47 protein-coding genes (1 of these 47 running past the window's edge) are annotated in these 57,671 nt (G+C 58.3%); 33 read left to right on the top strand and 14 right to left on the bottom strand.

The annotated features are described in order from the left end of the window. Positions 1 to 597 precede the first annotated feature (597 nt). Together hutC and ACQZ5Y_RS05545 are read right to left on the bottom strand one after the other, a co-directional pair. Entirely contained in the window at positions 598 to 1,323 is a 726-nt protein-coding gene (gene hutC / locus ACQZ5Y_RS05540; RefSeq protein ID WP_025595286.1) for a histidine utilization repressor, read from the bottom strand. 48 nt (positions 1,324 to 1,371) lie between these two features. Continuing rightward, positions 1,372 to 2,718, bottom strand: a complete 1,347-nt coding sequence (locus ACQZ5Y_RS05545; protein ID WP_174060182.1) for a formimidoylglutamate deiminase — start codon at positions 2,716 to 2,718, stop codon at positions 1,372 to 1,374. Between the two features lie 115 nt (positions 2,719 to 2,833). Here ACQZ5Y_RS05545 and hutI point away from each other — a divergent pair, with 115 nt between their 5' ends. From hutI to ACQZ5Y_RS05575, 6 genes are all read left to right on the top strand, one after another. Next, entirely contained in the window at positions 2,834 to 4,093 is a 1,260-nt protein-coding gene (hutI, locus tag ACQZ5Y_RS05550; RefSeq protein WP_174060181.1) for an imidazolonepropionase, read from the top strand. After that, the gene (gene hutH, locus ACQZ5Y_RS05555; RefSeq protein ID WP_174060180.1) at positions 4,090 to 5,625 is read left to right on the top strand and encodes a histidine ammonia-lyase; all 1,536 of its coding nucleotides are present in this window, start codon (positions 4,090 to 4,092) and stop codon (positions 5,623 to 5,625) included. Before hutI ends, hutH begins: the two co-directional genes overlap by 4 nt. Before the next feature lies 1 nt (position 5,626). After that, on the top strand, positions 5,627 to 6,445 hold the full coding sequence (gene hutG / locus ACQZ5Y_RS05560; protein ID WP_174060179.1) for an N-formylglutamate deformylase: 819 nt from the start codon (positions 5,627 to 5,629) through the stop codon (positions 6,443 to 6,445). After that, positions 6,442 to 8,115 (top strand): urocanate hydratase, encoded by a 1,674-nt coding sequence (gene hutU, locus ACQZ5Y_RS05565; protein WP_025595291.1) that lies wholly within the window; start codon positions 6,442 to 6,444, stop codon positions 8,113 to 8,115. The genes hutG and hutU overlap by 4 nt, the downstream gene beginning before the upstream one ends. Positions 8,116 to 8,360: 245 nt before the next feature. Further along, the gene (locus ACQZ5Y_RS05570; RefSeq protein ID WP_236763008.1) at positions 8,361 to 9,368 is read left to right on the top strand and encodes an alpha/beta fold hydrolase; all 1,008 of its coding nucleotides are present in this window, start codon (positions 8,361 to 8,363) and stop codon (positions 9,366 to 9,368) included. A 43-nt stretch (positions 9,369 to 9,411) separates the two neighbouring features. Further along, the gene (locus tag ACQZ5Y_RS05575) at positions 9,412 to 9,981 is read left to right on the top strand and encodes a HutD/Ves family protein (RefSeq protein WP_174060178.1); all 570 of its coding nucleotides are present in this window, start codon (positions 9,412 to 9,414) and stop codon (positions 9,979 to 9,981) included. A 12-nt stretch (positions 9,982 to 9,993) separates the two neighbouring features. Here ACQZ5Y_RS05575 and ACQZ5Y_RS05580 read toward each other — a convergent pair whose 3' ends face one another. From ACQZ5Y_RS05580 to ACQZ5Y_RS05595, 4 genes are all read right to left on the bottom strand, one after another. Next, complete coding sequence (locus ACQZ5Y_RS05580) at positions 9,994 to 11,472, bottom strand: M81 family metallopeptidase (protein WP_174027310.1); 1,479 nt, start codon at positions 11,470 to 11,472, stop codon at positions 9,994 to 9,996. 71 nt (positions 11,473 to 11,543) lie between these two features. Beyond that, positions 11,544 to 12,632: a D-TA family PLP-dependent enzyme gene (locus ACQZ5Y_RS05585; protein WP_174060177.1), complete on the bottom strand. Its 1,089-nt coding sequence runs from the start codon at positions 12,630 to 12,632 to the stop codon at positions 11,544 to 11,546. Positions 12,633 to 12,664: 32 nt separating this feature from the next. Then, the gene (locus tag ACQZ5Y_RS05590) at positions 12,665 to 13,060 is read right to left on the bottom strand and encodes a RidA family protein (RefSeq protein WP_019565014.1); all 396 of its coding nucleotides are present in this window, start codon (positions 13,058 to 13,060) and stop codon (positions 12,665 to 12,667) included. Positions 13,061 to 13,475: 415 nt separating this feature from the next. Then, complete coding sequence (locus tag ACQZ5Y_RS05595) at positions 13,476 to 14,861, bottom strand: FAD/NAD(P)-binding protein (protein ID WP_019565013.1); 1,386 nt, start codon at positions 14,859 to 14,861, stop codon at positions 13,476 to 13,478. 440 nt (positions 14,862 to 15,301) lie between these two features. On the opposite strand from ACQZ5Y_RS05595, the gene repA reads away from it, so the two are divergent. From repA to ACQZ5Y_RS05625, 6 genes are all read left to right on the top strand, one after another. Continuing rightward, positions 15,302 to 16,516: a plasmid partitioning protein RepA gene (gene repA / locus ACQZ5Y_RS05600; RefSeq protein ID WP_026330729.1), complete on the top strand. Its 1,215-nt coding sequence runs from the start codon at positions 15,302 to 15,304 to the stop codon at positions 16,514 to 16,516. Then, positions 16,513 to 17,523, top strand: coding sequence for a plasmid partitioning protein RepB (gene repB, locus ACQZ5Y_RS05605; RefSeq protein ID WP_019565012.1), 1,011 nt, complete (start codon positions 16,513 to 16,515; stop codon positions 17,521 to 17,523). Before repA ends, repB begins: the two co-directional genes overlap by 4 nt. A 185-nt stretch (positions 17,524 to 17,708) precedes the next feature. Next, on the top strand, positions 17,709 to 18,986 hold the full coding sequence (repC, locus tag ACQZ5Y_RS05610) for a plasmid replication protein RepC (RefSeq protein ID WP_174060176.1): 1,278 nt from the start codon (positions 17,709 to 17,711) through the stop codon (positions 18,984 to 18,986). Between the two features lie 399 nt (positions 18,987 to 19,385). After that, positions 19,386 to 19,598 (top strand): hypothetical protein, encoded by a 213-nt coding sequence (locus ACQZ5Y_RS05615; RefSeq protein ID WP_019565010.1) that lies wholly within the window; start codon positions 19,386 to 19,388, stop codon positions 19,596 to 19,598. Positions 19,599 to 19,664: 66 nt separating this feature from the next. After that, a complete protein-coding gene (locus ACQZ5Y_RS05620) occupies positions 19,665 to 19,937 on the top strand; it encodes a hypothetical protein (RefSeq protein WP_025595298.1) in 273 nt (90 codons plus the stop codon). 38 nt (positions 19,938 to 19,975) lie between these two features. After that, the gene (locus tag ACQZ5Y_RS05625) at positions 19,976 to 21,175 is read left to right on the top strand and encodes a low temperature requirement protein A (RefSeq protein ID WP_019565008.1); all 1,200 of its coding nucleotides are present in this window, start codon (positions 19,976 to 19,978) and stop codon (positions 21,173 to 21,175) included. Here the strand turns inward: ACQZ5Y_RS05625 and ACQZ5Y_RS05630 are convergent. Next, the gene (locus tag ACQZ5Y_RS05630) at positions 21,172 to 22,641 is read right to left on the bottom strand and encodes a glycosyl transferase family protein (protein ID WP_174060175.1); all 1,470 of its coding nucleotides are present in this window, start codon (positions 22,639 to 22,641) and stop codon (positions 21,172 to 21,174) included. The genes ACQZ5Y_RS05625 and ACQZ5Y_RS05630 overlap by 4 nt on opposite strands. 147 nt (positions 22,642 to 22,788) lie before the next feature. Here ACQZ5Y_RS05630 and ACQZ5Y_RS05635 point away from each other — a divergent pair, with 147 nt between their 5' ends. Further along, positions 22,789 to 24,894 (top strand): TonB-dependent receptor plug domain-containing protein, encoded by a 2,106-nt coding sequence (locus ACQZ5Y_RS05635; protein ID WP_065662389.1) that lies wholly within the window; start codon positions 22,789 to 22,791, stop codon positions 24,892 to 24,894. Positions 24,895 to 25,048: 154 nt separating this feature from the next. Then, positions 25,049 to 25,504 carry a redox-sensitive transcriptional activator SoxR gene (soxR, locus tag ACQZ5Y_RS05640; RefSeq protein ID WP_003511623.1) on the top strand — a complete coding sequence of 152 codons (456 nt, stop codon included), beginning with the start codon at positions 25,049 to 25,051 and terminating at the stop codon, positions 25,502 to 25,504. Positions 25,505 to 25,542: 38 nt separating this feature from the next. Here soxR and amyA read toward each other — a convergent pair whose 3' ends face one another. The 6 genes from amyA to ACQZ5Y_RS05670 form a co-directional block, all read right to left on the bottom strand. Then, the gene (gene amyA / locus ACQZ5Y_RS05645) at positions 25,543 to 27,030 is read right to left on the bottom strand and encodes an alpha-amylase (RefSeq protein WP_174060174.1); all 1,488 of its coding nucleotides are present in this window, start codon (positions 27,028 to 27,030) and stop codon (positions 25,543 to 25,545) included. Positions 27,031 to 27,162: 132 nt separating this feature from the next. Continuing rightward, positions 27,163 to 28,893: an acetyl/propionyl/methylcrotonyl-CoA carboxylase subunit alpha gene (locus tag ACQZ5Y_RS05650; RefSeq protein WP_174060173.1), complete on the bottom strand. Its 1,731-nt coding sequence runs from the start codon at positions 28,891 to 28,893 to the stop codon at positions 27,163 to 27,165. An 11-nt stretch (positions 28,894 to 28,904) separates the two neighbouring features. Then, a complete protein-coding gene (locus tag ACQZ5Y_RS05655; RefSeq protein WP_174060172.1) occupies positions 28,905 to 30,503 on the bottom strand; it encodes a 5-oxoprolinase subunit B/C family protein in 1,599 nt (532 codons plus the stop codon). Positions 30,504 to 30,510: 7 nt separating this feature from the next. Continuing rightward, the gene (locus ACQZ5Y_RS05660; RefSeq protein ID WP_019565001.1) at positions 30,511 to 31,320 is read right to left on the bottom strand and encodes a putative hydro-lyase; all 810 of its coding nucleotides are present in this window, start codon (positions 31,318 to 31,320) and stop codon (positions 30,511 to 30,513) included. 11 nt (positions 31,321 to 31,331) lie between these two features. After that, the gene (locus tag ACQZ5Y_RS05665) at positions 31,332 to 32,099 is read right to left on the bottom strand and encodes a LamB/YcsF family protein (RefSeq protein WP_003511617.1); all 768 of its coding nucleotides are present in this window, start codon (positions 32,097 to 32,099) and stop codon (positions 31,332 to 31,334) included. Between the two features lie 123 nt (positions 32,100 to 32,222). Further along, positions 32,223 to 33,464 carry an NRAMP family divalent metal transporter gene (locus ACQZ5Y_RS05670; RefSeq protein ID WP_003511614.1) on the bottom strand — a complete coding sequence of 414 codons (1,242 nt, stop codon included), beginning with the start codon at positions 33,462 to 33,464 and terminating at the stop codon, positions 32,223 to 32,225. A gap of 263 nt (positions 33,465 to 33,727) precedes the next feature. Between ACQZ5Y_RS05670 and ACQZ5Y_RS05675 the strand changes: the two genes are divergently transcribed. From ACQZ5Y_RS05675 to glpK, 19 genes are all read left to right on the top strand, one after another. Further along, entirely contained in the window at positions 33,728 to 34,381 is a 654-nt protein-coding gene (locus ACQZ5Y_RS05675) for a GntR family transcriptional regulator (RefSeq protein ID WP_003511611.1), read from the top strand. Between the two features lie 102 nt (positions 34,382 to 34,483). Further along, positions 34,484 to 35,071 (top strand): ANTAR domain-containing response regulator, encoded by a 588-nt coding sequence (locus ACQZ5Y_RS05680; RefSeq protein ID WP_065660503.1) that lies wholly within the window; start codon positions 34,484 to 34,486, stop codon positions 35,069 to 35,071. 36 nt (positions 35,072 to 35,107) lie between these two features. Next, complete coding sequence (locus ACQZ5Y_RS05685) at positions 35,108 to 36,385, top strand: CmpA/NrtA family ABC transporter substrate-binding protein (RefSeq protein ID WP_019564998.1); 1,278 nt, start codon at positions 35,108 to 35,110, stop codon at positions 36,383 to 36,385. Between the two features lie 377 nt (positions 36,386 to 36,762). Continuing rightward, a complete protein-coding gene (locus ACQZ5Y_RS05690; RefSeq protein WP_019564997.1) occupies positions 36,763 to 38,055 on the top strand; it encodes a CmpA/NrtA family ABC transporter substrate-binding protein in 1,293 nt (430 codons plus the stop codon). Between the two features lie 112 nt (positions 38,056 to 38,167). Continuing rightward, positions 38,168 to 39,061, top strand: coding sequence for a nitrate ABC transporter permease (ntrB, locus tag ACQZ5Y_RS05695; RefSeq protein ID WP_003511597.1), 894 nt, complete (start codon positions 38,168 to 38,170; stop codon positions 39,059 to 39,061). A 13-nt stretch (positions 39,062 to 39,074) separates the two neighbouring features. Further along, the gene (locus ACQZ5Y_RS05700) at positions 39,075 to 39,872 is read left to right on the top strand and encodes an ABC transporter ATP-binding protein (RefSeq protein WP_003511595.1); all 798 of its coding nucleotides are present in this window, start codon (positions 39,075 to 39,077) and stop codon (positions 39,870 to 39,872) included. A 5-nt stretch (positions 39,873 to 39,877) separates the two neighbouring features. Next, on the top strand, positions 39,878 to 42,325 hold the full coding sequence (gene nirB / locus ACQZ5Y_RS05705) for a nitrite reductase large subunit NirB (protein ID WP_174060171.1): 2,448 nt from the start codon (positions 39,878 to 39,880) through the stop codon (positions 42,323 to 42,325). A 5-nt stretch (positions 42,326 to 42,330) separates the two neighbouring features. Next, entirely contained in the window at positions 42,331 to 42,666 is a 336-nt protein-coding gene (gene nirD, locus ACQZ5Y_RS05710; RefSeq protein ID WP_003511593.1) for a nitrite reductase small subunit NirD, read from the top strand. A 214-nt stretch (positions 42,667 to 42,880) separates the two neighbouring features. Beyond that, positions 42,881 to 45,529 carry a nitrate reductase gene (locus tag ACQZ5Y_RS05715; RefSeq protein WP_174060170.1) on the top strand — a complete coding sequence of 883 codons (2,649 nt, stop codon included), beginning with the start codon at positions 42,881 to 42,883 and terminating at the stop codon, positions 45,527 to 45,529. Continuing rightward, on the top strand, positions 45,501 to 46,979 hold the full coding sequence (gene cysG / locus ACQZ5Y_RS05720) for a siroheme synthase CysG (RefSeq protein WP_174060169.1): 1,479 nt from the start codon (positions 45,501 to 45,503) through the stop codon (positions 46,977 to 46,979). Before ACQZ5Y_RS05715 ends, cysG begins: the two co-directional genes overlap by 29 nt. 141 nt (positions 46,980 to 47,120) lie before the next feature. Then, complete coding sequence (locus tag ACQZ5Y_RS05725; RefSeq protein ID WP_003511588.1) at positions 47,121 to 47,894, top strand: DeoR/GlpR family DNA-binding transcription regulator; 774 nt, start codon at positions 47,121 to 47,123, stop codon at positions 47,892 to 47,894. Between the two features lie 108 nt (positions 47,895 to 48,002). Further along, on the top strand, positions 48,003 to 49,526 hold the full coding sequence (locus tag ACQZ5Y_RS05730) for a glycerol-3-phosphate dehydrogenase (RefSeq protein WP_019564992.1): 1,524 nt from the start codon (positions 48,003 to 48,005) through the stop codon (positions 49,524 to 49,526). A 38-nt stretch (positions 49,527 to 49,564) separates the two neighbouring features. Continuing rightward, the gene (locus tag ACQZ5Y_RS05735) at positions 49,565 to 50,635 is read left to right on the top strand and encodes an ABC transporter ATP-binding protein (RefSeq protein WP_013761937.1); all 1,071 of its coding nucleotides are present in this window, start codon (positions 49,565 to 49,567) and stop codon (positions 50,633 to 50,635) included. A 13-nt stretch (positions 50,636 to 50,648) separates the two neighbouring features. After that, positions 50,649 to 51,719 carry an ABC transporter ATP-binding protein gene (locus ACQZ5Y_RS05740; protein ID WP_013761936.1) on the top strand — a complete coding sequence of 357 codons (1,071 nt, stop codon included), beginning with the start codon at positions 50,649 to 50,651 and terminating at the stop codon, positions 51,717 to 51,719. 2 nt (positions 51,720 to 51,721) lie between these two features. Then, complete coding sequence (locus tag ACQZ5Y_RS05745) at positions 51,722 to 52,588, top strand: carbohydrate ABC transporter permease (RefSeq protein WP_003511582.1); 867 nt, start codon at positions 51,722 to 51,724, stop codon at positions 52,586 to 52,588. Positions 52,589 to 52,591: 3 nt separating this feature from the next. Further along, positions 52,592 to 53,515 (top strand): carbohydrate ABC transporter permease, encoded by a 924-nt coding sequence (locus ACQZ5Y_RS05750; RefSeq protein ID WP_003511581.1) that lies wholly within the window; start codon positions 52,592 to 52,594, stop codon positions 53,513 to 53,515. Between the two features lies 1 nt (position 53,516). Then, a complete protein-coding gene (locus ACQZ5Y_RS05755; protein ID WP_013761935.1) occupies positions 53,517 to 53,810 on the top strand; it encodes a DUF2160 domain-containing protein in 294 nt (97 codons plus the stop codon). Between the two features lie 76 nt (positions 53,811 to 53,886). Further along, a complete protein-coding gene (locus ACQZ5Y_RS05760) occupies positions 53,887 to 55,608 on the top strand; it encodes an ABC transporter substrate-binding protein (protein WP_003511579.1) in 1,722 nt (573 codons plus the stop codon). Between the two features lie 69 nt (positions 55,609 to 55,677). Beyond that, positions 55,678 to 57,177: a glycerol kinase GlpK gene (gene glpK / locus ACQZ5Y_RS05765; protein WP_174060168.1), complete on the top strand. Its 1,500-nt coding sequence runs from the start codon at positions 55,678 to 55,680 to the stop codon at positions 57,175 to 57,177. Positions 57,178 to 57,195: 18 nt separating this feature from the next. On the opposite strand, the gene ACQZ5Y_RS05770 is transcribed toward glpK, so the two are convergent. Then, on the bottom strand, positions 57,196 to 57,671 hold the 3' portion of the coding sequence (locus ACQZ5Y_RS05770; protein WP_003511576.1) for a LysR substrate-binding domain-containing protein. 385 nt of this gene lie beyond the right edge of the window; only the last 476 of its 861 coding nucleotides appear in the window; the start codon falls outside the window, past its right edge; the stop codon is at positions 57,196 to 57,198.

Here is a 57,671-nt window from a genome sequence, read left to right on the forward strand (position 1 = left end):
CGTTCGTTCTGAGCCAGGATCAAACTCTCAAGTTGAGAATTCAATCATTGACTATTGTCACGTTATTCTGAATCGACGAGAACTCACATCAATTTCATCCAAGCATCGCTGCTCGCAAAATTGGTGTTGTCTCATTAAAACGTGACCGTCAAAGTCTATTCAATCAGAGCCTGAATTCCTTCAGACCCCGCAAGCTTCGCCGCCCACGTTTCTCTTTCTTCTCATATTCAATTGTCAAAAAACAGACCGCTCATTGCAGTCACAAAATCAAACCCCAAAAGCAAAAGCCCCTGGAAAACAACAAGCAGTCAGCTCATCAACATGATTTCTTTAGAACGAAAGACTTCGTCGCCAGCAGCGCCGCCGCCCTCGTTCAGTGAGCGGACTTATAAGAGATCACCCTCAAACAAGTCAACACACCAAAATACAAATTCTAAAAAAAACATTCAAAACATTGATTTTAAAAGGGAGTTTGAAATTAGTCATACAAACTAACAGATTTTAACGTTTCCGAGCTGCATGACGGGAGCTAGGGTTTTTCCTAACACGACGAGGGCGCTTTCTTTGGACATTGCAGGCATTGCGCCCTTCCCAGTCTTATTCGGAAGACGGGCTGAAACGGGCGACCAGAGCGTGCGCATTGCCGGGATAGGTGAAGCGTACATAGGTGACGGCACCCGAATTGCTCCATGTGCGCCGCTCCACGACAAGGCAGGCCTGCCTGTCGGAGATACCCAACAGGCGCGCAACATCTTTCGAGGGCGTTTCGGCACTGATGCGGTGTTCGGCATTGCTCCAGGGAACATGGCCAAGCAGCCAGGGTCCGGGTGCAATCTCCGTGAAGTCGATTTCAGCGGCATCGGGAACGGTTGCCAGATTGACGAGACGCTGCTCGATACAGAATTCCCGCGTGCCCGCAAAATGAATGCAGACGATATCGAGCAGCGATGTACCAATGGCAATATCGAGACTTGTCCGATCCTCACGCTTTGCGACACGCTGTGTGCGCTTAAGGACCTTGAAGCCATATTCCAGGCCAAGGGATTCGACTTCCGCCCTGATATCGTGGATTTCGAGAACCGCGGACTGGATCTGCGGCTGGCGGACGAAACTGCCGGATTTCTTGCGGCGCTCGATCAAGCCGGCCTTCACAAGCTGGCCCATGACCTTGTTGACGGTCATGCGGGAGCAATCGTAGTGGGCGGCGAGATCAACCTCGAAAGGCAACCGGTGACCCGGCGGCCATTCGCCCGATACGATCCGGCCCTCTATATCACCGAGGATTCGCTGGTGCAGGGTTTGCCCGGCCGATGCTTTCGTCACGTCCGCAATGCCTTCCAACGGCTCGATGTCGTTCCTATCGAGCGCATATCAGCTATCGACAAGTTCGGCCATGACCTTGTTGAAGCGATCCGATATTTCATGGCGATGGACGTGCCGGCCCGCTTGCACCAGTTTTTTGCCGCGCACCCAGACGGTATCGACGTGGACGCTACTCGCGAACATCCACTGGTCGAGAATCTGGGGTGTCGGAAGATGGGGAACGGCCGAGCAATCAAGCGCGACAAAATCAGCGCTTTTTCCCGCTTCTATCTGATTTTTTGAATCCAGCGCCCTGCCACCGCCTTGAAGCGCCTGCTGGAACAGTTTCTCGCCAGTGGAACGGCCGGCATCGGCGATGACATTGCGCGCCCGAAGCGACAGGCGCTGCGAATATTCGAGCATCCGCAATTCTTCCGGCACGGAGATCAAAATGTTGGAATCCGAACCGACACCGTAATGGCCGCCTTCCGCGATGAAACCGGGAGCGGGGAAGATGCCGTCGCCAAGATTGGCCTCGGTGATGGGGCAAAGGCCGGCAACGGCACCGCTTTTTGCCATGCGGCGGGTTTCGGCTTCTGTCATATGCGTCGCATGGATAAGGCACCAGCGATCATCGACCGGCGCATTCTGCAAAAGCCACTCCACCGGCCGCGCACCTGAAAAGGCGAGCGAGTCCTCGATTTCCTTGACCTGCTCCGCCACATGAATGTGGATCGGGCCGCCTTTCGCCAGCGGTTCGATCGCCGCCAGTTCTTCACCAGTTACGGCACGGAGACTGTGTGGCGCGATGCCGAGCGTTGCACCCGGAAGCCCATTCACCACGGCTTGGGCGCCCTGCATGAGCCTTTCGTAACTGTCGAGCGAATGGATGAAACGTTTCTGACCGTCTATTGGCGCCTGACCGCCGAAACCGGAATGCGCATAAAATACCGGCAGCAAAGTCAGGCCGATACCCGTTTGCGAGGCGGCGGCACCGATACGTTCGGCCATTTCGGCGATATTGCCGTAATGTGAACCATCCATATCGTTATGCAGGTAATGAAATTCACCGACCCGTCCAAAACCGGCTTCCAGCATTTCCATATAAAGCTGGGCAGCAACCGCCTCGACATGATCCGGTGTCATCGACAGCGCGAATTTGTACATGACCGTGCGCCAGCTCCAGAAGCTGTCATCGGCAGGCCCGCGAATTTCAGCAAGCCCTGCCATGGCCCGCTGAAAGGCATGGCTGTGCAGATTGGGCATGGCCGGCACGATAACGGCATGCCGTTCATCCTGCGGCTGCGGAGAAACACCGGGTTCGACGGATGAAACAGCACCGCCTCTGCAGTGGATGCGAACATCTTGCACCCACCCATCGGCCAGAAGTGCTGCGCCCGCGTGAATTACCGTCATGCCACCCTCTCCTCTTGATCTCTTCTGACAAGGCGACGTCGCATACGAAATTGCGGCTTGCCAACGTGATTATTATGTATATACATTTGACACATAAAAGAAAGGCGAAAAGCAAATGCCAGGGAACAAATATACAAAGGGAATGGCGACGGGTGACACTACCGCATTGTGGCGCAATGCCCGGCTGGCGACGTTTGATCCTACCATGGAAGGCATCGGCGCTATCGAAAATGCTGCCATTGCCATACGCAACGACCGCATCGTCTTTGCCGGCGCTGAAAGCGATCTGCCCGCCGACCTGGCAACGGCCGACGAGATAACCGATTGTGAGGGACGCTGGATCACTCCGGCCCTGATAGACTGCCACACACATCTGGTCTTCGGCGGCAACCGCGCCATGGAATTCGAAATGCGCCTCAATGGCGCGACCTATGAGGAGATCGCCAAAGCGGGCGGTGGCATTGTTTCTTCGGTACGCGACACGCGCGCCCTCTCGGACGAGGCTTTGGTGGCACAGGCATTGCCCCGTCTGGATACGCTTCTGGCGGAGGGTGTCTCAACCCTCGAAATAAAATCCGGTTACGGTCTTGATATCGAAACCGAACTGAAAATGCTGCGCGTCGCCCGCAAACTTGAGACGTTACGGCCCGTTAGAATCGTCACCAGCTACCTGGCCGCGCATGCGACACCGGCCGAATATAAGGGCCGTAACGCCGACTACATTATGGACGTGGTTCTGCCGGGGCTGGAAAAAGCCAATGCGGAAGGACTGGCGGATGCGGTTGACGGTTTTTGCGAAGGCATCGCCTTTTCCGTTGAGGAAATGACCCGGGTTTTCGAGGCGGCAAAACAGTACGGTCTTCCCGTCAAGCTGCATGCCGAACAGCTTTCCAACCTCGGCGGTACGGAGCTTGCCGCATCCTACGGTGCGCTTTCCGCCGATCATCTGGAATATCTTGACGAGGCCGGTGCAAAAGCACTGGCTAAAGCGGGAACGGTGGCCGTGCTTCTGCCCGGGGCCTTTTACGCGCTCCGGGAAAAACAGCTGCCCCCGGTTCAGGCCCTGCGCGATGCAGGCGCTGACATCGCGCTAGCTACCGATTGCAATCCTGGCACCTCACCACTGACTTCCCTGTTGCTGACCATGAACATGGGTGCCACGCTTTTTCGCATGACGGTGGAGGAATGCCTGACGGCGACCACGCGCAATGCCGCAAAGGCGCTCGGCCTGCTTGCGGAAACCGGCACGCTTGAAGCAGGAAAATCTGCTGATTTCACCATCTGGGATATCGAACGCCCGGCTGAACTTGTCTACCGCATCGGCTTCAACCCGCTCCACGCCCGCATTTTCAAGGGACAGAAGGTTTCTCCATGACTATCACGCTTCACCCCGGCAATGTGACCCTTGCTGAACTTGCCGCAATCTACTGGGATAACGGCAGAGCGAAACTCGACCGTTCGTTCGATGCCGGCATAGAAAAAGCAGCAGCCCGCATCGCCGAGATCGCCGCCGGCAATGCGCCGGTCTATGGCATCAATACCGGTTTCGGCAAACTTGCCTCAATCAAGATCGACGCAGCCGATGTGGCGACGCTGCAGCGTAACCTCATCCTGTCGCATTGCTGCGGCGTCGGTGCGGCGCTTCCGGAAAATGTCGTGCGCCTGATCATGGCGCTGAAGCTGATTTCGCTCGGTCGCGGCGCCTCCGGCGTACGGCTGGAACTGGTGCGGCTGATCGAGGACATGCTGGAAAAGGGTGTCATCCCTTCCATCCCGGAAAAGGGTTCGGTCGGAGCGTCGGGCGATCTCGCACCGCTTGCCCATATGGCCGCCGTGATGATGGGCGAAGGCGAGGCTTTCTATGAAGGTACGCTTCTGCCCGCCGGCGAAGCTCTCACTAGAGCCGGGCTGACCCCGGTCGTGCTCGCCGCCAAGGAAGGGTTGGCGCTGATCAACGGCACGCAAACCTCGACGGCGCTGGCGCTTGCCGGTCTTTTCCGCGCTCACCGCGCGGCACAGGCAGCGCTGATAACAGGTGCGCTTTCCACCGATGCCGCTATGGGTTCTTCGGCTCCCTTCCATCCCGATATTCACACATTGCGCGGCCACAAGGGCCAGATCGATGCGGGGGCTGCACTGCGCAACCTGCTGGAAGGATCCGAAATCCGTGTCAGCCATATCGAAGGCGACGAGCGCGTTCAGGATCCCTATTGCATCCGTTGCCAGCCGCAGGTGGACGGCGCCTGCCTCGATATTCTGCGACAGGTAGCCCGCACGCTTGAAATCGAAGCCAATGCCGTGACGGACAATCCGCTGGTCCTTTCCGACAATTCCGTTGTATCCGGGGGCAACTTTCACGCTGAACCGGTGGCATTTGCCGCCGACCAGACGGCGCTTGCCATCTGCGAAATCGGCGCGATCGCGCAACGCCGCGTGGCACTGCTTGTCGATCCGGCTCTATCCTATGGCCTTCCGGCATTTTTATCGAAAAAACCGGGGCTGAATTCTGGCCTGATGATTGCCGAAGTCACCTCCGCTGCGCTGATGAGCGAGAACAAGCAGATGGCTCATCCGGCTTCGGTCGATTCGACGCCAACCTCAGCCAATCAGGAAGACCATGTCTCCATGGCCTGCCACGGCGCGCGCCGCCTGCTACCGATGACGGAGAATCTTTTCGCCATCCTCGGCATCGAGGCGCTTTCGGCGGTTCAGGGCGTTGAGCTGCGTGGGCCATTGAAAACCAGCCCGGAGCTGCAAAAGGCAATCGCCGTGCTGCGTCAGGCGATCCCTTCACTGGAAGAGGACCGTTATATGGCACCCGATCTGAAGGCGGCATCCGACCTTATTGCTACCGGCGCTCTTGTGTCCGTGATTTCCGACGGCATTCTTCCGAAGCTGGAGGCGTAAGATGCGCGTCTTCGATATTAAAGAAGGCACATCGCCCGTCATTCTCGGCCTGCCCCATACCGGCACCGATGTTCCCGCAGCGATTTGGCAACGCTTGAACGACAACGGCAAGATGCTTGCCGATACCGACTGGCATATTCATGATCTCTACGCGGATCTGCTCCCCGGCGCGACGACGGTTCGCGCCACCTTTCATCGTTATGTGATCGATGCCAACCGCGATCCTGAAGGCGTTAGCCTCTATCCGGGACAAAACACCACAGGCCTTGTTCCGGAAACCGATTTCGACGGCAAATCGATCTGGAATGAGGGGCAGGAACCGAATCAGGACGACATCGTCTCTCGGCTGGAAACGTTTCATGCACCCTATCACGCGGCCCTTGCCGCGGAAATTGAGCGGGTTAAGGCCATTCACGGCATCGCCATTCTCTATGATTGCCATTCGATCCGCTCGCATATCTCGTTCCTGTTCGAAGGCAAGCTGCCGGATTTCAACATCGGTACGGATATGGGCAGGACCTGCGACCCAGCCATCGAGACAATGGCGGTCGAAGCAACCGCTACGGCAGAAGGTTACACCAGCATTCTCAACGGTCGCTTCAAGGGTGGCTGGACGACACGCCACTACGGAAAGCCCGAAACCGGCGTGCACGCCATCCAGATGGAACTGGCGCAATCCACCCATCTAACGACAGAGGCACCGCCGTTTGCCTATGACGACGCCAAGGCCACCAAGCTTCGCATACACCTGAAAGACATTCTCACGCGCATCGAAACGACTGCGCTGACACTCGCACACACCAAAAGGGGAACCAAATGACTAATCCTCGTCACAATATTCGCGACGTCCGCGCTGCGCGTGGAACCGAGCTGACCGCGAAATCGTGGATGACAGAAGCGCCGCTGCGCATGCTGATGAACAATCTCGATCCTGAAGTGGCCGAGAACCCGCACGAACTGGTGGTTTATGGTGGCATCGGCCGTGCCGCCCGCACCTGGGCGGATTTCGACAAGATCGTCGCGACCCTGCGCGATCTCAACGAAGACGAAACGCTGATGGTCCAGTCCGGCAAACCGGTTGGCGTGTTCCGCACCCACAAGGATGCGCCGCGCGTGCTGATTGCCAACTCCAACCTCGTGCCGCACTGGGCGACATGGGATCATTTCAACGAGCTGGATAAAAAGGGTCTTGCCATGTACGGCCAGATGACCGCCGGTTCGTGGATCTATATCGGCAGCCAGGGCATCGTGCAGGGCACCTACGAAACCTTCGTCGAGGCCGGTCGTCAGCACTATAATGGCGATCTCACAGGCAAATGGGTTCTGACCGGCGGCCTTGGCGGCATGGGCGGCGCCCAGCCACTTGCCGCCGTGATGGCCGGTGCCTGCTGCCTTGCCATTGAATGCAATCCCGATTCGATCGATTTCCGTCTGCGCACCCGCTACGTCGATGCCCGCGCCGAAACTCTTGATGAGGCGATGGAGATGATTGAGCGCTGGACCGCCGCCGGCGAGGCAAAGTCCGTCGGCCTGCTCGGCAACACCGCTGAAATCCTGCCGGAAATGGTCCGCCGCGGCATCCGTCCAGACATGGTAACCGACCAGACCTCGGCGCACGACCCGATCAACGGCTATCTGCCGAAGGGCTGGACGATGGCCAAGTGGAAGGAAAAGCGCGAGAGCGACCCGAAAGCCGTCGAAAAAGCTGCCCGTGCCTCAATGCGCGAACATGTCGAAGCGATGATTGCCTTCCAGGACATGGGCATTCCGACTTTCGACTACGGCAACAACATCCGCCAGGTGGCAAAAGAAGAAGGGCTGGAAAACGCTTTCGCCTTCCCGGGCTTCGTTCCGGCCTATATCCGCCCGCTGTTTTGCCGCGGCGTCGGCCCGTTCCGCTGGGCGGCACTATCGGGTGATCCGGAAGACATCCGCAAGACCGACGCCAAGGTGAAGGAACTGCTGCCCGACAACAAGCACCTGCACAATTGGCTTGATATGGCCGCCGAGCGCATCGCCTTCCAGGGCCTGCCGGCGCGTATCTGCTGGGTTGGCCTTGGTGATCGCCATCGTCTCGGTCTTGCTTTCAACGAAATGGTCAAGAACGGCGAGCTCAGCGCTCCGATCGTCATCGGCCGCGACCACCTCGACAGCGGCTCCGTCGCCTCGCCGAACCGCGAGACCGAAGCCATGCAGGACGGTTCGGATGCCGTATCCGACTGGCCGCTGCTGAACGCGCTGCTCAATACCGCATCCGGCGCGACATGGGTTTCCCTGCACCACGGCGGCGGTGTCGGCATGGGCTTTTCCCAGCATTCCGGCATGGTCATCTGCTGCGACGGCACCGATGACGCGGCCCGCCGCATAGAGCGCGTGCTGTGGAACGACCCGGCAACCGGCGTCATGCGCCATGCCGATGCCGGTTACGAAATCGCCGTGGAATGCGCAAAAGAGCAGGGCCTGCGACTGCCCGGCATTCTCGGTAACTGAAGAAAAAACTCGGCGCAGTCTTCAGGCTGCGCCGTTTATCTGATCCGGGAAGAGAGCCGCGATCCACCCATCGTACAGTGCCGACAGCGGTGCCGCATCAGTTTCGACGCCGCTGTCGGCGGCCGGTGGAACTTCTGGTCTGTCTGCGGCTTTCTTCCGTTGATGTTTTTAACCGACCGACTGTATGCTCGTTTGAAAGCCGCGCTAACCGTTAGGCAGGCATGAAGGACATGGTAGATCAAAGAATGGCGTACAGGTTCCTTCCGCTTGCATTTACCCTCCTGCTCGGGGCACTTCTTCCGGTTTCCGCTACGAATGCCGTGGCGTCCGAAAAGCAGCAAAATGTTCCCGTGCGGATCGATGTGGGCGGCTACAAGCTGAACAGCATCTTGGTCGAGCCGGGAAAAAGCGCCGAGCTTCCGCCGATCCTCTTCATTCACGGCGCAAGCGCCAGTCTCTATGATCCGATGTTTTCGTTTCTCGAAAAGCTGAGAGGCCGTGCAAAACTGCTATTTGTCGACAGGCCAGGGCACGGCAATTCGGATATCGGCGGCAAGGCAAATATTCTCCCGGATGGACAGGCGGACGCCATTGCCCAGCTTATGAAAAAGCGAGGCGTCCCGAGAGCGATTATCGTCGGACATTCCTTTGGCGGCGCCATCGCGGCATCGCTTGCGGTCCGTCATCCGGAGATGGTCGCGGGCCTCGTATTCCTTTCTCCCGCTGTCTATCCATGGGAGGGCGGCATCGCCTGGTATTACACAGCGGCAAATGCGCCCTTTACCGGTCCGCTGTTTAGCACCTTCATTGCTCCGCCCGCCGGCCTCCTGGCATTGGATCAGGCAACGCGCGGTGTTTTTGCACCCAATTCCAGACCCGCCGGTTATGTGGAAGCAACACATTCCGTGGCGGCCCTGCGGCCCAGGGCCTTTCGGCACAATGCGCAGGAGGTCGCGGCTCTCAATGAATGGGCGCGCGGAGCTTCCTCGGAGTATCGGCGCATCACGGCACCAACCGTCATCATAACCGGTGATACGGACACGATCGTCTCGCCAGAGGTGCATTCCCGTCATCTCGCCAGAGATATTCGCGGCTCCACTTTGATCGTCGTGCACAATCTCGGGCATAAATCTGACTATGTCGCCAGTGACCTTGCCATTGCCGCGATCGAGAAGGTTGCCGGCCGGCCATCCGATTTAAAGGCGGTCCAAAAAACGATTGAGCGACGCATCAAGAATGATCGCGGATCGTAAACTTCCGCCCCCGCCCCCTTAACGACCCGATTCTGGACATCACATGAGAATATTACGCGCTTCCGAATACAAAACCATGCCGTGGAAAAATGGCGGCGGCGTTACGGTGGAAATCGCCATCCATCCGCCGGGCGCTTCCGTGGATGCATTCGACTGGCGCGTCAGCATGGCCACCGTTGCTCAGGACGGACCATTTTCCAGCTTCCCCGGCATAGACCGCACGCTTGCGATTATCGAGGGAAACGGCCTTGCACTCGCTATTTCGGGTCATGAGCCGGTGGCGCTGACGACGGAGAGTACCCCCCTGCCCTTTGCCGCCGATGTTCCCGTGGATGCCACCTTGATGGAAGGCGCGATCGTCGACCTGAACGTCATGACCCGCCGCTCGTCCTTCGCCCACAGCGTGCAAAGACTATCCGGCAGCTGTTCGATGCAAGCGGCAACGGGAACAAGGCTGATCCTCGCGCTCGATCCTCTGACGGTCGCCGTCAACAACGACACAGCCCGGCTGGAGAAGCTGGATAGCGTTTTCATCACGGAAAGCGTGCCCTTCACCATCGATTCAGATTATGGTGAAGGCATATTCTTTCTGATCACGCTAGAAGATATCTGAAGCGCCGCTGCCTCAGTCCAACCCCAGCGGATCGGCCACCCGTGGCCATAGCTGGAGGCTAGCCTTGCGATAGGCGGTTGTGGCCGGATCGGTCGGATAGGAAGTGGGCGCGGCGATATAAACGATCTCGGAAGCGACCGGCGCAAAACCCGCATGGAAGTGGTTGGTGGACTTCACCAGCAGCACGTCTTTCCTGGCAAAATCAATGCCGAGATTGGAAAAGATATCCGGCTCATAAGTTTGCGTGCGGCTGGTAATGAGAATGATATCGATTTCCGTTCCGACCGGTCGAACGACGGCGGCGCGGCCGAGCGTGACGCGGCTGTTTCGGAAACTCTGCCACCCTGCTTCTGCAGTGCGCATGACCCTGATCCGGAAATCGAGCGGCTCGCCACCTTCGGGACTGGATTTACCGCCAATACGCAGATCAATCTCCGCCCCCTCGCCTGCCGCGTGACAGAAAGACACAGCAATCGGATCCCAGATCGTTGCCACACCGATATTGTCCATGCCGCGCTCCACCATGCGCCGCAGAATATGGGTGGCATCACCCGCAACGCCGCCACCGGGATTATCCCATATATCCGACACCACGACCGGCATATCCGGATGCTCACTTCGAATGGCGAGAACCTTGTCGAGACCCGATTCCGTGTCGAGCATCGGCATGGCAGTCAACTTGCGCATGGCGTAAAGCTCATGACCGAGTTCTTCGGCCAGTGCGTCACCTTTTGCCCTGTCATTATCTGTCACGACGACGATACGCGTGCCCATATCTGGGACATCGCCTGCCATGAAACCGTGAATGACGGAAATAGACAGCACGCCGTCCTTACCCTCCAAAGCCTTCAAACGGTCAACATAAGAACGCATCGGTTCGCGGCTGGTGGGGTAAATGGTGATCATGCGGCAATCAAAAGTGGAAATAACCGGCCTGAGTTCTCCGCGCAGGGTGCGAAGTGCCAGTTCAACGACGTGCTCACCACGTTCCTCAAAATCCGTATGCGGGAATTCCAGAAACGTCGCCATGATATCGAGATTTTGGACCCTTAAAGGGGTCAAATGGCTGTGGGGATCGAATTCCGCCGCGATCAGTACGTCGGGACCAACAAGCGTGCGGACATGCGACAGGAAATCGCCTTCCGGATCATCATAACCCTGCGCGACCATGGCGCCATGTAGACCAAGAATTACCGCATCGACCGGCAGGGCGGCGGCAAGCTCGGCAAGAATCGTATCGCGCAGCGTTTCATAGGTCTGGCGCTGTATCAGCCCCGCCGGTTCCGCCCAGCAGGAGGTACCCTCGATTACCGTAAACCCTTCCGCTTTGCCGCGCCGGCGCAGAATTGGTACCGGTGAGGAGCACAGTGTCGGCGTTTCCGGATGTTCGCCGGGCCCAGCGTAAAAAGCCGCGCGAAAGGCGTCCATGTCCGTCGGGACGGGTGAAAACGTGTTGGTTTCGGTGGCAAGCGATGCCGTGAATATGCGCATGACTGTCATTCTCGTTGCCGATGCCCGCATTTCGGCAGCATCTTTTTTGCAATTTAATTAGCCGGGTAATTTTACCAGACGGTGCCGCGTGCTGCCACGTCTTCCACCCGCGTCACGATACCGTTTCGATGGAAAACCATCCTGTCGAAAAGATTAGTAATGACGCAGGTGTGGTTCGGCACAACCTTGACCAGCTCACCGATTTCCGGCCGGCCCGATGTGCAGCCCGACAAATCGACCACCGCATGTTCTTCCGAAAGCGACATGATTTTCGCGCCTTCATACCCTTCAATCAGCCCGTAATCGCTGAACCCAAGGAGATCGGAGGTCAAAGCCTTGGAGCCACAATCGAGCACAGCGCGATCAGGTGTCGGTCGCGACACCACGGTGGCAAGAACATGCATTGCCAGGTCGCCAGCGTTGCAATGTCCGGCGCGCAGCATCGAACGATCATTATATACATAGGTGCCCGCCCGATATTCGGTTGCGGAGGGAACGAGGTGAGCAGAGAAAAAATCCGGTGAGCCGCCACTGGAGCGAACCGGGCAGTCAATGCCCTTTTCCGCAAGCAACGCCATGGTTTCCCGAATGAAGTTCTCCACCTTTTCAGCGCCACCGGGTGCCGGATAGGTCAAAATGCCCTTGAAATTGAGGCCCGGTGCCGCGACGATCTTTTCTGCAAGCTGCAACACGGCTTCCGGGGTCTGCACACCGCAGCGTTTTCCGCCGGTATCGCATTCGACAAGAACGGAAAGCGGTCTTTCCGCATCGAATGTGCCGGCAAGGCCGGCAATCGTCACGGCGCTGTCGGCGACGACGCTCAGTTGCCCTATATGCGCATTCAATGCCCTCAGCCGCGAGAGTTTCGCCACGCCGAGGATATTGTAGGTAATGAGGATGTCGTCGAAACCGGCATCCGCGAAAACTTCCGCCTCGCTGACCTTCTGGCAATTGATGCCGATGGCGCCCGCCTGAAGCTGCTGCTTCGCAATGGCTGGTATCTTATGTGTCTTTATATGGGGGCGAAAAGCCATGCCATGTCCATCAAGATAGGACTGCGCCCGCGCAATATTTGCGGCAAGTCGGTCCTCGTCGATCACGGGCATCGGCGTCGAGATCGCATCGAGTGGGGTACCTTCGTCAGGCCAGGGGTAGGTCATCGTCAAACGCTCTCAGGATCGGAAATTGGCAATCAAACCAGTGGCTTATAGGCTATAACATCCATTTCAACCTTCGCATCGACCATCAGGGGCGACTGCACGGTTGAACGTGCCGGTGGATGATCGATGAAATATTTCTGGAAGACCGCGTTGAAGCTCGAAAAATCCCGAGCATCATCCAGCCAGACATTGACCTTGACGACATCGGCAAGTGTACAATTCGCAAGCGCCAGAACATCCATGATATTGGCCACAACCTGCTCGGTCTGAGCCACAATGCCGCCAGTTACTACTTCACCATCGACTGTTGGCACCTGTCCAGACACATAGACGAAATCACCGGCCCGCACGGCCTTGGCAAAAGGCCTGCGCTGTCCGCCAGCCTGAGCGTCAGCCGTCTCGAATCGTACCAGTTTCTGCTTTTCCATAGATGCCTCGCAAATAATTTTCATAGAAATCGTATTTTTAAGGGTTTAATAGCTCGTTTTGCATCAATATTCCATAAGTGATGTAAATAATTTAGCAATATGTAAATCATCAACTCTCGGACGGATGGACTTCACGGTGAGCTATTCGTATCGCCGCACGTTGTCGAACCGAATGATGAGACCCAAAACCTATTGTCTATCGCGATCTATGGAAGCGGCTATTGGCTGAGCCACGGCTCTTACTAACCCTTAGCTCTATCGCGTAATGAGGAAGCCCGGTACATTCGGATGGCTGCCTGATGAAAGAAATAGAGAGGTTAGCCGCGGCAAACCTCAGTATCTGAAAAGTTAGAGGAACAGTCTCAAGCGCAAACTCTTCAAGACCTGGCACTGTGCGAGTGTTCTTTCCGTCACATCAACCGTGTGCCGAAACCCGCCGGTCCGACACTACTCTGTCCGTGACAGCTTGCGCGATCTTTTGCGCCTGCACGCGGATATCCGGCACGGCGGTTATCTCCCAAAAGCGGCCCGCCGTCAGCGCCCCGGCGGCAAACAGGCCAGGCCAGACCTGCCCGTCCGAGCTTGACAAGCGCGACTGGCCATCGACCTCGACCCCAAGACCAAAGGCGTCGAGCAAAAGCACGCCATCGTCCCGCATGGTTTCCAGAAGCCGTGAATGACCGATCCCCGCCCTCTCCATTCCGGTACAATTAACGACCCAATCGACCTGAAACTCTCTAAGCGTCTCCGTATGCCGACGGCGATAGAGTACGGCGATCCCCTCGTCCTGCTCGTCAAGAGAGCGGAGATAACCGGCGTGAATCTCTAGAACGCCGTCAGATAACAGCTTTTCAAAAGCCTTATGCACTTCGGGCGCGATTCGGTGCCGGTGAATGTTCCACCACGGCAAAGCATGGCGAAGAAACCGGCTTCGCTGCTCAGATGTCAGGCTCTGCCAAAGCAGCTGGGTCTTCGGCCGTAGACCATCCATGACAGTACGCCACGGCGCACCATCTTTCACCTGCTTACGCAGAGCCTGCACTAACCGGCTGATCTCGGTCGAACCTTCTGGTAAGCGCGGATCAGCTGGCGACAGTGGCGGGCTGATATGTGGATGCGGCACAAGTCCGCGGCGGGACAATACGTGGATTGGGCCACGGTGTCCCTTTCCTCGAAGCGTCAGGACCTGATCTATCATCGTCAGGCCAGAACCCAGAATACAGATGCGGTCCCCCGCCTTTACTTTCGACAGCCATCCGGACTGCCAGCAATGCCCGATAATGCGATGCGGCGCGTCGTCATCTTTCGTCAGAGTTTGCACCGGCAAACTCGCTGCGCCGACACCAAGACATAAGACAACATTTTTAGCGCGCAGCTTCTCACCATTCTCCAGTGCAAAAGAGAAACCGCCATTCCCATCCGGGCGACAGGCTGAAGCCTTGGCACGGATGAAGTCCACCCTCGCCCGCTGATCCCGGCTTCTCAGCAGACTGGCGAGCCTGTCCCTGAGATAGAGGCCGTAATCGCCACGTGAGGCAAAAGCCAATGGATCATTGCCGAGCCCATTCTCCGTCAGCCAATCGAGAAAGTCATCAGGCCTGTCGGGGAATACGCTCATCCGCCCTGCCGGCACATTGAGCCGGTGATAGGGCAACTCGGTACGATAGGCCGTACCGCGCCCGAAATCCGACTCGTCGCCGACAATGGCGATCGACGCGTCCCCGGGCAGGAATGATAAGAGATGAGCGGCGGTACAGATGGCCGAGAAACCCGAACCGACGATAGCGACATCATAGGACATTTATTCCTCCAACCTGCGACAGCACGAAAGGTCAGGCGGTGGGCGCCGGACCCGTTGATACTCTAGTTGATAAGTAGAGATTAAACATCTGCCAATGTCTACCCTTCACTTTCCGCCGACGGGATCGCGCCTTGCACATTTGGTACGCGGGATTCCCAAAGTTAGCCGCGGCAAACTTTCGCTCTGAAAGCTCCTTGTCAGTTTTAAGGGAAGCCAAAAAACCGCGTCTCAGCCAGAACGGGGACGAAGTTAGCCGCGGCTAACCGAAAAACTGTCACAAAAAGCAAAACTGATTCTTCCACAATGCCTTAGCGGTACTTCTGCATCCGGGAAAAAAGCCTATTGCGCCAAAAAGAGAATCGGCGCTTATATCTCAGTTGCGGAAAAAACCGTCTTTTTCGAAAAAAACCGCAACTGCAATATCGAGCGAAAGTAGATCCATGACACAGAGTGCCGACTCAAGATTTGCTGCAGGGGCACCCGACCTCACGAGCCTTATACAACAGCATTCGGCTGCATTGTCAGCCCAATTGCAGGCGCATAATGCGAATACGTTTTCGCCGCATACCGAAAAGAGTATGCGCCATTTTTCGCCGGCGGAAACCGCCCGGCTGATTGGCATCGGTGAAGCCTATCTTCGTCAGATCGCCGCTGAGCGTCCGGAGCTCGATGCAGCGCAGGCATCCGGTCGTCGTTCCTATTCGGTAGAGGATATGGACGAGATCAGAAAGTTTCTCGATCAGGGCGCGCGCGGCGCGCGGCGCTATCTGCCCCACCGTCGCGACGGCGAGGAATTGCAGGTCATCGCCGTGATGAATTTCAAAGGCGGTTCGGGTAAGACCACGACATCCGCGCATCTGGCGCAATATCTGGCACTGCGTGGTTACCGGGTCCTGGCTATCGATCTCGATCCGCAGGCCAGTCTCTCCGCTCTCTTCGGTCACCAGCCCGAAATGGATGTCGGCCCGAATGAAACGCTCTACGGCGCGATCCGCTACGATGACGAACGCCGGCCGATCGCCGAGATCGTTCGCGGCACCTATATTCCCAACCTTCATATCGTTCCGGGCAATCTGGAGCTTATGGAGTTCGAACATGATACCCCGCGCGCACTGATGCGCCGCGCACCGGGCGACACTCTGTTCTTCGCTCGCATCGGCCAGGCAATCGCCCAGGCCCAGAACTTCTATGACGTCGTGGTCATCGATTGCCCACCGCAACTCGGTTACCTGACGCTTTCGGCGCTGACGGCAGCAACATCGGTTCTCGTGACCGTTCATCCGCAAATGCTTGATGTCATGTCCATGAACCAGTTCCTTGCCATGACTGGCGATCTTCTCGCTGAAATCGGCAGGGCCGGAGCACGCTCCGATTATAACTGGATGCGTTACCTCATCACGCGTTTCGAACCGAGCGATGGGCCGCAGAACCAGATGGTGGCTTTCCTGCGCTCGATCTTCGGTGAAAACGTCCTCATTCACCCGATGCTGAAGAGCACGGCCGTTTCGGATGCCGGATTGACCAACCAGACGCTTTTCGAGGTGGAAAGAACCCAGTTCACGCGCTCCACCTATGACCGCGCACTGGAAGCCATGAACAACGTGAACGCTGAAATCGAGGGATTGATTAAAAAAGCGTGGGGTAGGGCAGCATGAGCAGAAAACAGATTTTCGCCAATCTTGGCACGCCAGGCACAGACAACGATACCACTCCCGAGCGGTCCCGTCCGCGTGTCAGACCCATCCTCGGTTCTCCCGAACTGGTGACGGATGTGTCGAACTCGCCAGTCGGCATGATCGGCCAGTCTCTGAACGAAGTGTCGGAACGCTCCAAGCGTGCTGAAGAGATCGAAAAACGGCTCGCAGAGGGCCTTACGATCGTTTCGCTCAATCCTGCTGATATCGATCCGTCCTTCATACCCGACCGCATGCCAGCCTCAGAAGAGGCGGATGCAGGCCTGGTGGAGGCTATTCGTCAGCAGGGCCAGCAGGTTCCCATTCTGGTGCGCCCTCATCCCGAATTTCCGGGACGTTATCAGGTCGCATTTGGCCATCGCCGTCTGCGCGCCGTTTCCAACCTGGGTATTCCGGTCAAGGCCGTGGTTCGCGATCTCAGCGACGAACAGCTGGTTGTCGCCCAGGGACAGGAAAACAACGAGCGCCGTGACCTAACCTATATCGAAAAGGCGCGCTTCGCCCAGAAACTGCAGATGCGGTTTCCGCGTGATACGATCATGGCGGCGATGTCCCTGCACAAGGGCGATCTTTCCAACATGCTATCGGTTGTCGGTCGCATTCCCGAGGATCTGGTCGATCTTATTGGTCCGGCACCCACCGTCGGTCGCCGTAACTGGATGGATCTCGCAGATCAGCTCTCCTCGTCACAGGTCAAGGAAGCTGCGCGCGCTTATGTAAGGGAGCCATCCGTTGCCGCTCTTCCGTCCGAAGAACGCTTCAAGTCGCTTCTGGATTTTCTGAAACCCAAGGCACAGGCAAAGAAAGCCGGTGTTTGGTCTTCGGAAACTGGCAGCAGACTGGCAAAGGTGGTCGAAAGCGACCGCAAGCTGGATATATCCATCGACAAGAACGAGGCGCCGGAATTTGCCGATTTCGTTCTGGAACATCTTCAGGCGCTGTTTGCCGAATACCGGTCCAAGCAGTGATTGTTAATACCAACGGCTAACAGGAGACGCATTACAAAAGAAAAAAGCCCCCGAACGTTGCCGCACGGAAGCCTTTCTTTGATCTAAGCAACCAAAGAATCTCATTTCCGCGAATCATAGTCAAGAGTCTTGGCATCGAATTTTTCGGTGAGCGATTTTCTTTTGCCTTGTGAAAGGTGAAAGACATGGACAGCACATGTGTAACGACGCCCTTTGGGCGGCGAGCGATGTCGTTTGGCGTCCTCGCAACTCAGTTTGCCGCGCAGAAAAACAAAAAGACCGAGGCGGTCGATAAATGGAAACTCTACCGTTCGGTCTGTGAAGCCAGACCATTGCTCGGCGTGACCGATCGTTCTCTCGCGGTCTTGAACGCCCTTCTGAGTTTTTATCCGAAAAATGAACTCTCCAGCGAAGCCGGTTTGGTCGTCTTTCCGTCGAATACGCAATTGTCATTGCGAGCACATGGAATGGCAGAACAGACATTGCGCCGCCATCTCTCGGCTCTCGTCGAGGCCGGTCTCATCATCCGCAAGGATAGTCCGAACGGAAAACGCTACGCCCGTAAGCACAGGGGCGGGGAAATCAGCGAAGCCTATGGTTTTTCGCTGGCACCGCTTCTCGCCCGCAAATCGGAAATCGAGGAACTCGCCGAACGCATCGTTCGCGAGCGGCTCGACCTTCAGCGGCTTCGTGAAAACATCAGCCTGTGCCGCCGCGATATCCAGAAGCTTTGCGAAATGATAGCCGCCAGCGGTGAAGTCGTAACGTCAGAAGGATTCCAGGCGCGCTACAATGCCATTGCCCGGTCTCTCGGCCGTAATTCAAAGCCTGTCGAACTCAAGGAAATCGCCGGATTTTTGGTCTCCCTGCGTGCAGAAGTGACCAACTATCTGGAAAATATTGAAAATTCGGAGAAATCGGGCGGCAATGACTGCCAAAATGAGCGCCTCATAAAGAATTCAGAATCCGAATCTATATCTAAACCGCAAAATTTGCGTGAACCGGTAATCGTCACACCTGCCGACACGACAGTCTCACAGCCAGAATACGCCGTACCCGTCAGTGCAAAGCCGTCATCGCAACAGCCAAAGCCTGTTCTTCATAAGCAATTTTTTGTTCCTGATATTGTTTTGGTTGTGAAGGCTTGCCCGGACATTTCTCTCTATGCACCCGGAGGAGCAGTGACTGGATGGCGTGATCTGGAAGTGGCGACATCAGTCATCAAAACCATGTTCAACGTTAGCCAGTCGGCCTACCAGGACGCCCTCACCACTTTCGGTCGACAGGGAACAGCAGCGATTCTTGCCTGCCTGCTGCAAAAGGCGGACCAGATCAGCTCGCTGGGCGGATATCTGCGCAATCTCACCCGTAAGGCCCACGAGGGCGGGTTTGATCTTCAGGCCATGCTTCTGGCGCAACTGCGGGGTCGAACTGACGGGATAGAGAGAAGCATGGCTGTATGAGTTCTTGAGGACGGACAGAAAATGGCGCCGGCTTGCCGAATTCCCAGTCTGCAGCTACATTGACGCTGTTTCTGCAAGACTCCGAAGATTCGCTGTGAGGCTGCCAGTGTTTACGAACAGACTGTGCTGGCAGGGGTTCCTATGGTTAATGCAAAGTAATGAAAGTTAAGCCTTGATTGACTTTCGTTTGAGTTATTCCATGATTGGTTTCAATCGCTTGAGTCCGGGTATCTTTTAGCGGTAGTGCGATGATACGGGCAGGAAAAGCGCGATTTTTACGCGTTTCTTGCCTGACTAGACTGGGGTAATGCAGATATCTCGATATGGCACGATGTTGGAACTGAACCTTCCCTAAGATTGTGCGTTTCCGTGTCGATGTTGGAAGGGGGCCTTGAGCCTATGGTTTTTCCAGACGATATGGAGCTGGCTGTCGCTGTTTACATGGCGGACATTGCATTGCCTCGAGATACCGCCATCGAAAAGCTCTTGAAGGCGGGACTTGAAGAAGCCGGTTATTTGACCGGAGGTGAGGGGCGGCCGCCGGAAATTATCGACGGGCAACCAAGTTCGGACTATGTGCAATATCGCACATATCTGGACGAGGACAGCTGAAAGACGGCTGGAACCAAACCGGGCGAAGGCTGTTTATGGCGCAGTCAATTGTGACAGGATGTGCCGATGTTCTCCAAGTCCCTCTTTATCGCGACAATTGTCATCTCCGCGACGAGCCACCCGATATTTGCTCAGCCATTAGAGGTCAGCATATTGGAACCGACCAAGACCCGTAGCGCCGAATTCTCGCCTGGGGCAACCGCATCGAATTATATTACCGATGTCTCCGGCAAGACAGTGCGTCTGGTAGGACCGCGTTTTTACCCCGACAATGCGCGGGCGCTGCAGTTTCCCGGCCGGGACTCGAATGTTAATTCTTCGGATGAAGCGCAACGCTAACGCGATCGCAATAATTCATATTGACGAACAGGGGCAGAATGGGAACCGAAAGCGAAACGTCCGGGCAGAAACCGGATGCGCAAACCTGGATCAAACAGGACGGGCACGAAGCAGAAAAGGCGACCTTTCCTGAACTGTTCTTCGATCTGGTTTTCGTTTTCGCGCTCATTCAGCTTTCCCATGCGCTAGCAAAGGACTTCGGACCGACAGCGGCGCTTGAGGCGGGCATACTGATATTGTCACTTTGGTGGTTGTGGATACACACCACCTGGATCACCAACCTGCTGAATACCGAAAAGGAGCCTGTCCGGATTCTGCTTTTCGTCCTGATGTTCGGCGGGGTTCTTTTGGCCATCGCGCTGCCGGAGGCTTTTGCGGAACAGGGTTTCGTGTTTGCCCTTATCTACAGTGCCATGCAGGTGGGACGGAGCCTGTTCGCACTTTATGCCTTTAAGGGAGAGGACAGGCAGTCTTTTCTGGTTTTTGTGCGCGTGACGATCTGGCTAGTCGTATCGAGCCTGTTCTGGATGGCTGGTGGGCTTGTCGATCTGACGGATCGAATCCTCCTGTGGGGTATAGCGCTCGCGATAGAATATGCCGGACCCGCTTGTCGTTATGTCGTCCCGGGATTGAAAGCAAGCGATGCGGACAAGCTGCATCTCTCCGGCGAGCATCTTGCGGAGCGCTGTGCGCTTTTCGTCATCATCTGTCTCGGGGAAACGATCCTAACCACCGGCCGCACGGCCACGGAATATATGAATTCTGGCCTCACATTCATCGTCTTTTGTTCGGCCTTCGTCAGCACCGTCACAATGTGGTGGATCTATTTCCATCACGGGCAGGAAGAGGCCTCCAGAAAGGCCGAACATGCCGACGAGAAAGCGAAGATTGCCCAGAATCTTTTCAACTACGGACATTTGCCTATCGTGGCCGGCATCATCCTTACGGCAGTTGGAGAGGATTTCAGCCTGTCCCATGCCCATGAAGGGACGACGATGAGGGAGTCACTCGCCATTCTTGGCGGCCCGATCCTGTTTCTAGCCGGTAATATCGGCGTCAAGATTGCTGCCACCTATCAGCGGCCGATCTCGCATTTTGCCGGAGTAGCGGCGCTCTGCCTGCTTCTGCCGGTGCCGGGCGTGCCGCTTTTTGCGCTGCAACTGGCAAGCACGGGGATTTTGCTGCTGGTGGCGCTGTGGGAATATCTGGCGCTGAAAAAATCAGTCGCCAACGCCTAAGCAGTGGCGAAATCGCGTGCCCTGTCGTTCCACAGCCGCAGGCTGCGGGCATAGGCCTCTTCGAAAGGCAGAACCATATCATTGACCAGCATCAGGGCAATGGCAGCGGTGGAGAGGATGATGGTTTCCGCTCTCTCGTCTCTGGCCGCCCCCGTCCAGACGGCGCGCCAATATTCGAAGGTGGTGAACATGGTCGGCATTTCGGCCGGTGGCGTTTCGCGGGCGGGAATGACGAACTCGACATCTTCGCCCTTGGAAAGACCGAAGATCCGGGTGCTGCGGAATGGAGTAAATTGCGCGAAATCCCGCGTATTGCCGAGAATGGCAAGGCTCTCGACGGAAAGCAGCCGCGCCGTATCGCGATGAAGCTCCTGATAGGAGGGGCGGGCGACGCCGATAATGGTGCTTCTGGCGCGAAGCGGATTGAGAAGATGCACGACCGTATTGAGCGGCAGGCGCATTTCCAGAATGCCGTGCAGGCCAAGTAGGCTCTGAAACTGTAACGATAGTCCACCGATCGGCAGATAGGCGATCCCTTGCGAAGCCGTGGCCTTGGCCGCCTGCGAAAGTGAATGGCAGAGCGGTATGCCGCAGGCTTCAGCGGCGAGTTCGAGCTTACCGCCATTTTCTCCCTGGCCCACATGGCCGTGTAACAAGACGCTATATCCCGCCATGGAAACGAGACGCGCGGAATGCAGGAACCAGGGTGCATCGCGATGTTTGGGCGACATATAGGCCGGCCAGTCGAGATCGACCGATGCGGGCGCTTGCTGGTCTCTTTTTATATGGCCCCACATGGCTTCGATAAAACCGGCAAGCTCTGCCGCGGTCACACCGCGATATTGCATGGTCGCAAGCAGCGCTCCTATCTGTATGGGATCTGCATCGCCTTCGAGAATGATCGAAAGCGCGTCCATCGCCTCTTGCTGGCTGAGCGGGCGGCTGTTGCCGATGCCCATCGCCGAGGTCGCTATATATTTGGCGAGCCTGTGCTGCGGATCGGCATTGTGGCCGATGCGGGCAAGGCGGTCCGCTATATTTTCCGGTGTCGGCTGACCTTCCAGAAGAACGCTGGGGCGCAGCGAAAGAGGCGGCGCCTTCATCAGCACCGGCCGTTCCCAGCCGCTAACATTGGCGGCGGCGGGAGCTGCCGCTTTTTCCTGTGAATAATCGATCAGGTTTTCCGCCTCCGCCGCCAGCGAACGAATGCGCAGCCGCATGGTCTCGGCAAAGGGGGTGGGTCGCAAACCCTGGCCGGTGCGTAAGAACAGCTGGTCGCCGTATTTCTCGCGCAGCTGCTGTAGTATCCGGCTCATCGATGATGTCGGCAGTCCCATGCCTGCCGCTGCGCGGCTGACGCTTCCTTCCCGCAACAACGCATCGAACGCGACAAGTAGTTTCAGCTGACCAAGCCTGTCGGGCTTTGTCGGGGAAGCTGGTTCTTCTTTTCTCTTGCCGGTTGTCATCTTGCTGTTTTTTTACCCCGCCCCCGATTAGAGGGGGCCTTTTTGCAATTTCTGGAATTTAGAACTGTTCGAAAACAAACGCGTTGCGCCAGACCTCCCTCCTAAATAAGTGGGGGTAAATTCTCAAGTTAAATGCGGGGGCGTAACATGGAATTGAAGTACCGCGGGCAGGATATAGCCGCGACGATAATAAAGGCTGGCATTTCCGTCGCCATGGCGGGAACGGCGCTCAGCGTTGCCTTGCCTGCTGTCGCGCAGCAGGCGACCGACGGAACCACCGTTCTTCAGCAGATAGTGGTGACCGCGTCCGGCTTCGAGCAGAATGTAAAGGATGCTCCGGCCAGCATCACGGTTGTGACGCGAGAAGATCTGGAAAAGGGGTCTTATCGCGATCTGACAGACGCCTTGCGCGAAGTTCAGGGCGTGTCTGTCACCGGCATTGCCAATGAGAAGGATATTTTCATTCGCGGATTGCCCGGCGCTTACACGTTGATCCTGGTTGACGGTAAGAGGCAGAGCACGCGCGATGCCCGTACCAATGGTAATTCCGGCTTCGAACAGAGTTTCGTGCCGCCGGTTTCGGCGATCGAACGCATCGAGGTCGTGCGCGGCCCGATGTCCTCTCTTTACGGTTCCGATGCCATGGGCGGCGTCATCAACATCATCACCCGCAAGGTTGGCGATGTCTGGTCTGGTTCCGTCACCAGCGAGGGTACGGTTCAGCAACATTCAAAATTCGGTAATAGCGGTCAGGTGTCCTGGTATGCCAATGGGCCGATCCTGAAGGACCGGCTGGGGCTGCAGATCTGGGGCAGGGGCTTCACGCGCGGCGAAGACCGCATATTGAATGGTACGACGGGCGCGAAGGAATATGATTTCAATGGACGTTTGACCTTCACGCCGAATGAGGATCACGACATCTATCTCGAGGCTGGCAAAGCACGGTTGCGCCGCGATGCCGAGTCCGGCGAGACGCTGGCAGCCAATGCAGACGGCACCTACAACACCAATACGCGCGACCATTGGTCATTGTCGCATACCGGCCGGTGGGGACCGACCACGTCTGAATTTTCCTTCCAGCAGGAATGGGCCGAGCGCACCAACTTCACCAGAAACTTTCGCACGGGACGCGTCACTGAAAATCCGCGCTCGCCGGAGGTTCGCAATAGCGTTCTCGACGGCAAGTTCACCACGCCGTTCGAACTGTTCGGCAACCATACGCTCGTCACCGGCGGTCAATATTTCGAGGCACAGCTGAAGGACCAGAATCCGGGACGCCGTACCGGTCGCGACGAAACTTTCTCGGCGACGCAATGGGCGCTCTTCGTCGAGGATGAATGGCGCATCGTCGATAGCTTTGCGCTGACGGGCGGCCTTCGTCTGGATAACCATGAAAAATATGGCAATCATTTCAGCCCGCGCCTTTACGGCGTCTGGAGCGCAACCGACGATCTTACGATCAAGGGCGGCATTTCAACAGGTTTCCGCGCACCGGAAATCCGCCAGATCGCACCGGGTTACGCCTATACGACTGGCGGCGGTGGGTGCACCTATGCCTCGAACGGTACCTGCGGCGTGATCATCGGCGATCCGGGTCTGGAGGCGGAAAAAAGCACGAGTTATGAATTGGCAGCACTCTGGGACAACGGTGATGTTGCCCTCGGTGCCACCTATTTCTACACAGATTTCAAGGACAAGATTTCCAACGCGCTCGTGCTCAATCCGGATGGTACGCCTGCCCGCTGGAGCGAAGATAGCAATTATCGCCTCTGGTACAATTACAATATCGACGACGCGGTCATTCAGGGCATAGAACTGACGGCAGCATGGTATGCGACGCCGGAACTGACATTGCGCGGCAACTATACCTATACGCATTCCGAACAGAAGACGGGCGATTACGAGGGTTTTCCGCTGGCGCGGACACCGGAGCACATGGCCAATCTGAGAGGCGAATGGGTCACCCCGGTGGACGGGCTGGAAGCCTGGGCCTCGGTGAATTATCACGGATCGGAAATCAATGCGGGTCCGCGCATCGGTACGAACGGCAAACCGGTTACGATCAACGGCAAGGCCGGGCGTAAATATGACGCTTACACCACCCTCGACATCGGGGCGAAATATGCGGTGGCCGAAAATGTCGATCTCAACGCGGCGGTTTACAATGTATTCGACAAGGAAGTCGGCGCTGACGATTTCAACACGGTCATGGAAGGCCGCCGCTTCTGGATCAGCATGACCGCCAAATTCTGATCCGCGATATTTATGAATTCAGAGGCGCCCGATGGGCGCCTCTTTTTGCCATCTATCCTATTGACCTCAACTATGGTTGAGGAATTATACCGGCTGCTCTCTAGTGTGTTTCCGCGTTTTTCAGAGCGGAGGCCGTTAAGAAAACGGAGCCGGCATGGAAAATACCATCTTTAAACACAGCCTGACGGTTGGGGAGGTTGCGCGTCGTAGTGGCGTCGCCGTTTCCACCATCCATTTTTACGAGGCGAAGGGATTGATCGAAGGCTGGCGCACCAGCGGGAACCAGCGTCGTTATCATCGCGCCGTCCTGCGGCGCATTGCCATTATCCGCATTGCGCAGCGGGCAGGTATCCAGCTCAGCATCATCAGGGACGCCTTGGCGGATTTGCCGCAGGACAGGGTGGCGACGACGGCTGACTGGCGCGTGTTCTCGCAGTCCTGGCGGGAAATGCTGCAGCTTCGTATCAACAGCCTGATTATGCTGCGCGACCAGCTTACCGGCTGTATCGGTTGCGGTTGCCTCTCACTTGATGATTGTCCCTTACGCAATCCAAACGATGTTCTGGCCGATGCCGGCGCGGGCCCGCGCCGTCTCGTATCCGTCAAATGAGCAAGGTTTCCGGCTGGCCGCTTTAAAAGCAATTGTTCCTACTCGACGTCGGCCGGAACCCAGACACTGACGCTGCCGCCATTGGTGGAAAACAGACCCTTGCCATGCTCGTCAAGGGTGATCTGTTCGTGACGGTGACCAAGGAAATCGCGCCATACAGCTCCCGCCCGCTCAGGGCCGAGATCTATCTGTTTTTCCGCCGCCTCGCCGTTCGACATCACCACAACGCAGCCCGGCTCATCGGCGGTACCGTGGCGAATAAACGCAATGCAGCTCGGGTCGTCGAAAATATCCGTCTGGGCACCGTTGGAAAAGCGGCTGCGTGCCTCGATGAGCTTCGGAAGGCATTCGATAGCCGGCATGACGATCTCATGGTCGTTGCCGTCATTGCCGGTGTCTGTATAGGTCGTACCGAAAAGATCGGGATAAAAGACGCAAGGCACACCTTCTTCGCGCAACAGAATGATCGCATAGGCCAGAGGCTTGAACCAGGGTTCTACCGGCGCTTCCAGAGATTGCAGCGGCTGCGTGTCGTGGTTGTCGACAAGCGTGACGGCGTGATCTGGAACAGCGGAAAGCAGCGAACCATCGAAGATAGTGCGCATGTCGAAATCGCCGCCCTGCTTGGAAGCGTCATGGAAGCGGTGGTGAAGGGCGACATCGAAGAGCATCAGCTGCTTGTCGACCAGATCGAGATAGCTTTTCAGCGCGTCTATATCGGGGTGCCAGTATTCCGCGACAACGAAGAGGTCGGGATTAATCGTGTCGCGCATATGGCCTACCCAGTCGCGGAAGAACCATGCCGGAATGTGTTTGGCCGCATCCAGACGGAAACCATCCACCTGTACCTGTTCGGCAAGCCACCGGCCCCAATATTTCAGTTCCTCGTAGACAGCCCTGTTTCGGAATTCGACATCCGCGCCCATGAGATAATCGAAGTTGCCGTTTTCCTCGTCGACCTCCTCATTCCATTCGCCGTCGCCATATTCGTTGACGAGACGGAAAATGCCGTCCTCATCAGGCTCTTCGATGTGGTCGACGCCGCTGAAGCACTTCAGGTCCCAGATGAATTTGGAATGTGTGCCGTTTCGGCCGGGAAAGGTGAAGCGCGTATAGGCGTGCGCCTCGAAATCCTCGTCCTCTATCTCGGTGCGGTCATCGGGATTGACGCGGCGAACCCGCACCTTCTCCCGTTCATCCGCGCCCATCTTGTGATTGAGAACCACGTCGTGAATGACGCGGATGCCGTTTTCCTTCAGCGTCCGACCGGCCTGTTCGAGGGCAGCGCGATCACCGTATTTGGTCGCGACTGTTCCCTTCTGGTCGAATTCGCCAAGGTCGAAGAGATCATAGGTATCGTAGCCTACCGAAAAACCGCCGGCAGAACCCTTGTAGGCCGGCGGTAGCCAGACGTCGGTAATACCCATTCGGGCAAGGCTTTCCGCCTTTTCGGCCACCTCGCTCCATAATTTCCCTCCGTCCGGATAGTACCAATGGAAGAATTGAAGCAAGGTGCGTCCGGCCATATTTCCCTCATGATGGTTAGCAGGTCGCGCCATAAACGGCCCGGCGGCGAAAGGGTTCCGCCACCGTATTGACCAAACTTCGATTGTGAGGGGACCACCTTCCCTGATGGGTCCGGTGGCCTGGTCTATGCGTTATTCCGCAATTTCGAGAAGTGCCGCGCCCGCCTGAAGATAGTCGCCTTCCTTGACGATCAGGCGGACCTTGCCGGCCTTCGTCGCCACGATTTGCGTTTCCATTTTCATCGCTTCCATGACGGCCAGAAGATCGCCTTTGGAAACAGTTTCGCCATTGGTCACCTTGAACGATTGCAAGGTGCCGGAAACGGGAGCGATAATTTCACCTTCCTTCTCCTTGACCGACGCGCCGGGGGCAGCGGCATTGCCGCCGCTGACAGCGCCGAGGCCGGAGAGCAGCAGGTTCGGCAGGCCGACAGAAACACGCTTGCCGTCGATTTCCAGAAAGGTGCGCGTGATGGAAGGGTCTTCAGCCGGTGCAGGACGTTCCATGGCGTCAGGCATGGCGGCGAAATCGGTCTCGATCCAGCGGGTATGAACCTTGAAACCGTCGGTGCCGATGAAGTCGTCCGTCTCGATTGCGGCGCGATGGAACGGCAGAACCGTGGCAATGCCTTCGATACGGAATTCTTTCAGCGCGCGGCGCGCGCGGCGCAGAACCTGATCGCGGTCGGTACCCGTAACGATGAGCTTCGCCATCAGCGAGTCGAATACGCCAGGCACGCTGGAGCCGCTGACGACGCCGCTATCCATACGGATGCCGGGGCCGGAAGGAGCATCGAAAATCGAGATCGTGCCGGGTGTTGGCAGGAATCCTCGGCCGGGATCTTCGGCATTGATGCGGAATTCCATAGAGTGGCCGCGCGGTTCCGGCGTTTCAACCACCCGCAGGGTGTGGCCCTCGGCGATGCGGAACTGCTCGATGACGAGATCGATACCGGTGGTTTCCTCGGTAACGGGATGTTCCACCTGCAGGCGCGTATTGACCTCCAGGAAAGAAATCGTGCCATCAACGCCGAGCAGGAATTCGACGGTGCCGGCACCGGAATAGCCCGCGGCGGCACAGATCGCCTTTGCCGCGTCGTGGATTTTTTGTCGCTGTTCGGCAGACAGGAACGGGGCCGGAGCCTCCTCTATCAGCTTCTGGTTCCGACGTTGCAGCGAGCAATCGCGAGTGCCCAGCACCAGCACATTGCCGTGCTTGTCGGCCAAAACCTGCGCCTCGATATGGCGGGGCCGGTCTAGGAAGCGTTCGAGAAAGCACTCGCCGCGACCGAAAGCGGCGGTCGCTTCGCGAACGGCGGATTCGTAGAGATCGGCGATCTCTTCCATCTTCCATGCGACCTTCAGGCCGCGCCCACCACCGCCATGCGCCGCCTTGATGGCGACGGGCAGGCCGTATTCTTCGGCAAAAGCGGTGACTTCGGCGGCGGTAGAGACGGGGCCGTCACTGCCGGCCACCAGCGGCGCGCCGACGCTGGTGGCGATGCGCCGCGCTTCCACTTTATCGCCCAGCGCTTCAATGACATGTGGGTCGGGGCCGATCCAGCTAAGGCCGGCATCGATAACCGCCCGCGCAAATTCGGCGCGTTCGGACAAAAAGCCGTAACCGGGATGCACGACATCCGCGCCGGCGCGTTTGGCAATCGCGATCAGCTTGGCGATATCGAGATAGGTTTCGGCGGGGCGGACGCCTTCCAGCGCATAGGCCTCATCCGCCAACCGAACGAATAGCGCATCCTGATCGGGATCGGCATAAACGGCAACCGATTGCAGGCCGTAATCACGGCATGCGCGGATGATCCGCACCGCGATCTCGCCGCGATTGGCAATCAGCACTTTTTTCATCGCTATTCTCCCTACAGACTTTTAGCCGCCGCGATTTCGGCAAAAGGGCCGATCGGGCGGAACTTGATTTTGGCATTGACGGGGATTTGCCCCGCAAGATCGAGATGGTATTCCGCGACCGCGCCGATGACGGGATAGCCGCCGGTCAACGGGTGGTCGGCAAGGAAGAGAACGGGCTGACCGCTATGGGGAATCTGGATTGCTCCGGTGGCCGTGCCTTCGCTCGGCAATTCGGCACTGTCCCTGCGCTCCATCGGCACTTCGCCGGCAAGGCGGATGCCGACGCGGTTCGATTGCGGCGTGACCTGCCAGAGCTGGCCGGTCAGCGTATCGAGGCCCTTTTGCGTGAACCAGTCGGTACGCGGTCCGAGAACCACGTCGAGCGTCACAATATCGCCGGTTGCCGGCGGATCGAAGGCCGGAGCCTCGTCGACAGACACGCTGGAAAGTCCTGTCTTTTCGCCCTTCAGCGGCAGAGTAGTGCCCGCAGTCACGCTTTCTGGACCCACTACGGCGAGCGTATCCGTCGCATAGCTGCCCAGCACGGGCTCGACATCGAACCCGCCACGCACAGCAAGATAACAGCGCATGCCCTTCGGCGGCTGACCCAAGGTTACGATATCGCCGGGTTCGAGAGACACGGGAACATGGGGTTGTGCGGCGAAACTGCGATCTGCGGTCTTGACGGTGATGGGGCAGGGCGCGCCCGCAATGCCGATAACGGCGCGGCTCGTGCTTTTGAAGGAAAAGCCGCCGAGCGTCAGCTCGAGACACGGCGAGTTAACGGGATTGCCGACGATACGGTTGGCGGCGTTAAACGCGCCACGATCCAGTGCGCCGGAGGCGGAGACGCCCTGTCCGGTTTGCCCGAAGCGGCCAAGATCCTGGAAAATGGCGGGCATGGGGGCCGCGAGCACCTCGAAATGCGGGCCTTCTCTTGTCATCTCAGGGCGGGCGGTGCGCGGCGCTGAGGTGGGAACATCAACCGTTCTTCCGGCCTTGTCCATATCGAAGAAACGCACGCGATAACCCGGCTGGAGAAGCGCACCGGGATCACGGCCTATATCCCACATCTTAACCGGGGTCGTGCCGATGATCTGCCAGCCGCCGGGGCTGTTTTGCGGATAGACGCCGCTGAAGGCGCCAGCCAGCGCCACCGAACCCGCCGGAATGCGGGTACGCGGGCTTTGCCGGCGCGGCACGTGAAGAGCAGTATCGCCGCCAACCAGATAACCGAAGCCGGGCGCGAAACCGCAGAAGGCCACGGTAAATTCGCTTTCGGTATGGCGGCGGATGACTTCGTCGATGCTCATGCCGGTCAGTTCGGCAACGTCGGCCAGATCTTCGCCGTTATAATGGACGGGGATTTCCACCAGATTGTCCGAGGGCGCGATTTTTGCGGAGAGATCGCGGCTGGAAAGCCGTGCAACCAGCGCCTCTGCGCCAATTTTTTCGGGGCGGAAACGGATCATCAGGGTGCGGGCAGCCGGAACCGTTTCGTCGATGCCCTCGATCGGATCGTTCTGAAGCGAGGCGAACAGCGCCAGCGTTTCATCGAGATCGGCAAGTTCGACGAGAATGGTGGTGAGGCTGACGGGGAGAAAACGCATCATATCCTCACGCGTGATAGGCAGAATCGGGAATGTCGGTGATGAACATGTGCCCGGGCGCATGGGTAATCGCGAACGGCACGCCGGACGCCATGACTGCAGCCTGAGGCGTCACGCCGCAGGCCCAGAAAACTGGAACCTCGCCGGGTTCGATCCGCACCGCATCACCGAAATCCGGTTTCGCGAGATCCGATATGCCGATTTCTTCCGGCGCGCCGACATGCACGGGCGCACCGTGAACCGCCGGAAAACGTCCTGAAATTGTCGCGGCATCGGCCACGCGCGAAGCCGGGATCGGTCGCATGGAAACGACCATGTTGCCCTTAAATCGGCCGGCCGGCCGGCAGGGGCGGTTGGTCAGATACATCGGAACGTTGCTTTTGTCGGTCATGTGACGGATTTCGATACCCGCTTCGACCATCGGCGTTTCAAAGGTAAAACTGCAACCGATCAGGAAAGCGACGAGATCGTCACGCTCTGCCCAGGCGGCGGTCGCATCCGCCGTTTCCTCGGCAAGTTTGCCGTCCCGCCAGATACGGTAAAGCGGCAGGTCGGTCCTGAGATCGGCACCGGGGGCAAGAAGCGTGGTTGGTGAGCCGGGATCTGAAACATCGAGCACCGGGCAGGGCTTGGGATTACGCTGCGCATAAAGCAGGAAATCGAAGGCCCAGTCGCGCGGCAGCACGATCATGTTGGCCTGTGTGAAACCGGGAGCGATGCCGGAGGTCGGCGCAACGAGGCCGCCACGATAATCGGCGCGGGCCGTCCGGGCGGCATGCGCATTGGTGTGGCTCAGAAAGGATAAGGGTATCGTCATTGGTCGCCCTTTTAGAGAATGGATGCAAAAGAGCGGATTTCGATGCCCTCGGCTTCGAAACGGCGGCGGATTTCCTGGGCGATCGCCACCGCGCCGGGGCTGTCGCCATGCACGCAGATGGATTGTGCTTCGATCTTGATGCTGCTGCCGTCGATGGCTTCGAGTGTTCCTTCGCGGGCAAGCTGCACCATCCGGTCGGCGATTTTGGCAGCGTCGTGCAGTACGGCGCCCGCCTCACGGCGCGAGACGAGTTGGCCTTCGGGCGTATAGGCGCGGTCAGCGAAGGCTTCCGCGACGACAGCAAGGCCTGCCTTGCGGGCGAGATCGAGGATGGGCGCATTGGCAAGACCCATCAGCACCAGCGAGGCATCGACGGCCTTTATACCGTCGATGACCGCTTGTCCCTGTTTCGCGTCATTGGCGATGCGGTTGTAAAGCGCGCCATGCGGCTTCACGTAACGCACCGTGGTTCCGGCAGCGGCGGCAACACCCTTCAGTGCGCCTATCTGGTAGATGACATCGGCGATCAGCTCTTCGGAGGTCACATCCAGATCGCGGCGGCCAAAGCCGACGCGGTCCGGGTAGGAAACATGGGCGCCGACGACCACGCCTTTTTCGGCAGCGGCCTTGACGGTCCGGTAGATGCCGGCCGGGTCACCTGCGTGAAATCCGCAGGCGATATTGGCGCTGGAAACGATGGCAAGCATCGCCTCGTCATCTCCCATGCGCCACGCGCCGTAACTTTCGCCAAGATCACTGTTGAGATCGATAGCGGCCATGTTTGCCTCCCTTTAGAGCATTTCCAGCAAAAGTGCGTAGCGGTTTTGCGTCGGGAAAATGCGTAATAACAAATATATAGAGCGTTTCCGCTTTTCTCCGAAATGCGGAAACGCTCTAGTTTATTACAGGCCGAGCAGGCCAAAAATGGTGCCGGCGGACTTGTAGCCCATGTACCACGTCAATGCGCATGTCAGAACGCCAAGGCCGAGCAGAATGCGCGAGTAGCGATGGCCGCCCATCAGGTCTTCACGCTTCCATGCGGCAAACAGGAAGATGCTGAGGCCGATGGGCAGGATAAGACCGTTCAGGCCGCCGACGAAGACCAGCATGGCGGCGGGCGGCGTCGTGATGAGCAGGTAGCAGACGAGCGAGACAGCGATGAAGATGACCGTCGCCATGTTGCGGGCGCGTTCGGTCATGTCCTGCTTGAACACGGGCAGGAACGAGACGGAGGTATACGCCGCGCCGATGACGCTTGTGATGGCCGCAGCCCAGAAGATGATGCCGAATAGGCGGAAGCCGAGATCGCCCGCGGCCGACCGGAAAGCCTGTGCGGCGGGATTGGCGGCCTGGCCCGATGTATCGATGACGACGCCGCTGGCGACAACGCCGAGAATGGCGAGGAACAGCACGTAACGCATGATGCCGGTGACAGCGATGCCGGTCAGAGCGGCGCGGTTGACGGCGGGCAGGTTTTCAATGCCGACCATTCCCCGGTCCAGCAGGCGGTGCGCGCCGGAATAGGTGATGTAGCCGCCAACGGTGCCGCCGACGATGGTGGTGATGGTCGCGAAATTGATCGTGTCCGGCAGGAAGGTCTGGCGGAAGGCATCACCGACCGGAGGCGCGGATACGAATGCAACGTAGAGCGTCAGCACGATCATCAGGATACCGGCGAAAATGATGAACCGGTCGACGGCGAGGCCAGCCCGTTTGGAAACGAAGATGGCGATGGAAAAGATTGCGCTGATGGCGCCGCCGATTTTCGGATCGAGCCCGAAGATGGCGTTCAGGCCGAGGCCGGTGCCGCCAATATTGCCGATATTAAAGAAAAGGCCGCCGATGATGACGAGAATGGCGAGAAGATAGCCGGAGCCCGGAATGGCAGCATTGGCGATGTCGGACGCACGCATGCGCGTCAGCGTTACGATGCGCCAGATGTTGAGCTGAACGACGAAGTCTATGAGGATGGAAGCAAGAATGCCGAAGGCGAATGCGGCACCAAGCTGCATGGTGAATGTCGCCGTCTGCGTGATGAAGCCGGGACCGATGGCAGATGTTGCCATCAGGAAGATTGCTCCCAGAAGAGATGCACGTTTTGACATTTTGAGATCGGCAGTCGGGGTGAGCTTTTTCTGCTCCATGGATTTTCTCCGCTCCTGTCGCAATCCGCCCCTCGCGGATGCTTTATGCCACCGATCTTGTCTTGTTCCGTGAGATTGTCAATATTGTTCAACAATAAATGATAATCGTTCTTTTATTTTGTCTATTTGTTGGACGTTATGAGTATGAATTCATCACGTTTTTTTGGCGCTTTGCTGAAGCTTTGTGCTATGGGCAATCATGCCGTGTCCGAACATGCCTGTCACGGAATTCCCAACGTTGCATTGCTCTTAAGGAAAGCGCCATGACGGAAACGATAGAGGGTCTGCCGCTTGCGGATCGATTGGCAAAGGGTATTCGCACCCTGCTGATCTCCGGTGAACTGATGCCGGGCCAGCGTCTTTCGGAAGCAGCCTTCAGCGAACGTTTCGAGGTCTCCCGCAATTCGCTGCGTGAAGCCTTTCGTCTCCTGACCAAGGATGGTCTGCTGCGTCACGAGGCCAATCGCGGCGTTTTTGTCGCCGTTCCCACCCTGGCTTCGGTGATTGATATTTACAGGGTGCGGCGCATGGTGGAATGCGGGGCGCTGCGTCAGGCCTGGCACAAGCACCCGGCCATCCGGACAATGCGCACGGCGGTCGATGATGCCAGGATAAAGCGCGACCAGGCAGACTGGTTAGGCGTGGGCAGCGCCAACATGAAGTTTCACGCCGCCGTGGTCGACCTTCTCGACAGCGCTCGTCTCAGCGATTTTTACGAGCGAATCGCCGCTGAGCTCAGGCTTTGTTTCGGCCTGCTGAAAGACCCGGAACAGCTCCATTCCCCCTTTGTGGACATGAACAGCAAGATCCTGTCACTGATGGAAGAGGGCAAGGCGGCTGAGGCCGGTGACGAGATGGAAATCTATCTCAATCTTTCCGAGCGGACGGTTTTGAAGGCGCTCGAACGTGCGTCCTGAGAAATCAGGCGGAGCGGGATGAAAACGTCCCTTTCACGTCCGCTCCATTTTTATATCGGCGCCTGATTGCCAAGTTTGTTGCGGTGCGTCATCAATGCCGACATGACGCTTCGCGACCTCACCATTCTCGTTATAGACGAAAACGCGATCCGCGCCTCGATCATCGAGGAGGGGCTGCGCGAGGCCGGGTATAATCGCGTGACGGTCATCCATGAGGTGCACGGCGTGGCGCGCACCATCGAGACGCTGCAGCCCGATGTCATCTTCATCGACCTTGAAAATCCCAACCGCGACATGATGGAGCATCTGTTTCAGTTGACACGCACGGTCGGCCGGCCGATCGCCATGTTTGTCGACCGCTCCGATACCGCGTCCATCGAGGCGGCCGTTGAGGCCGGTGTTTCCGCCTATGTCGTTGACGGGCTGAAGAAAGAGCGCGTCAAACCCATCCTCGATATGGCGGTCAGCCGCTTCAACGCTTTCAGCCGTCTGCGACAGGAACTTGCCGAAGCAAAATCGGCGCTTGAGGAGCGCAAGGTCATCGAGCGCGCCAAAGGCATTTTGATGAAAATGCGTGGCCTGTCCGAAGAGGAGGCTTTTGCGCTTCTGCGGCAAACGGCGATGAACGAGAAAAAGAAAATATCCGAGATCGCGCAAAGCGTGGTCACCGCGGCCGGTCTGTTGATGTAACGAACCCGCCGGCGGGACAGTCGAGGAGTGTATGATATGGCGGCACAGGAAAAATCGGCCGGTTCAAAAGCGGGCGCGCCGGCAATTGTTGGCAGCGACCGGCAAAAAATCCTGCGGGCAGGTTTTATTCCTCTTGTCGATGCGTCCGTCCTCATTGCTGCGGCGGAATTCGGCTTTGCCGAGCGCGAAGGCCTGACGCTCGATCTCGTCAAGGATGTGTCCTGGGCGAATGTGCGCGACCGGCTGGCATTCCGGCAATTCGACATTGCCCATATGCTGTCGCCGATGCCCGTTGCCTCCATGCTCGGACTCGGCTCCAACCCTTCGCCGACGATCACGCCGTTTTCACTTGGGCGCGGCGGCAATGCGATAACGCTTTCGACGCGGCTTTTTGCCCGGATGAGGGCGTTGACGGGGCTTTCCGAAACGGCGGGGGCGCTGGAAAATGCGAAGGCCTTAAAGCAGGTGCTGGATGACATGCGAGCGCGGGGCGAAGCTACACCGACGCTCGGCATGACCTACCCGTTTTCCTCGCACAATTACGAATTTCGCTATTGGCTCGCCGCTGGTGGCATTCATCCCGATCACGACGTCAAACTGGTGGTCGTACCACCGCCATTGACGTCGGATGCATTGGCGGCGGGCGCCATCGATGGTTTCTGTGTCGGTGCGCCGTGGAACATCGTTGCTGCCGAGCGCGGTGTGGGCAGGATCGTCGCTGCCAAGCAGGATTTGTGGCCGTCTGCGCCGGAAAAAGTGATCGGGATGCGGCCTGAATGGGCCGAAAACCAGCAGGAAACGGTCAGCCGGCTGTTGACGGCGCTCGATGCCGCCGCACGTTGGTGCGACCTTGCGGAAAATCACGATGATCTGAGCAGGACACTTGCCGATCCGCGTTATATCGGTGCGCCGCAAAGCATCATCCGCCATGTGCTTGCCGGTGAATTCAACATCGACAGCCATGGCAACCGCCGGGTCATCGACAAATATTTCCTCTTCCACGGCGGCCATGCCAATTATCCGCGCCAGAGCCAGGCATTGTGGATTTACAGCCAGATGATCCGCTGGGGGCAGACGGAGTTTTCGCAAGGTGGTGTGGAGGCCACCCTGTCCGCTTACCGTCCAGATATTTATCGGGCGGCACTGGGCGATGCCAATGCGCCAGATGATGCCGATATTCGAGTCGAAGGGCAGGAGGCGGGTGACCGGTTCGTGGACGGTTTTGTTTTCGATCCCGCAGACATTGCTGGCTATGTGAATGGCTTTTCCGTGCGCAGTTCTGCCCCGTTTTCCATCTCCCAAGGCGAGGTCTGACAGCCGTCGGCCGGGCAAGCTGCGCAAATTTCAAGCTCGGAATTTATCCATCTGCGCAAACCATAGACAAAATTTCTACTGATTAAAATTTAATCGTCCGATCCAATCTCGGAAATTCCGTTTTTTTCCAAGGCGATAGCTTCCACAAGTAAAACTGGCACGCCTCTTGCGTCTTCGTCTTTGCACTGGTCAACGGCGATCGGGGCGAGCAGGGCGCGGCATAAGCGCTTTCACAGACATAGACGTCGCAAGGTTTTGCTGCCCGGAACACCTCCCGTTCCGAAGGCGCAAACACCGAGCGGCGTTTTTTTTATTTTCAGGTTTTTTCGCAAGCGAACGCGCCACCCGTGCGGTGGTCCAATAAGGGGAAGATGCGAATGAAAAAGATATTCTCGGGCGATGTCAGCCGCCGCACCATACTGAAGACGACAGCCACCGCAGCCCTTGTTACCGCCGTGCGCACCGCTTTTCCGTCAGGCGCTTTCGCAGCCACGGCTGAGCCGGAAGTGAAGGGCGCGAAAATCGGCTTCATCGCGCTGACCGACGCCGCCCCGCTTATCATCGCGGCGGAAAAGGGACTGTTCGCCAAGCATGGCATGCCGGATGTCGAGGTTCTCAAACAGGCATCCTGGGGTGCGACACGTGACAATCTCGTGCTCGGCGGCGCATCGAACGGCATTGATGGCGCGCATATCCTGACCCCGATGCCCTATCTCATGCATACCGGCAAGGTGACGCAGAACAACGTGCCTGTGCCGATGGCGCTTATCGCCCGCCTCAATCTCGACAGCCAGGGTATTTCCGTCGCCAAGGAATATGCTGAAACCGGCGTTCAGCTCGACGCGTCCAAGCTGAAGGCAGCTTTCGAGAAGAAGAAGGCAGAAGGCAAGGAAATAAAGGCTGCCATGACATTTCCCGGCGGCACGCATGATCTGTGGATCCGCTATTGGCTGGCCGCCGGCGGCATCGACCCGGACAAGGACGTCTCCACCATCGTCGTTCCGCCGCCGCAAATGGTCGCCAACATGAAGGTCGGCAATATGGACGTCTTCTGTGTGGGCGAACCCTGGAACGAGCAACTCGTCAATCAGGGCATCGGCTTCACTGCCTGTACCACCGGGGAACTCTGGAAAGGGCATCCCGAGAAGGCGCTCGGCATGCGCGCCGACTGGGTGGAAAAGAACCCCAACGCCACCAAGGCATTGCTGATGGCCGTGATGGAGGCCCAGCAATGGTGCGATGAGATGGCGAACAAGGAGGAGATGTCCACGATCCTCGGCAAGCGCCAATGGTTCAACGTGCCACCGAAGGACGTTCTTGGCCGCCTCAAGGGCAATATCAATTACGGCAACGGCCGCGTGCTGGAAAATACCGGTCTGCAGATGAAGTTCTGGCAGGATCACGCGTCCTATCCCTTCCGCAGCCACGACAGCTGGTTCATCACGGAAAACATCCGCTGGGGTAAATTTGCACCCGATACGGACGTGAAGGCGCTGGTTGCCAAGGTCAACCGTGAGGACATCTGGCGCGACGCTGCAAAGGATCTCGGTGTTGCCGATATTCCCGCCTCCACGTCGCGCGGCAAGGAAACCTTCTTTGACGGCAAGGTCTTCGACCCGGAAAACCCGTCGGCCTATCTCGAAAGTCTTTCCATCAAGGCAGCCTCCTGAGGAGGAGACACGGGTGTCGCCCCTCCTCCGCCGGGTTGCCATTTAATGATGGACACCAAAGGCCGGATGAGGGGCGAGACCCTGACCGCAACCGAAATCCAAAGGAAACGCCATGTCCGCATTGGCTCGAAATTTCAAGGAACAGCCGCAGCAACCGGTGGTACAAAAGGCAAACGTCGTGACCCTTCCGCCCAAACATCCCTCGCGGTTCAATCTGCGTAAACTGGGTGCTGCGGCGGCCCGCAATATCATACCGCCATTTGTCGTCCTCGCCGTTCTGCTGGGCGTCTGGCAAATGCTCTGTTCCGCCCCCGGCTCGTCCCTGCCGCCGCCAAGCCAGGTATTCGAGGAAAGCTACGATCTCATCGTATCGCCGTTCTTCCATAATGGTTCGCAGGATATCGGCCTCGGCTTGCGCGTGCTGGTCTCGCTGGAGCGCGTGGCATACGGTTTCGGCCTTGCGGCTATCGCCGGCATCATTCTCGGTGCGGTCATCGGCCAGTCGGTCTGGGCAATGCGCGGCCTCGACCCGATTTTTCAGGTCCTGCGCACCGTGCCGCCGCTCGCCTGGCTGCCGCTTTCACTTGCCGCCTTTCAGGACAGCAATCCGTCGGCCATTTTCGTGATCTTCATCACCTCCATCTGGCCCGTCATCATCAATACGGCGGTCGGCGTGCGCAACATTCCGCAGGATTATCGCAACGTTGCGAAGGTGCTGCGGCTCAACCAGATCGAATTCTTCTTCAAGATCATGCTGCCGTCGGCCGCCCCCTACATCTTCACCGGCCTGCGCATAGGCATCGGCCTCTCCTGGCTCGCCATCGTGGCGGCGGAAATGCTGACCGGCGGGGTCGGTATCGGCTTCTTCATCTGGGATGCGTGGAACTCCTCGCGCCTGCCCGACATCATCGTGGCACTCGCTTACATCGGCGTTGTCGGCTTCATGCTCGACAAGCTGGTAGCGGCGCTCGGCAAGGTCATCACCCGCGGCGCTGCGGCCAACTAAAAGGGCGACCATTATGAACGCTTATCTGAAACTCGATCATATCGACAAATATTTCGACAAGGGCGGTTCGCGCGCCGAGGTGCTGAAAGGCATCAACCTGACCATCGGCAAGGGCGAATTCGTCTCAGTCATCGGGCATTCCGGCTGCGGCAAGTCCACCATGCTCAACCTCATCGCCGGGCTGACCAAAGTCTCAGCAGGCGTCGTGCTTCTGGAAAACCGCGAGGTCAACGAACCTGGCCCGGAACGCGCCGTCGTCTTCCAGAACCACAGCCTGCTCCCCTGGCTTTCGGTTTATGAAAACGTCAACCTGGCCGTCGCGAAGGTCTTCAGCAGTACCAAGACCAAAGCGGAACGCCACGACTGGGTCATGCGCAATCTGGATCTCGTGCAGATGGCCCATGCCAAGGACAAGAAACCGTCTGAAATTTCCGGTGGCATGAAACAGCGCGTCGGCATCGCCCGGGCGCTCGCCATGGAGCCGAAAATCCTGCTGCTGGACGAGCCTTTCGGCGCACTGGATGCGCTGACTCGCGCCCACCTTCAGGACGCCGTGATGGAAATCCACGCCCGGCTTGGCAACACCATGGTCATGATCACCCACGATGTGGATGAGGCGGTGCTGCTGTCCGACCGTATCGTAATGATGACCAACGGTCCCGCCGCCCATATCGGCGAAGTGCTTGACGTGCCGCTGCCGCGCCCGCGCAACCGCATCGAGCTTGCATCCGACAAGACCTACCTCAAATGCCGCGAGGCCGTGCTGAAGTTCCTTTACGAACGTCACCGCTTCGTCGAAGCTGCGGAGTAACCACTATGGCGCAAAAACTCGTCATCATCGGCAATGGCATGGCGCCGGGGCGCATGCTGGAAAACCTTTTCGAAACCGCCCCCGGCCTCTACGACGTCACCATTTTCAACGCCGAGCCGCGCGTCAATTACGACCGCATCATGCTCTCGCCAGTACTCTCAGGCGAAAAGAGCTATGAAGATATCGTCATCCACAATGACGAATGGTACGCGGCCAACAATGTGACGCTGCACAAGGGCGCCAAGGTCACCGGCATCGACCGCGACAACAAGACCGTAACCAGCGAAAACGGCATCACCGTTTCCTACGACAGGCTGGTGATCGCCACCGGTTCCCTGCCCTTCATCATTCCCGTCCCTGGCCATCAATTGCCGGGCGTTCTCGCCTATCGCGATCTCGACGATGTCACGAAGATGCTTGAAATCGCCGAAGGCAAGGGTCGCGCCATCGTCATCGGCGCCGGCCTTCTGGGTCTGGAAGCAGCTTATGGGCTGAAGCGCCAGGGAATGGACGTCACCGTCATCCATCTGATGCCGACGATCATGGAGCGGCAGCTCGATCCGGCAGCGGCCTATCTTCTGGAAAAGGCGCTAAACGAGCGCGGCATCGACATCATCACCAAGGCCAATACCAAATGCATTCTCGGCGCGGAGAAGGTCGAAGGCATCGAGTTGGAAGACGGTCGCGTCGTTAAAGGCGACATGGTGGTGATGGCGGTCGGCATCCGTCCCGCCTCGGGTCTCGCCAAGGAAGCCGGCATCGCCGTCAATCGCGGCATCGTCGTGGATGATGGCATGATGACGTCGGATGCCTCGATATATGCGCTTGGCGAATGCGCCGAGCATCGCGGCATGTGCTACGGGCTGGTCGCGCCGCTTTATGAATCTGCGCGGGTGCTGGCGGACCGGCTTTGCGGCGGTTCAGCCGAGTATCATGGGTCTGTCACCAATACCAAACTGAAGGTCACCGGCATCAACCTGTTTTCCGCCGGCGATTTTGCCGAGGGCGACGACCGCGAGGAAATCGTGCTGCGCGATGCCACCGCCGGTGTCTACAAGCGCCTGATCCTCAAGGAAAATCGCATCATCGGCGCGGTTCTTTACGGCGAGACGGCGGATGGTTCGTGGTTCTTCGACCTGATGAAGAAATCGACCGACATTTCCGCCATGCGCGAAACCCTGATCTTCGGCCAGGCCTATCAGGGAGGGTCCCCGCTGGACCCTATGGCGGCCGTTGCAGCCTTGCCGGATGATGCGGAAATCTGCGGCTGCAACGGCGTCTGCAAGGGCAAGATCACCTCGGTCATCACCTCGAAGGGGCTGACCTCGCTGGATGATGTGCGCGCCCATACCAAGGCATCCGCCTCCTGCGGCAATTGCACCGGCCTTGTCGAACAGCTGATGGCGCTGACGCTTGGCGACAGCTACAATCCCGCTGCCGTGCAGCCCATGTGCAAATGCACAGATCTCGGCCACGATGATGTGCGCCGTCTCATCAAGGCCAAGAGCCTGAAGACCATTCCCGCCGTGATGCAGGAACTGGAATGGAAGACCTCCTGCGGCTGCGCCAAGTGCAGACCGGCGCTCAACTACTATCTCGTTTGCGATTTTCCCGACGAATATGCCGACGACTACCAGTCGCGTTATATCAATGAGCGCGTCCATGCCAATATCCAGAAGGACGGCACCTATTCCGTCGTTCCGCGCATGTGGGGCGGCGTCACATCTTCCTCCGAACTGCGGGCGATTGCGGATGTGGTCGACAAGTTCGAAATCCCGATGGTGAAGGTGACAGGCGGGCAACGCATCGATCTTCTCGGCATCGAGAAGGAGGATTTGCCGGCGGTCTGGGCCGATCTCGGCAAGGCCGGTTTCATTTCCGGCCAGGCCTATGCCAAGGGGCTTCGCACCGTGAAGACCTGCGTTGGAGAACAATGGTGCCGCTTCGGCACGCAGGATTCCACCGGCCTCGGCATCCGTATCGAAAAATTCATGTGGGGCTCATGGACGCCCGCCAAGCTGAAGCTTGCCGTTTCCGGCTGTCCGCGAAACTGCGCTGAGGCGACATGCAAGGATATCGGCGTCATCTGCGTCGATTCCGGTTTCGAAATCCACTTCGCCGGTGCCGCTGGTCTCGACATCAAGGGTACGGAAGTGCTGGGCCTCGTCCCTACCGAGGATGAGGCGCTGGAGCATATCGTGGCGTTGACCCAGATGTACCGCGAGCAGGCGCGCTACCTCGAGCGCATCTATAAATGGGCCAAGCGCATCGGTTACGACGAAGTCCGCCGCCAGATCATGGACGATGCCGACAAGCGCCGGGCCTATTTTGACCGCTTCGTCTTCAGCCAGAAATTCGCGCAGGTCGATCCTTGGTCGGAACGTGTGTCCGGCCACGACAAGCACGAATTCAGGCCGATGGCGGCAATCGGTTTCAACGAGGCAGCGGAGTGAGAACGATGGACAGCAACTGGATCGATATTGGCGACATTTCCGACATCCCGCTGCGCGGCGCGCGCTGCGTGAAAACGCCTATGGGCAAGATCGCCGTGTTTCGCACGGCTGAAAATCAGGTCTTCGCCATCGAGGATCATTGCCCGCACAAAGGCGGCCCGCTGTCTCAGGGCATCGTGCACGGGGCTTCGGTGACATGTCCTTTGCACAATTGGGTCATTTCGCTGGAGACCGGCAAGGCGTTGGGGGCGGATGAGGGTGAGGTGAGGACCATTCCTCTCCGCAATCTCGACGGGCGGCTTTCGATTGCGCTCGAAACTTTGATGATTGCGGCGGAGTGATATCAGATGTTGGCGACGATACCCCCCTCTGTCCTGCCGGACATCTCCCCCTCGAGGGGCAAGATCGACAAGTGGCACGCTTCTCGCTTCATCTCTGTTGTCGGAGACGCAAGCTGTGAAATAGAGCCGGTGCCGCAATTGATCTACCCTTTTGAGGGGCAGATGTCCGGCAGGGCAGAGAGGGGTGAACGCCACTTGCTCAGGGGGCAAACCCATGCCCGTTGAAACGAAAACCACCTGTCCCTATTGCGGTGTCGGCTGCGGTGTCATCGCCACCGTTGCCGATGACGGCATCGTTTCCGTCAAAGGCGATCCGGACCACCCCGCCAATTTCGGCCGGCTGTGTTCCAAGGGTTCGGCTCTGGCCGAGACCATCGACCTCGACGGACGGCTGCTCCATCCCGAAATCCACGGAAAGCGGGTGGCATGGGACGAAGCGCTTCAACTCGTTGCTTCAAGATTTTCCGAGGCCATTTCCGAGCACGGCCCGGATTCGGTTGCCTTTTACGTTTCCGGCCAATTGCTGACGGAGGATTATTACCTCGCCAACAAGCTGATGAAGGGTTTCATCGGATCGGCCAATATCGATACGAATTCACGGCTTTGCATGTCGTCTTCGGTCGCCGGCCATCGCCGCGCCTTCGGGGCCGATACGGTGCCCGGCACCTATGAGGATATGGAGCTTGCCGATCTGGTAATCCTCACCGGATCCAATCTCGCCTGGTGTCATCCCGTCCTCTATCAACGGCTTGCTGCCGCAAAGGCGGCGCGGCCGGACATGAAGGTGGTGGTCATCGATCCGCGCCGGACGATGAGCGCCGATATTGCCGATATGCACCTCGCCATCCGCCCGGATGGAGATGTGGCGCTGTTTACCGGTCTTCTGGCCCATCTTTCCGGCAGTTCCGCGTTCGATAATGCTTATGTTGGAAACCACACTGTAGGCCTCGATGCCGCGATGCAGGCAGCGACCGGGCACAGCCTGCCGGAGATTGCCGACAAGACCGGTCTGACAATCGTGGAATTGATTTCCTTTTACGAATTGTTCGAACGCACGCAAAAAACCGTCACCTGCTACAGTCAGGGTGTCAACCAGTCGCAAAGCGGCACCGACAAGGTCAACGCCATCATCAATTGCCATCTCGCCACAGGCCGCATCGGCCGGCCGGGCATGGGGCCGTTTTCGCTGACCGGCCAGCCCAACGCCATGGGCGGACGCGAGGTGGGCGGGCTTGCCAATATGCTGGCGGCCCATATGGCCATCGAGAGCGCTGAAGACCGCGACCGCGTGCAGCGCTTCTGGGCCTCGCCGGCGATTGCGCAGAAGCCTGGCCTCAAGGCCGTGGATATGTTCCGGGCGGTTGCCGATGGCCGCATCAAGGCGCTGTGGATCATGGCCACCAACCCCGTCGTTTCCATGCCGGATGCCGGTGCCGTCGAAGAGGCTATCAAGGCCTGTCCCTTTGTCGTGGTGTCCGATCTCATCGCCAATACCGATACCGCCCGCCACGCCCATGTGCTGTTGCCATCGCTCGGCTGGGGGGAAAAGGACGGCACGGTCACCAATTCCGAACGACGTATTTCCCGCCAGCGCGGTTTTCTTGACGCGCCCGGCGAAGCAAAGGCCGACTGGTGGCAATTCGCCGAAGTTGGACGGCGTATGGGTTTTGACGCCGCCTTCGGCTTCCGGCAACCTTCTGAGGTTTTCGCCGAGCATGCCGCTCTCTCCGGCTTCGAGAACGCCGGAAGCCGCGATTTCGATATCGGCGGGATCGACCGTGATTCCTACGATACGATGACACCGTTTCAATGGCCAAAAGCCGGACCCGGTGAAGCCGCCAATACCCGCTTTTTCGCGGATGGCCGCTTTTTCCATGCGGATGGCAAGGCCCGTTTCATCGCCACGGCACTGCCGGAGACCCGCAGGACATCGGCGGACTACCCGCTGACGCTGAACACCGGCCGCATCCGCGACCAATGGCACACCATGACCCGCACCGGCAAAAGCGCGCGGCTCACTGCCCATATCGCTGAACCCTTTGCCGAACTTCACCCGCGCGATGCACAGTTGCTGGGAATCGAAAGCGCCGATCTGGTGGAGATTGAAAACCCGCACGGCAAGGTCCTGCTGCGGGCTCTGGTCAGCACGAGGCAGGCACGGGGAGCTGTGTTTGCGCCGATGCACTGGAACGACCAGTTCGCCTCGCAGGCCCGCATCGATATGCTCGTGCCAGCGGTCACGGACCCGCATTCCGGCCAACCCGCTTCGAAGAATGTCGGCGTGAGTGCACGACGTTTTGTAGCGAAAGCCTATGGATTTGCGATTGCCCGCACCCGGCCTGATGCGCCGGACTGCGCCTATTGGGCAGTTGCGAAGGCGGATGGCGGCTACCGCATAGAGCTTGCCTTCGAGGAACAGCCGCAGGACTGGACGCTCTGGGCGCGACGGGTTTTCGGCATCGATATCAGGGTTGAGCCTCTGGGTTACAGCGACCGGCAGACGGGCGATCTGCGGCTTGCTTTCTTCGACGTTAATACCTTGCTGGCAGCGCTGTTCGTCGCCAGAGAGCCGGTGGCCGTTGCCCGCAACTGGGCGATTTCACAGCTGAACGAACGCCATGAGGATTTGCGCATGCGTTTTGCGCTGGTCGCCGGGCGTCCCAGTGCCGGTCGCGCCGATCCGGGGGCGACGGTCTGCTCCTGCTTCAATGTCGGGGTCAACCAGATCACGGTCTCGATCCGCAATGGCTGCCACAGCGTTGAAGCCATAGGTGCTGCGTTGAATGCCGGAACCAATTGCGGCTCCTGCCGCGCCGAGATCAGGGGGATCATCGATGGATGCCTTAAAACCGCAGCGGAATGAACCGAACCGCATGGAGAAGCTCGCCAAGTTGCCGGTCTTCTGGGGGCTTGAGGGCAAGCGCGTGGTGCTGGCGGGCGGATCGGATGGGGCCGCATGGAAAGCGGAACTGCTGCTTGCCTGCGGGGCGGAACTTCACCTCTATTGCGAGGAAAGCGAGCTTTCGGAATGCTTTGCGGCGCTCGTCTCGACAAGCCAGATGCTGACATGGCATGACCGTTCCTGGGGTCCAGATAGTTTCAAAGGCGCGGAACTGGCGCTGGCGGATTGTGAGACCGACGAAGAGGCGGGAAGATTTTACAATGCCGCGCGCTCAGCCGGCGTGCCTGTCAATGTCATCGACAAGCCGGAATTCTGCCAGTTCCAGTTTGGCTCCATCGTCAATCGTTCGCCGGTGGTGGTGTCGATCTCCACCGATGGCGCCGCACCCATTCTGGCGCAGGCCATTCGCCGGCGCATCGAGACTTTGCTGCCGCTCGCTCTCAAGGATTGGGGGGCGCTTGCCCAGACCATCCGAGAGCGGGTCAATATACGCCTCGCGCCCGGCACGGCGCGGCGATCATTCTGGGAGAAATTTGTCGACCGGGCGTTTACCGAAAGGCTGGATGAGGGCAGCGAAGGAAGGCTGCTGACAGACATCGGCACGCAGGCCGGTCGGAGAGGATCGGGACGTGGCCTTGTGACGCTGGTCGGTGCCGGACCGGGCGATGCCGAGCTGCTGACGCTGAAAGCGGTACGCGCCCTGCAGGCGGCGGATGTCATTCTGTTCGACGATCTCGTTTCATCCGAGGTGCTGGAACTGGCGCGGCGGGAGGCGAAGCGCATGCTGGTTGGCAAGCGCGGCGGCCGGGAAAGCTGCAAGCAGGAAGATATTAACGACATGATGATCCGCCTTGCCAAGGCCGGCAAAAGGGTCGTGCGGCTGAAATCCGGCGATCCGATGATTTTCGGACGCGCCGGCGAGGAGATCGCGGCGCTGGAGGCTGAAAATATCCCGGTCGAAATCGTACCCGGCATCACCGCGGCAAGCGCCATGGCTTCGCGGCTCGGCGTTTCCCTCACCCACCGCGATCACGCCCAGTCGGTCCGCTTCGTCACCGGGCACTCCAGACAGGGCAAGCTGCCGGAGAATATAGACTGGCAGTCGCTGTCGAACCCTTCTGTGACCACGGTTTTTTACATGGGCGGGCGAACCGCTACCAGCATCGAGGAAGCCCTTCTGGCGCATGGAATGCCGGCCTCGACGCCCGTCGCCATCATGATTTCCGTCAGCCGCGAAAATGAGCAGCGCTGGTGCGGTTCGCTCGTGCAACTGGCTGCGGCGGTTGAGCGAATGGGCGTGAACGAGCCTATATTGATCGGCATCGGTGATGCGTTTGGTGCGGCAATCTCCGCGTTTTCCGAGATCGGCCTGCCGGAGCCGGTCCCGATGTCAATTCAGAAAGCCGGCTAATAATCTTGCTGGTCCGTGCGGATACGTTTTTCGCATACCTCCGCAAGTGGACCTGATCGGCGCCACAAAACCGTCCCTTGACATTGGTTTTTCGTTCGCTCTTCAATAAAACGAAAAAATTGAAAGAGGAGGGAGGCTGAAATGATGCTCACACCGCGTCAGGATGAAATCGTTGCGCTGGCGAAAGCAAGCGGGCGTGTGCTGGTGGACGAGTTGGCCACGCGGTTTTCGGTAACGCCACAGACGATCCGCAAGGACCTCAACGATCTCTGCGATACGCGGGTGCTGACGCGCATCCATGGCGGCGCACTTTTTCCGAGCGGCAACGAAAACGTCAAATACGAGGCACGCCGTGCGATCGCCTCCTCCGAAAAGCAGGCGATCGGCGCCGCTGCCGCTGCCCTCATCCCCAACAATTCCTCGCTTTTCATCAATATAGGTACGACGACCGAGGCGGTGGGCGAAGCGCTGGCGGATCATCACGAGCTGATGGTCATCACCAACAATATTAATGTTGCCAATAGGTTACGGGTTTTTCCGGGCATTGAGGTGGTGATCGCTGGCGGCGTCGTGCGCGGTTCCGATGGCGGCATCGTCGGTGAGGCCGCAGTGGATTTTATCCGCCAGTTCAAGGTCGATTTCGCCGTCATCGGCGTTTCTGCGATCGATGAGGACGGCGCTTTGCTGGATTTCGACTTTCGCGAGGTCAAGGTTGCCCAGGCGATCATGTCCAACGCTCGCCACGTCATTCTTGTATCGGATTCACTGAAGTTCGAGCGGACGGCGCCGGTGCGCATCGGCCATCTTTCACAGGTGCACACCTTCATTACCGATCATTGTCCGGTCGATTCGATCCGATCCATCTGTGCCGATCATGACGTCAGGTTGATTGAAACCGAGGTTGGGGAGCCTTGATACGAACCGCCCCGGAATTTCGTTTGACATTCGTTTTGTCTTCAAATTAGATGTCCTTGCTTTCAATATATCGATGAGGAGAGCGTCGATGAAAGCGCGGGAGGGTCCATGTCTGACGAGGCAATCCACGATGTTTTCGTGATCGGCGGCGGCATCAACGGCTGCGGCATCGCGCGTGACGCTGTCGGCAGGGGTTATTCCGTTGCGCTTGCGGAAATGAACGATTTTGCCTCCGGCACCTCTTCGGCCGCCACAAAGCTCATTCATGGCGGTTTGCGTTATCTCGAACATTACGAATTTCGTCTGGTGCGAGAAGCGCTGATGGAGCGCGAGGTGTTGTGGGCCATGGCGCCGCACATCATCTGGCCTATGCGCTTTGTTCTGCCATTCCAGAAGGGCGGCGTGCGCCCGGCCTGGCTCGTGCGTCTCGGGCTTTTTCTTTATGACCATCTCGGCGGCCGCAAGCTTTTGCCCGCCACCCGCTCGCTCGATCTGCGCCGTGATCCCGCAGGGAAACCGCTGAAGCCGATTTTTGCCCGGGCTTTCGAATATTCTGACGGCTGGGTGGACGATGCCCGTCTTGTGGTGCTGAACGCCCGCGATGCCGCCGATCGCGGCGCCTTGATCCTCAACCGCACGCAGGTCGTTTCGGCACGCCGCGAAGGCGCCTTCTGGCGGGTCGAAACGAAAAATGGTGCCGGAGAAACCGCGACCTACCGGGCGCGCATGCTGGTAAATGCGGCAGGCCCCTGGGTGGACAAGGTTCTGGCTGCGACGTTCGGTAAAAACAATGTCCACAACGTCCGCCTCGTGCAGGGCAGCCACATCATCGTGCGCAAGAAGTTTTCCGATCCGCGCGCCTATTTTTTCCAGAACCCGGACGGGCGCATCATCTTCGCCATCCCTTATGAGCAGGATTTTACCCTGATCGGCACGACGGATCGCGACTATACCGCGGACCCCCGGGCTGTTAAGATCAGCGACGAGGAGATCAGCTATCTTTGCAACGCGGCGAGCGAATATTTCGCTGAACCGGTGACGTCGGCCGATATCGTCTGGACCTATTCCGGCGTGCGGCCGCTCTTTGACGACGGCGCATCGAAGGCGCAGGAGGCAACCCGCGATTATGTGCTGAAAACCGAAGGAGCTGAAGGCGAAGCACCGCTTCTCAATATCTTCGGTGGCAAGCTCACCACCTATCGGCGGCTTGCCGAACATGCTCTTGAAAAAATCGGTGATGCGCTGGGTGAAAAGGGCTCGCCGTGGACGGCAGGTTCACATTTGCCGGGCGGAAATTTCGGTGCCGAGGCTTATGCGGGAGAGGTCACGGCCCTGCGGTCGCGTTATCCTTTCCTCGATGAGCGGCATGCGAAGCGGCTCATCCGCTGCTACGGAACGGACGCCGCGTCGATTATTGGCAATGCCGGGGACATGGCAGGGCTGGGACGGCATTTCGGCGGCACGCTTTATGAGGCCGAGGTGCGCTGGCTGATGGCCCGGGAATGGGCGCTGACGGCGGAGGATATTCTGTGGCGCCGCACCAAGCAGGGGCTTTTCTTTACCCAAGAAGAGGTGCGCGGGCTGGAGGATTATATCGATGACATTGCAGGTGGACGCTTGAAGGCAATCTGACGATCCGAATCAAAAAGCGGAGGAGGCTTTGGATCACCATGCTTGAATTGCGAAACGTCTCGAAGATGGCCGGCGGTGAATATCATATTCACCCGACCGATCTGACGTTGCAGCGCGGAAGCCTGAACGTCCTGCTTGGACCGACACTTTCGGGCAAGACGACACTCATGCGGCTGATGGCCGGGCTGGACAAGCCAAGTGGCGGTACGATTCTCTTTAATGGGGAGGACGTGACGGGCTGGCCGGTTCAGAAGCGCAACGTCGCCATGGTCTATCAGCAGTTCATCAATTATCCGGCGCTCAGCGTTTATGAAAACATCGCCTCGCCGATGCGCGTTGCCGGCAAGGACAAGGCAACGATCGACAGGGAGGTGAGGAAGGCCGCCGAGCTTCTGAGGCTGACGCCCTATCTCGATCGTACGCCTCTCAACCTCTCCGGTGGCCAGCAACAACGCACGGCACTTGCCCGCGCCATCGTCAAAAACGCCAATCTGGTGCTCCTCGACGAGCCGCTCGCAAATCTCGACTACAAGCTGCGTGAGGAGTTGCGTGAGGAATTGCCGCGCATCTTTGCCGAATCCGGTGCGATCTTTGTTTACGCCACGACGGAACCCTCCGAAGCTCTGCTGCTTGGTGGCAATACCGCGACGCTGAACGAGGGCAAGGTAACGCAATTCAGCCGCACGATCGAAGTTTACAGGCGTCCGGTGGATATCGTAACCGCGAAAATATTTGCCGATCCGCCACTCAACACCATCGAGGTCATCAAGACGGGCGGCGCCTTCACGCGCGCCGACCATGCGGTTGTGCCGGTGCCGGCGCATCTTGCTGCCATGCCTGACGGTCCAGTGACCATTGCCTTCCAGCCACATCATCTTTTCCCCCAGCAAAAGGGACAGGCGGCGCAATCCATCCGGGCGCGGACACTGATCTCGGAGATCGCCGGATCGGAAAGCTTCGTACATGTGGAATTTTCAGGCCAGCGTTGGGTGATGCTGGCGCAGGGCATTCACGACATCGAGCCGGACACGGAGATCGAACTGTTTCTCGATACGCGGCACCTGATGGCTTTCGATACGCACGGCCACGCCATCGGCGAAGCGGCTTAAGGGGAGATCGATCATGGCACGCATCACGCTCGATCATATTCGCCACGCTTACAACGCCAAGGCGCAGGCGGCAGGTGATTATGCCCTGAAGGAAGTTCATCACGAATGGGAGGATGGCGGTGCCTATGCGCTGCTTGGCCCTTCCGGCTGCGGCAAGACCACGTTGCTCAACATCATTTCCGGCTTGCTGCGCCCCTCGGAAGGCCGCATCGCCTTTGACGGAACGGATGTCACCGATCTTTCCACCGAAGATCGCAACATCGCCCAGGTATTCCAGTTCCCGGTCGTTTACGACACGATGACAGTCTATGACAATCTGGCTTTTCCGCTGCGCAACCGGCAAGTGCCGGAAGCCGAAGTCGACCGCCGTGTGCGGGAAATTCTCGAGATGACCGATCTTTCCGGCATGGCCAAACGGCACGCGCGCGGACTTACGGCGGACCAGAAGCAGAAAATTTCGCTGGCGCGCGGGTTGGTGCGATCCGACGTCAATGCCATCCTCTTCGACGAGCCGCTGACGGTGATCGATCCGCATATGAAATGGGTGCTGCGCTCGCAGTTGAAGCGCCTCCACCGCCAGTCCGGTTTCACCATGGTCTACGTCACGCACGACCAGACCGAAGCGCTGACTTTCGCCGACAAGGTGGTGGTCATGTATGACGGACAGATCGTCCAGATCGGCACACCCGCCGAGCTTTTCGAACGCCCGGGACATACGTTCGTCGGTTACTTCATCGGTTCGCCCGGCATGAATGTGATGCCTGCCAGCATCGATGGCGCAACGGCGGTTGTCGGCGGCCTTGGCGTTCCGCTTGCCGGCGTGCCGGTGGTGGATGGATCGAAGCGGATCGAAATCGGCATCCGCCCGGAATTCGTTCGGCTGGAGCGGGGTGGCATGCCCATCACCGTCGACAAGGTCGAGGATATCGGCCGGCAAAAGATCGTTCGCGCCCGGTTCGCCGGCCAAAAGCTTGCGATTGTCGTTCCGGAGGAGGAGGACATTCCGGCAGAAGCGGGTGTTCGCTTCGATCCGGCCGCTATCGGTGTCTTTGCCGATTCCTGGCGTGTGAAGATGGGGGCCTGACCATGGAAAAGACCTGGAACAACAAAGCGTGGTTCATGGTGCTGCCGGTTCTGGTGCTGGTCGCCTTTTCCGCCGTCATCCCGCTGATGACGGTCGTGAACTATTCGGTGCAGGATACCTTCGGCAACAATCAATTCTTCTGGGCGGGAACCCAATGGTTTCAGGAAATTCTTGGCTCCGACCGTTTCTGGAACGCGCTCGGACGCAATCTGGTATTTTCCGGCATCATATTGGCGATTGAAATTCCGCTCGGCATATTCATCGCGCTCAAGATGCCCAAATCCGGCATCGGCGTGCCGGTCTGCCTCGTCACCATGGCGCTGCCGCTTTTGGTGCCATGGAATGTGGTAGGCACGATCTGGCAGGTGTTCGGCCGCAGCGATATCGGGTTGCTGGGTTATTACGCCAATCAGCTTGGGCTTGATTACAACTACGTCAACGATCCCGTCGACGCATGGATCACCGTCGTCATCATGGATGTGTGGCACTGGACAAGCCTCGTCGTCCTCCTGTGCTACGCCAGCCTCGTCTCCATTCCGGATGCCTATTATCAGGCAGCAAGGATCGATGGCGCATCGCGTTTTGCGGTTTTCCGGTTCATTCAGTTGCCGAAGATGAAGCGGGTGCTGCTGATCGCATTCCTGCTGCGCTTCATGGACAGCTTTATGATCTATACCGAGCCTTTCGTCGTCACCGGCGGCGGCCCCGGAAATTCCACCACCTTCCTGTCCATCGATCTCGTCAAGGTAGCGCTCGGCCAGTTCGATCTGGGTCCCGCGGCGGCCATGTCGCTGATCTACTTCCTCATCATCCTGCTGTTGTCCTGGGTGTTCTACACCGTGATGACCAGCCACGACGCGGAGACTTGAGACATGAGCGCCTCTGATGTCACCACAAGCGTGGAACTCAACGGTATCGGCAATCCACCGGTAAGAGCCAGTTCGGCGAGAATATCAGGCCTTGCTGCGAATTCACGATCGCGCCGCCGCCATGGGCCATCGCGCTTTTCTTGGCTGGTGCCGACGATCTACATCATCCTGCTGCTCGTGCCGATCTACTGGCTTATCAATATGAGCTTCAAGACGAACACGGAAATCGTCTCGTCGATGACGCTTTATCCGCACCAGCCGACGTTGCAGAATTACCGGACGATCTTCACGGATTCATCCTGGTATTCGGGTTACATCAACTCGATCATCTACGTCGTCATGAATATGGTGATCTCGGTCTCGGCGGCACTCCCGGCGGCCTATGCCTTCTCGCGTTACCGCTTCCTCGGCGACAAGCACCTGTTCTTCTGGCTTTTGACCAACCGCATGGCGCCACCCGCCGTCTTCGCGCTGCCCTTCTTCCAGCTCTATTCCGCTTTCGGGCTGATCGACACGCATATTGCCGTGGCGCTGGCGCATTGCCTGTTCAACGTGCCGCTGGCGGTGTGGATTCTCGAAGGTTTCATGTCGGGTGTGCCGAAGGAAATCGACGAGACCGCCTATATTGACGGCTATTCCTTCCCGAAATTCTTCGTGAAGATTTTCATGCCGCTCATTGCCTCCGGCATCGGTGTCGCCTGTTTCTTCAGCTTCATGTTCTCGTGGGTCGAGCTTCTGATCGCCCGCACGCTAACGACGACCGACGCCAAGCCGATCGCCGCGACCATGACGAGAACCGTTTCTGCCGCCGGCATGGACTGGGGCCTGCTTGCCGCTGCCGGCGTGCTGACGCTCATACCCGGTGCGCTGGTGATCTGGTTTGTTCGCAATTACATCGCCAAGGGCTTTGCGCTGGGGAGGGTTTGACATGACGAAGATGCCCGATTTCACCTGGATGGCATGGACCTGGCAGACGGCCGCGTTTTTCGGTGCCATCGCCGTGTTGCTGGTTGGGATGTGGTTCTGGGAACAGCTCTCGCCCGGCGGCAACCCCCGCTTCGGCCTGCTGCGTTTCGAGACAACGCGTGGCGACAGGTTGTTCATTTCGCTGCTCGGCAGCGCTTTCATTCATCTTGCATGGCTCGGGCTGATCGGCCCGAACCTGTGGTGGGCTCTCGCTCTGTCGGCGGTTTACGCAATTGGCGTTTTCCGTTTCGTCTAGAGCAGGAAGAACGGTGCGGCGGAGGAAAACCGCACCCGGCAGACTTCGTGCAATCGCAACCCTTGGGAGGACTGATATGCGACGGCATCTGATGACGACGACGGCAGCCATGCTGCTGGCAATGACAGGTTCCGCTTTCGCCGGAATGGAGGAGGCAAAGCAATTTCTGGACAAGGAAATCGGCGATATGTCGTCGCTTTCGCGTGCAGATCAGGAAAAGGAACTGCAATGGTTTATCGATGCCGCGAAACCTTTTGCTGGCATGGACATCAAGGTCGTTTCCGAATCCCTGACAACACATGAATATGAATCGAAGGTCCTGGCACCGGCGTTTACCGCTATTACCGGCATCAAGGTCACGCACGACATCATCCAGGAAGGTGACGTCGTCGAAAAGATTCAGACCCAGATGCAGACCGGCCAGAATCTCTATGACGGGTGGGTGAATGACAGCGACCTCATCGGCACGCATTGGCGTTACCAGCAGGTGCGCAACCTCACGGATTTCATGGCCAATGAGGGCAAGGACGTGACCAATCCCGGCCTAGATCTCAAGGACTTCATCGGCAGCGCCTTTACGACGGCACCGGACAAGAAGCTCTACCAGCTTCCCGACCAGCAATTCGCGAACCTGTACTGGTTCCGCTACGACTGGTTCAACGACGACAAGAACAAGGCCGATTTCAAGGCCAAATACGGCTACGACCTTGGTGTGCCCGTAAACTGGTCGGCCTATGAGGATATTGCCGAATTCTTCACCGGCCGTGATGTCGGCGGCAAGAAGGTCTTCGGCCATATGGACTATGGCAAGAAGGACCCGTCGCTTGGCTGGCGCTTCACCGATGCCTGGCTTTCCATGGCCGGCAACGGCGACAAGGGCCTGCCAAACGGCCTGCCTGTCGATGAATGGGGCATCAAGGTCAACGACAAGTCGCAGCCGGTCGGCTCGTGCGTGGCACGCGGCGGCGATACCAACGGTCCGGCGTCGGTCTATTCCATCGAGAAATATCTCGAATGGCTGAAGAAATTTGCGCCGCCAGAAGCGCAGGGCATGACCTTCTCCGAATCCGGTCCGGTGCCGGCGCAGGGTAACATTGCCCAGCAGATCTTCTGGTACACGGCCTTCACTGCCGATATGGCCAAGCCCGGCCTGCCTGTCGTGAACGAGGACGGTTCGCCGAAATGGCGCGTCGCACCTTCCCCGCATGGCGTCTACTGGAAGGACGGCATGAAGCTCGGTTATCAGGACGTGGGTTCGTGGACGCTGATGAAATCCACTCCTGACGATCGCGCCAAGGCCGCATGGCTTTACGCGCAGTTCGTAACTTCCAAGACCGTGGATGTGAAGAAGAGCCATGTTGGTCTGACCTTCATTCGCGATACCACCATCCATCACAAGAGCTTCACGGACCGGGCCGCCAAGCTTGGTGGTCTGATCGAGTTCTATCGCTCGCCCGCTCGCGTGCAATGGTCGCCAACCGGCACCAACGTGCCTGACTATCCGAAGCTGGCACAGCTCTGGTGGCAGGCAATTGGCGATGCATCTTCGGGTGCCAAAACCGCTCAAGCCGCAATGGACTCGCTCTGCGCCGAGCAGGAAAAAGTCATGGCCCGTATCGAGCGCGCCGGTGTGCAGGGCGATATCGGCCCAAAACTGGCGGAAGAACACGATATCGACTACTGGAACAAGGACGCCGTTTCGAAGGGCAATCTGGCACCGCAGCTGAAGATTGCCAACGAAAAGGAAAAGCCGGTCACCGTCAATTACGACGAGCTGGTCAAAAGCTGGCAGAAGTAATTTCTGCGTGAAATCTTAAACCGGGGCGGCTTTGCCGCCCCGTCATTGCGTTTGAAAGGGAGTGACATAATGGGCGGTTATATTCTGGCGATCGATCAGGGGACGACATCGACAAGGTCGATGGTCTTTGATCGCGACATGCGGGTCATCGGTGTCGGCCAGCGAGAATTTCCGCAGCATTTCCCGGCCTCCGGCTGGGTCGAACACGATGCCGAGGATATCTGGAAAAGCGTGCTTGAAACAATCCGGCTGGCGCTTGCCGATGCCGGCATCGCCGCTTCCGATATCGAGGCGATCGGCATCACCAACCAGCGCGAAACGACTGTGCTGTGGGACCGTAATACGGGTGAGGCCTTGCATCGGGCTGTTGTCTGGCAGGATCGCCGTGCTGCACCAATTTGCGAGGATCTGAAACGAAGAGGGCTGGAGCCGCTCTTTTCGAAAAAGACCGGTCTGCTGCTCGACCCCTACTTTTCCGGCACGAAGCTGAAATGGCTTCTCGACAGCGTCAGTGGCCTTCGCGAAAAAGCCGTGAAGGGCGAAATCTGCTTCGGCACGGTCGACAGTTTCCTGATCTATCGCCTCACCGGCGGTCGCCGCCATGTGACCGACGCTACCAATGCCTCGCGAACGCTGATCTACAATATAGAGGACAATGCCTGGGATGACGAATTGCTGTCCATCCTCGACATTCCCCGCGCCATGCTGCCGGAGGTGCTTGATTGCGCCGCCGATTTCGGCGTAACGGACAAGGCGCTTCTGGGCGCGGAAATTCCGATCCTCGGCGTCGCCGGTGATCAGCAGGCTGCCGTTATCGGTAACGCTTGCTTCGAACCCGGCATGATGAAATCGACCTATGGCACCGGCTGCTTTGCGCTTCTCAATACCGGCACCGACCGGGTCGCCTCGACAAACCGGCTGCTGACGACCATTGCCTATCGCCTCGATGGCGTGACGACCTATGCGCTTGAAGGCTCGATCTTTATTGCCGGCGCTGCCGTGCAATGGCTGCGCGATGAGCTCGGTTTCATATCGGTCGCGTCTGAAGTCAGCGCGCTTGCCGAAAAGGCTGATCCCAAGCAGCGGGTTTATCTCGTGCCGGCCTTCACCGGCCTTGGCGCGCCCTATTGGGATGCCGAAGCGCGGGGCGCGATTTTCGGCCTGACGCGTGGCACCGGCCCTGCGGAGTTTGCCCGTGCGGCTCTCGAAAGTGTCGCCTATCAGACCTTCGATCTTCTGGACGCCATGCGCAACGACTGGGCGGGCGACAATGGCAAGACGGTGCTCCGGGTCGATGGCGGCATGGTTGCCTCGGATTGGACCATGCAGCGGCTGGCGGACATTCTCGCTGCACCAGTCGACCGGCCGGTATTCCTGGAAACCACCATTCTCGGTGCGGCATGGCTCGCAGCATCGCGCGCCGGCATCTGGCCGGACCGGGAGGCCTTTGCCGCCCATTGGAAACGGGATCGCCGTTTTCTGCCAGATATGGATGAGACGGAGCGTAAGAGCGCCATCGCGGGGTGGCGTGATAGTGTTGGCCGCTGCCTCTCGAAACGGGAAGATTGACGCAAGCAAGCGTCTTTTTTACGCAAAACTGCCCGGTGCGATGCTCTTGCTGGATACCAGATCGGAAAGGGCGCGCACCAGTTTTGTGTCCGCGCCCTTACTTGGCTGAAGCACGAATTCCACGTCTTCGAGCGCCGGCAGCACATCAGCCGCAATCTCCCTGAGGCCGGCTGGCGCCATGCTGCGCGGTTGCACGAGGATCCCCATGCCCGCCCTTGCGGCAGCGGTCAGTCCGCTAAGGCTGCCACAGGTGCAGACGATCCGCCACGCGAGACCTGCCCGATCCAGCGCTTCCTGTGCCGCCTTTCGAGTAATGCTTGGCGGCGGAAAGGCGATCAACGGCAGGGCGTCCGGTTGGCTCAGCATTCGCTCCGGGTCACGCGCGAGCCATACCAGAGGTTCGCGGTACAGGAAGTGGCCGAGCTTATCACCGAGTCGACGTTTCGCGAGCACGACGTCCAACTCGCCATTATCCTGCATCTGGTAAAGCACGC

This window comes from Agrobacterium sp. A3-95, assembly GCF_053521785.1.

What these genes read in the sequence shown, in the direction of transcription:
- ACQZ5Y_RS05545 (WP_174060182.1), bottom strand. Translation starts at nt 2,718, where the DNA reads ATGACGGTAATTCACGCGGGCGCAGCACTTCTGGCCGATGGGTGGGTG.
- hutI (WP_174060181.1), top strand. Translation starts at nt 2,834, where the DNA reads ATGCCAGGGAACAAATATACAAAGGGAATGGCGACGGGTGACACTACC.
- hutH (WP_174060180.1), top strand. Translation starts at nt 4,090, where the DNA reads ATGACTATCACGCTTCACCCCGGCAATGTGACCCTTGCTGAACTTGCC.
- hutG (WP_174060179.1), top strand. Translation starts at nt 5,627, where the DNA reads ATGCGCGTCTTCGATATTAAAGAAGGCACATCGCCCGTCATTCTCGGC.
- hutU (WP_025595291.1), top strand. Translation starts at nt 6,442, where the DNA reads ATGACTAATCCTCGTCACAATATTCGCGACGTCCGCGCTGCGCGTGGA.
- ACQZ5Y_RS05570 (WP_236763008.1), top strand. Translation starts at nt 8,361, where the DNA reads ATGGCGTACAGGTTCCTTCCGCTTGCATTTACCCTCCTGCTCGGGGCA.
- ACQZ5Y_RS05575 (WP_174060178.1), top strand. Translation starts at nt 9,412, where the DNA reads ATGAGAATATTACGCGCTTCCGAATACAAAACCATGCCGTGGAAAAAT.
- ACQZ5Y_RS05580 (WP_174027310.1), bottom strand. Translation starts at nt 11,472, where the DNA reads ATGCGCATATTCACGGCATCGCTTGCCACCGAAACCAACACGTTTTCA.
- ACQZ5Y_RS05585 (WP_174060177.1), bottom strand. Translation starts at nt 12,632, where the DNA reads ATGACCTACCCCTGGCCTGACGAAGGTACCCCACTCGATGCGATCTCG.
- ACQZ5Y_RS05590 (WP_019565014.1), bottom strand. Translation starts at nt 13,060, where the DNA reads ATGGAAAAGCAGAAACTGGTACGATTCGAGACGGCTGACGCTCAGGCT.
- ACQZ5Y_RS05595 (WP_019565013.1), bottom strand. Translation starts at nt 14,861, where the DNA reads ATGTCCTATGATGTCGCTATCGTCGGTTCGGGTTTCTCGGCCATCTGT.
- repA (WP_026330729.1), top strand. Translation starts at nt 15,302, where the DNA reads ATGACACAGAGTGCCGACTCAAGATTTGCTGCAGGGGCACCCGACCTC.
- repB (WP_019565012.1), top strand. Translation starts at nt 16,513, where the DNA reads ATGAGCAGAAAACAGATTTTCGCCAATCTTGGCACGCCAGGCACAGAC.
- repC (WP_174060176.1), top strand. Translation starts at nt 17,709, where the DNA reads ATGGACAGCACATGTGTAACGACGCCCTTTGGGCGGCGAGCGATGTCG.
- ACQZ5Y_RS05615 (WP_019565010.1), top strand. Translation starts at nt 19,386, where the DNA reads ATGGTTTTTCCAGACGATATGGAGCTGGCTGTCGCTGTTTACATGGCG.
- ACQZ5Y_RS05620 (WP_025595298.1), top strand. Translation starts at nt 19,665, where the DNA reads ATGTTCTCCAAGTCCCTCTTTATCGCGACAATTGTCATCTCCGCGACG.
- ACQZ5Y_RS05625 (WP_019565008.1), top strand. Translation starts at nt 19,976, where the DNA reads ATGGGAACCGAAAGCGAAACGTCCGGGCAGAAACCGGATGCGCAAACC.
- ACQZ5Y_RS05630 (WP_174060175.1), bottom strand. Translation starts at nt 22,641, where the DNA reads ATGACAACCGGCAAGAGAAAAGAAGAACCAGCTTCCCCGACAAAGCCC.
- ACQZ5Y_RS05635 (WP_065662389.1), top strand. Translation starts at nt 22,789, where the DNA reads ATGGAATTGAAGTACCGCGGGCAGGATATAGCCGCGACGATAATAAAG.
- soxR (WP_003511623.1), top strand. Translation starts at nt 25,049, where the DNA reads ATGGAAAATACCATCTTTAAACACAGCCTGACGGTTGGGGAGGTTGCG.
- amyA (WP_174060174.1), bottom strand. Translation starts at nt 27,030, where the DNA reads ATGGCCGGACGCACCTTGCTTCAATTCTTCCATTGGTACTATCCGGAC.
- ACQZ5Y_RS05650 (WP_174060173.1), bottom strand. Translation starts at nt 28,893, where the DNA reads ATGAAAAAAGTGCTGATTGCCAATCGCGGCGAGATCGCGGTGCGGATC.
- ACQZ5Y_RS05655 (WP_174060172.1), bottom strand. Translation starts at nt 30,503, where the DNA reads ATGCGTTTTCTCCCCGTCAGCCTCACCACCATTCTCGTCGAACTTGCC.
- ACQZ5Y_RS05660 (WP_019565001.1), bottom strand. Translation starts at nt 31,320, where the DNA reads ATGACGATACCCTTATCCTTTCTGAGCCACACCAATGCGCATGCCGCC.
- ACQZ5Y_RS05665 (WP_003511617.1), bottom strand. Translation starts at nt 32,099, where the DNA reads ATGGCCGCTATCGATCTCAACAGTGATCTTGGCGAAAGTTACGGCGCG.
- ACQZ5Y_RS05670 (WP_003511614.1), bottom strand. Translation starts at nt 33,464, where the DNA reads ATGGAGCAGAAAAAGCTCACCCCGACTGCCGATCTCAAAATGTCAAAA.
- ACQZ5Y_RS05675 (WP_003511611.1), top strand. Translation starts at nt 33,728, where the DNA reads ATGACGGAAACGATAGAGGGTCTGCCGCTTGCGGATCGATTGGCAAAG.
- ACQZ5Y_RS05680 (WP_065660503.1), top strand. Translation starts at nt 34,484, where the DNA reads ATGACGCTTCGCGACCTCACCATTCTCGTTATAGACGAAAACGCGATC.
- ACQZ5Y_RS05685 (WP_019564998.1), top strand. Translation starts at nt 35,108, where the DNA reads ATGGCGGCACAGGAAAAATCGGCCGGTTCAAAAGCGGGCGCGCCGGCA.
- ACQZ5Y_RS05690 (WP_019564997.1), top strand. Translation starts at nt 36,763, where the DNA reads ATGAAAAAGATATTCTCGGGCGATGTCAGCCGCCGCACCATACTGAAG.
- ntrB (WP_003511597.1), top strand. Translation starts at nt 38,168, where the DNA reads ATGTCCGCATTGGCTCGAAATTTCAAGGAACAGCCGCAGCAACCGGTG.
- ACQZ5Y_RS05700 (WP_003511595.1), top strand. Translation starts at nt 39,075, where the DNA reads ATGAACGCTTATCTGAAACTCGATCATATCGACAAATATTTCGACAAG.
- nirB (WP_174060171.1), top strand. Translation starts at nt 39,878, where the DNA reads ATGGCGCAAAAACTCGTCATCATCGGCAATGGCATGGCGCCGGGGCGC.
- nirD (WP_003511593.1), top strand. Translation starts at nt 42,331, where the DNA reads ATGGACAGCAACTGGATCGATATTGGCGACATTTCCGACATCCCGCTG.
- ACQZ5Y_RS05715 (WP_174060170.1), top strand. Translation starts at nt 42,881, where the DNA reads ATGCCCGTTGAAACGAAAACCACCTGTCCCTATTGCGGTGTCGGCTGC.
- cysG (WP_174060169.1), top strand. Translation starts at nt 45,501, where the DNA reads ATGGATGCCTTAAAACCGCAGCGGAATGAACCGAACCGCATGGAGAAG.
- ACQZ5Y_RS05725 (WP_003511588.1), top strand. Translation starts at nt 47,121, where the DNA reads ATGATGCTCACACCGCGTCAGGATGAAATCGTTGCGCTGGCGAAAGCA.
- ACQZ5Y_RS05730 (WP_019564992.1), top strand. Translation starts at nt 48,003, where the DNA reads ATGTCTGACGAGGCAATCCACGATGTTTTCGTGATCGGCGGCGGCATC.
- ACQZ5Y_RS05735 (WP_013761937.1), top strand. Translation starts at nt 49,565, where the DNA reads ATGCTTGAATTGCGAAACGTCTCGAAGATGGCCGGCGGTGAATATCAT.
- ACQZ5Y_RS05740 (WP_013761936.1), top strand. Translation starts at nt 50,649, where the DNA reads ATGGCACGCATCACGCTCGATCATATTCGCCACGCTTACAACGCCAAG.
- ACQZ5Y_RS05745 (WP_003511582.1), top strand. Translation starts at nt 51,722, where the DNA reads ATGGAAAAGACCTGGAACAACAAAGCGTGGTTCATGGTGCTGCCGGTT.
- ACQZ5Y_RS05750 (WP_003511581.1), top strand. Translation starts at nt 52,592, where the DNA reads ATGAGCGCCTCTGATGTCACCACAAGCGTGGAACTCAACGGTATCGGC.
- ACQZ5Y_RS05755 (WP_013761935.1), top strand. Translation starts at nt 53,517, where the DNA reads ATGACGAAGATGCCCGATTTCACCTGGATGGCATGGACCTGGCAGACG.
- ACQZ5Y_RS05760 (WP_003511579.1), top strand. Translation starts at nt 53,887, where the DNA reads ATGCGACGGCATCTGATGACGACGACGGCAGCCATGCTGCTGGCAATG.
- glpK (WP_174060168.1), top strand. Translation starts at nt 55,678, where the DNA reads ATGGGCGGTTATATTCTGGCGATCGATCAGGGGACGACATCGACAAGG.